Origin of the sequence: Yersinia sp. FDAARGOS_228 (genome assembly GCF_002073315.2) — a bacterium.
Lineage (GTDB): Bacteria > Pseudomonadota > Gammaproteobacteria > Enterobacterales > Enterobacteriaceae > Yersinia > Yersinia intermedia.
In genome coordinates this window covers 4,840,566-4,898,236 of sequence record NZ_CP020409.2, presented here as the reverse complement: position 1 = coordinate 4,898,236, position 57,671 = coordinate 4,840,566, and the positions used below count along the sequence as shown (strand labels likewise).

Sequence of the window (57,671 nt, the reverse complement as noted above, 5' to 3'; positions counted from 1 at the left end):
TGCGCGCTGGCCCCAAACGGTGGTGTACTCTTTATCCAACAGGTTTTCGATGCTGAAGCTGATTTTACCCACTGGCAAGGCGTAGCTGCTCAGGAAATCGATAGTGTTATAGCCATCAAGTTTGCGGCCTTTACTGTCTGACACATCAAAGGTTTGCTGGGATTGTACCCGCAGATTCCAGTCACCCGGTGCCCAACCAACATAGGCGGTGGCTTTCGACGGGCTGGCGCTATCAACCGTGAGTTTCTGCCACTTACCGTCAGTTTTGGTCTCAGATTTAATCAGGTTAAATGTTGCTCCGGTGCTCCATTCGCTGTCCTCGAAGAAATAATCCGCCGCGCCTTCAACCCCGTAGATCCGGCGTTTGTCCGGCAACACACTGATGGTCATATCTGTTTTGTTGATAGCAATAGTTTGGTCAGATAATGAGTAGTAACCGGCGATTTGAGTGCGCAGGTTATCACCGGTATAGCGCCAGCCTAATTCATAAGCATTAACCTTAATACCCTCCAGCTTGGAGTCATTTACGTTGACGCTTTTTTGCAGTTTGTAATGGCCGTTGACCAACTGATAGGTCCCTGAGCCGTAATATTTCGCCAGATCGGGGATCTCAAATCCTTGAGAGAAGTTGAACCACGTCTGTTGGCTTTGTGCCAGATGCGCCAGCAAACCGGCATTAAACAGGACGTTGTTGTAATCCGTTTTCCCTCCCGGCACCGTATCTGCTGAGGTCGCACTGCCGTTGGCAATCGCTTGTTGCTGGGCATAACCGACGAAATCATCTACCTTGTTCTCGGTGTACTGATAGCGAACGCCACCACTCAGGGTAAAGATGGGGTTGATGTCATAGCTGGTTTGCAGGAACGGCGCGAGATTGGTGGTGGTGTAACTTGGGTAACGGCCAACATTGTAGGCATTTTGTAATGTCATCCCGCCAGACTGCTGTGCCCGTGCCAGATTGAAGAACTGCTGGTTGGCGTTGAAACTTTCATGCTCTGCGTCGACACCATAAGTCAGCGTGAGGCTGTCGATGGGTTTACTGTTTAGCGTCAGTTTACCGCCGTAAAAGTCAGTTTTCTGCTGTGATGCACCGATACTGGTTACCGCAGTACCCGCTTTGTTCAGGGTTGGGAACGGATAAAAGGTCAATGATTCATCACGGTAAAATACCTGTGCCACCAAGTCCTGGCCCCAGACGTCGGTATTGGAGTATTGCAGGTTGATGAGGTGGCGCTCAGTGCCCGGAATACGATCTGAGTTCAGGTTGCCGCTATTAGATGCCTGGCCGGTACCCGTTACCGCCGAGAAGTTCTCTCCCAGATACAAGCCGTGTTTGCCATCGGATTCGCTGTTGAAATACTGGGTGGTTAACTGCAATTGCTGGTGGTCATCAATGTTGAAGGTACCTGTGCCCATCACGTCAAGGCGGCCAGAATATTGCAGACCGGTCTGGGTATTATCGATCAATACCTCATTGCCTTTACCGTCATACCAGCCGCCATAACGTTGATAGGAAACAGAAAACCGACCGAATGCTTGCTCATTCCCGCCGCTCACCGCAGCCCCGATATTCTCATCGTGGTCGTTATGGCTGTTAAACCCGGTTTTGCCACCAACTTGTAGTTCGACCTGTTTTTCTTCCTGACCTTTTTTGGTCACAATATTGATCAAACCGCCGGTGCTACCTCCACCATAAAGCGAAGTGGCACCGGAGATCACTTCTATATGCCCAATATTAAACGGGTCGATAGAATCAAGCTGGCGGCTGTCGCTGCGTGAAGAGTTCAGGCGCACGCCATCGATCATCACCATCATTGATCGGCCACGCATATTCATGCCGTAGTTGGTCCGCCCCTGACTGCTGACATCCATGCCAGGAATCAATTGTGCCAGTATATCTTTGATTTCCTTGCCAGCTTGAACCTGCTGCTCAAGTTCCTGACCTTCAATCACCCAAGTGGTTTGTGCCATTTCAGCCACACTGCGGTGTGAGCGGCTGGCAGAAACCACCATTTGATCTTCTGCCCATGCTGCGGGCGCGAGCATAGCTAACAGGCACGGATTTAATACCCAGAGGTGTCTGCGTTTCATTGTTGTTCTCTTTTTCCCATATTGGAGGTTGCGTTAAAAAATTAAAGTTGGTTTAACGATTGTTCTAAACCCAAAGTCATCGGAGTTGCCGCCAGCAAACACATCCCGATGAGATTACTCAAGTAAGTGATTCGGGTGCGCGCGCGCAGCTAACACCCCGGCAGTTTCAAGGACGCGGGGGTCTGCGTGGGGGATAACGCCCGGTTGCTGACTACGCCATTGGATCACCGCCGGAGTGGGCGTTAAATCGAACTGTTCACGACCTAAAACCCGGTTGAGAATACGCGCCGATCGCCAAGCCATCAGACTGAGTTGCGGTTCTGCGATACCGTGGCTATGCATCCCTGCGTTCACTGCAAATAAGCAGTTATCGTGTGGGCCGCGCCAGTCGAGGGTGAAGTCGGGAGCCACGCGGTATTGATAATCGGCAGTGGTCATCAGGCGGCTGGCCAGTGGTTTAAGGAATGCCGGACGTTCCTGTTGATAGCCGGTCGCGAATATAGTCACGTCGCTGTCAAAGGTTTCTTTGCCTTGATCGAGATGGTGATGGGTGACTAATTGGTAACTGTTACCTTGCGGATGGATCGCTGCCAGTGAGCGGCTAGGGAGCAGGCGCGCCCAGGGCTTTTCACGTAACACCTCAAACTGATGGTACATAGCACGGTAAATAGCCAGTAGCGACTCACTGGTAATACCGTCAGACGTCATTTTCTGTTCAGCCAGCATATGTTGCTTGGCGCTGTCGTTCAGGGTATAGAAGCCGTCAACGTATTCCGGGGTGAAGTACTCATTGGCAAAAGCAGCTTCATCCAGTGCGTTGTAATTATTTCGGCGTGAAATCCAATCTAACTGTTTCGGTTGGCCCCATTCAGCGCGGAAGATGTTGAGGAACAGGTCCGCTCCACTCTGTCCACCACCGACAATGGTGACACGTTTACCAGACAGATCGGGATTGCGCAGCGCCATTTCACTGGCGTGGAAACAGCGATCGTTTTGCTCGCCGACACATTCCGGCAACTTGATACGTTTGCCGATCCCCAGACAAACATGGCGTGCATGGTAGACATTACGCGTTGTGGTCACGACAAAATGGCGCTGCTGGTCGTCAAAATCCACACTCTGAATATCTTGGCTGAACTCTAGCGAGCTTAACCCATGGGCCGCCCAACTGAGATAATCTGCAAACTCTTCCCGTGAAACCGTTCGGTGTTCAGTCGTCAGGAATCGATAGAATTTCTTCCTTTGGACTAAGTAGTTAAGGAAGCTATAGGGATTGGTTGGCGACACCGCACTGACCAAATCTTTCAAAAAGCTGGTCTGCATGTGGCAATCTGGCACCATCATGCCGGGGTGCCAGGAAAAGTGCGATTTACGCTCAAAGAATTTGCTGTTAAAGCCAGAAACTTCGCTGCCGAGGGCGGCAATACTGAGGTTAAATGGGCCTATGCCAATGCCGATGAAATCTAAAGTTTGATTCATTGGGCTAGCTCCTTGGTGACCAAATAAAGAGGGTTATCCAGATCTTGCAAGTAATTTGGCAACATTCGACTGCCGCCATCCTGCTCTGAATAGGTGAGTTTCACCGGGTTGAGGACTACACGAATAATTTGTGGTTTAAACAAATCAAATAGGGAGAAACGCTCTGCCATGTCTGGATGCTGTGCCATGTAGCGCCGCAATACCTGTGCCAGCAGTTGATAGAATTGGTGTTCACTGACGCCACACACATGCATCAGTGGTGAGATAAATCGCAGCACGGTGACGAAATGCCCGGTCTGTAGATCGTGTATCAGGTAGTCGGCAGATAAGCGTGCGGTGACGGCTTTTACGACGCTGGGCAGTGAGGCCGCTTGCGGGAACTCTTTATCAACCAGGCGCATATCGCCCTGGAAGTCTTTCAATAGTACACGTTGCGGTACATGGTCTTTGATCACCAAAGTGATGTTTTGTCCGTGGGCAATCAGTGCCACACCGTAACAACATATCAGGTGGTACATTGGCACCACGACCACCCGAAACATCTGTGCTAACCAGGCTTCGGCACTCAGCCCCGAACGTGCAATATAGGCGGCAATCAACGGATGACCCTGATTATCGGTTTCCATCAGTGTGGCCATCAAAATTGCCTGTTCGCCCGGTTGTAAATAGCAGGACGGGTTTTCTCGCCAAATCACGCCGAGCATTTCCTGATAGCGATAGGGTGCGTTATTCAAAGAGGCATAGGTCTGGTGCATCATATAACCGGCAGCGGGTTCTCCGAGGATCTCAGCACCGCTTGCACGTAGCGTAGGGTCTTGTGCAAAGACTTGCTGTAACCAATGCGAAGCCGCAGGACCCGCGCTGATATATTTACCGGGGATGCCACGATAACAAGAGGTGTTGTAGATGGTCAGTGGCAATTTGATATCAAATGGCACGCGGCGACTGACATTCGTTAAGGTACGTAATGATTGTTGCGCCAGATAGTGGTCACCAAACTCACCCAGTTCGATCAATTCACCTTCGGCTAATTGTGGCAGGAAGTGCAGGGCGATTTTTTGCTGCCACTGCCATGGGTGTAAGGGCACCGGTACCCAGTCGTCATTCAGCGCAAGCTGCTGCCAGTGGCGCTCAAATCGCTGGCGTTCCGTGCTATCCATCGCACTGTCGAGCAGCCTGTCCAACGGGAATTCGGTATCTGCACACCAAACAAAACTGCCACGTTTGGCAGCGATCCAATGCAGGCGGAACTGCCCCTGATATTCTGGCGCATAGTGATGCAGGGCAGTCAGACCCCAGCCACGGCGGCCTTTGTTGAAGATAAATTTCGGGTGGCCGGCCAGCAGACACTGTAGTGCATCAGCGTCGAGAGCAATCAGATCTTCGGCACTCATGCCCTGACGGGCCGAGAGTAACTGCATGTCTGCGCGCAGCGTGGCATAGAGGTCTTCCAGGTGTTCAGCAACTTGCGCATCGTCCATCTGCAACACTTGGGCCAGTTGGCGTAGCATATGGTCAGCGGTCAGCGGTACCCCTTCGCAGTGCAATGAGGCGGGATCAATATGCAGCCAGCCCCAGATACCCCGCTTGGCGCTAAAGCGATAGATCGCACCCGGCAAGGTGATGCTCCATGCCTGGGCTTGTGGCGCGGCACACAAGGTGCGCTCATATTCCAGTTCAGCCAGGATCTTGGCGATCATCTGACGATTAACACGTTGCCAGTTAGCGTAATTATCAGTGGTCATACCGTACCCTCGCGGAAGAAGTCTGCGCGCTGATTCACTATCAGCCGTGAGCGTTTATGCGGAAAATCAAACTCTTTCAAGGTGTGGTAGCCCGCCGCGGGCAGGTGGCGGAACAGACGTTGGTTATCGGCACGCGGTTCAGCCACCACCCTGGCGGTGCGCGGTTCATCCAAATACAGATAGTGTGTCAGGCCACGTAACCAACTGCGGATGTACTGCGCTCCTCGCCAGCGCTCTTCACCTACCAGCATGTGTAGTCCACGATCAAAAGGCTGCCAACGGTAATGGCGGCCAATCCGGTCTTCTGCTGCCCAGTAAACTTCGAAATAACCAAATGGTTGATCGTCAAAACAGCCCAATAACGGATAGCAATAGTGCGAATCCAACTGCCGTTGTAGATAAGCTGCCTGAACCTCAAGCGGGCCACTCATTTCCCAGAACGCATCCACGCGCGGTGAGTTCATCCAGCGGGTAAACTGCTCTGTGTCGCGATCAATTTCCGGTAAGCGGAAGCTCAAGGTATGTTTAATGTGCGGATCGAAACGGCGATAAATTTCGCCGTCAGGGCGTGCAGCACGTTGTGGAAACCAGATATCCCGCTCGGCGTCATACTGCATCTGATCCGAAGCCCGATGGCGTTGCGTACCCAGCCACAGTGGTAGTTGATAAAATAGATCCCGTGCCAGATAGTCACCATAGCTCAAGGTAAACACGGCCTGTGCTTGCGGCTCTTCCCGCCACTCGGCATAGGGCAACGCAATACCGGTTAATTGCGGTGCGGCAATGAACAACTGATCCAATGCCTGTACCAGCCAGCCTGGTGGTAATGGCCCCGGTAAGTGCAACACTGCGCTGCCGTCCAACCCTAAGCTGAGGGGCAGATTTTTTGCCAACTGTTCACAGCGAAAACTGCCCGCAGAGTGCATCAACTTAGCTTGTGGCATCATTGGGCAACTCCCAGGCGTTCTAGGTGAGGGAAATGAAATGGGTTTGCGAAATCAAAGTAGATAACTGCCGGATCAACGATGGTATTTTCATTGTGGTCATGCAGATAACAGAAGAAATTGCCCTTGCAGTTCCAGTGCGTGTTATCGAGTACGTAATCCAAACACAGAGTATTTTTAGCCGTAGTCCGCAGGTTATGGAGTGCGTCGCGCACCCGTATCATCAGATTCTCTTCGTTGTCGAAACCGGCGGCCGCTAATGCGGCGGTCACGGCCAGGCTGGAGTTGACTAACAAGTAATAGGGGAAGTAGCGCAGCAGTTGTTGTTCAGTGAAGCGGTTTTCCGCTCCGGCTTCGCCAATTTCTTCCAGCCACGGTGTAGCGCCATGGGTAAAGCCGCTGCCCTGACAGTCGCGATACAACATACCGATCGGCAAGTCTTGCTGCATTTCCACCAGAATGTTTTGCTGATGGGCTAATAGCACTAAACCGTAATCAGCCTCAGTACTGAACAGCGGCAATAAGACCTGTTGGCAATAAGCATCCAGCCAGCAGTGGGTGGCTTGGCGTAACGGAAGATTTAGACGTGCCGCTAAACGGCGCACGGCGGCAACCAGCAAACTGTCGCCTCCATCTGGAGCTGCCTGTGTCAAGGTGACCAGCACATTGGTTTGAGCATCTGGCTGGTCGAACAACAGGTTATCCCGTAGCACCATCAGGCTTTCCTCTTGCACCGTGCCATCAGCGGAACATAAACCGGCCCAACCGTCCTCCTGCATAACCCGGAAGGTTGGATAGCGTGCTTGTAATGTTTGCCAGCGCGAGGTTTGAGCCAGGCGGGCCAAGCGAATTCCACGTTTAGCTTCTTTTACCGATAGCGTACGTACCGAGTTGGTCAGGCGGACACTGAGGGAAAACTTGATCATGTCGCGATTTGATGGGCTGTACAGCGAACGGGAGGAACTGGTCGGTAGCCAGCGTTCACCTGCTTCACCCAAGTCTTGCAGTGCATTCAGTTGTACCAACTGCTGGCACCATTCCTGAGACAACAGGTGATCAGCCTGCCAGGGGTGCATCGGCAGCAGCCAAACATCATCGGTAAAGTGTGCCAGTAGCTGCGGCGCACTCTCGCTGGCGAAACGTTGCAGACGCTGTTGCAGTGTCAGCGTAAGACTCTCACCGCACAAAAAACGCTTATCCACGGCAAACCAGCGCAGTGGAAAGCGAGCGGCAAAGTCTGGCAGATAGCGATGTGCCTCTTTTTCATTGAAGGGTTCATGGGATTTTGGTGCTGGGTGGAAGGCATGCCCCACCAGTAACCCTTGCTCAGCCTGAGCAAAATTGAGTGGCTTATCACGTAGAGACGGCCAATCCAGACGAATATTAATAGCCTGTTGGGTGTTGTCATGACTTTCCAGAACCCGCTGGCGGAAACGTGTAACCACTTCATCTGACAGGCCACCTTTCACTGCGGGTTTATCCAACAACAAGGTCACCAACTGTTCCATGCTCAGTGCCGCCCCCGCACCATCGTCCTGCTGATATAGATAAGCTGGGAACAGATAGTGATGATGTTGTGTTGGGGAGATATGGCGTAAAGCAATACGGATAGCTTGTGACGACGAAAGAGGGATATGGAGCTGTGGATAGGGTTGATTGTTCGCTGTCGGAAGGATTTGCCAGTCCTGGGTTTCACGCATCAATGCATTGAGGAAACATTGCGCAGCCACATCGGTTGTCGCGGTTTCTAACTGGATAGTCATGATTCCATGTCACTCTTAATTCAATTGAGAATCATTCTTATATCAATAATATTTATCATTATCAATCAACTTATGATACAGTTTTTCTATTAAACATGCATAAATCACCCACGTTATTAACGGTTAATTCACTTTTTATGCAAATTTCATCACAACCTGAAATACGCTCAAGCGGGCATATACCCTCTTCTAATTGGCCGTTAGCTTTTTGTGCCGGTTTGCTGGGGATTGGTCAGAACGGTTTATTGGTTATGTTGCCGGTATTGGTTAGCAGAACAGATCTGTCACTGTCGGTGTGGGCTGGTTTGCTTACCCTCGGTTCAATGCTGTTTTTGGTCGGGTCACCGTGGTGGGGACGGCAATCGGAGATTCGCGGGTGTAAATTTGTGGTCATCATGGCGCTGGCTGGCTACTTGCTGAGTTTTGTGTTGTTGGCGCTGGCGGTATGGGGTTTAGCGGCGGGGTGGTTACCGGAAATGGTGGGGCTGGGTGGGCTGATTGTGGCACGTATTATCTATGGCCTGACAGTCTCAGGCATGGTGCCCGCCTGCCAGACCTGGGCCTTGCAGCGCGCGGTGTATGAGCAGCGTATGGCTGCATTGGCTACCATCAGTTCAGGTTTGAGTTGCGGTCGTCTTCTTGGCCCACTTTGTGCCGCTCTTGCCCTCTTGATACACCCAATGGCACCGCTGTGGCTGATGGCAATAGCACCATTAATCGCTCTACTGGTGGTCTGTTTCCAATATAATGATCCGCCATTGCCACCGGTTGCACATCAACAAAATCGTTTACGTTTCAGTATGCTGCCCTATTTGCTCTGTGCATTGCTGCTCGCAGCAATCGTCAGCCTGATGCAACTCGGCCTGGCTCCGCATTTGAACCTATTATTCAGGCATTCTGCCACGATGGTAAGCCACCATGTGGCAATTTTACTTAGCGTGGCTGCGGGTTGTACTTTGTTAGCCCAGTTTTTGGTGGTACGCCCCCAACGCTTCAGCCCCTCTCAACTCTTGTTGGTGGCGGCGTTATTCATGGTGTTTGGCTTAGGATTAATGTGTGCCCAGCCATTGGTCTTATTCTATGCAGGGTGTGCACTGGCGTCATTCGGTGCAGCGATGGCAACGCCGGGTTATCAATTGATGTTGAACGATAAATTATCCACAGGTAAAGGTTCCGGTGTGATAGCGACTAGCCATACATTGGGTTATGGCATGAGTGCGCTGATGGTGCCGCTAGTGGCAAAATTTTATGGTGAGTCGCAGTTGATTGCTGTGGCTCTGATGATGGCCGTTCTGTTGGGCGGTATAAGTGGCTGGCTGTGGTGCCAGCATCGGGTCACAGCCTATTCTGCGGGAGAGTAACTGCCATGTCCGGCGCATCAAACTACCGAATTTTTGATATCGTATTGAAAGAAAAAGAAAATATATCACCTTCACTGTTGCGTTGCGTATTTGAAGGGCCAGAAGTCAATCGTATGAAACTTGAAGCGCCGGATCAGCGCATCAAACTACTGTTCCCGGCTGGTGACGGTTTAATTACGCCAGTGCTCAACGGCGACGATTGGTATGGCAATTACCTGGCTATCGCGAAAGAACAGCGCCCGGTGATGCGCACTTATACTTTGCGTGCTTTACGTACGCAGCAGAACGAGATGGATGTGGAGTTTGTTTTGCACGGCGTGACTGGCCCAGCATCAGCCTGGGCAACCCACGCCCAGCCGGGTGATGCTATTCAGGTTGTTGCGCCGAATGCAGAGTGTCAATCCGACAGTGGCGGTTACGAGTGGGTTCCTCCCGCGCAGATGATGCAGGCGTTACTGATTGCCGATGAAACGGCATTACCGGCGGCGGTGGCTATTTTGGAACAACTGTCATTACAAGCTAACCCACCACGCGTTCAGGCCTTTTTTGAGGTACCGCTGGCGGGTGATTGCATCAACCTTGATCAATTTCCGTTTGCACAAGTGCACTGGTCATCACGGGATGTTGAGCATCAACCGGCTCATGGCCGTTTGTTAGTTGATGCTGTGCGTCAGTGGGTACAAATTCCGGCGGCGGCACGAGTAGCCGCACAATCATTAGCAGAGAATAGTCTGGGAGGGGATGTGTTGTGGGAGCGAGCCGAAGGTGCCAGCACATTCTATGCATGGGTGGCGGCTGAATCTTCAACGGTGAAAGCTTTGCGCCGCTATCTGATTGGTGAGTGCTGTCTGGATCGTACCAGCGTTAACTTTATGGCGTACTGGTGTTAATCAGTTCGTTATATCAAATTATCCTGATGGGCGGCACCGCAAAAATGAACCCAAACCAAGTGCAACAAGACCGATTAAAATCAGATCGGAAATAGCCGCACCAGCCATCCCCATATCGATTATGCGCGCATTTTTTGTCACTCCATTGGTCAGCGCTAACAGCATCGTCGGACCAAGAATAATCGTAACTGCCAATGGCGCAATAGCATACATAATCAAGGTACTGGATACTTTCATTCCCCCACAAACGCTCCATCGTAGTAGTACGAGAATACGGCAATATGCTTCATTAATGATCGATTGATAACAGTCGATTAATTAACAATTTATCGGTTAATAATCTATTTATTAATGACCACAAAAATTGGCTCTGCGGGGTTTAGCCCATATTCCGGCTAGCTGGTGATAGCCGCCGTTATTCCCGTCGGTTCACCACTGAAATATCGACCTTATCATGTCAGGATTAGAGAATTGTCACTATTTCTAGGTAGTTTTTGCTATTAAAATAAGTCGTTACGTAATAAATTTGTTCTATGATTGAGAACAGACTCTCTGGCTATTGATGGAGGGAAAGTTCATATAAGGAGAACACAATGCCTCATATGCCATTAATTCAGCTTCCCCACACGCATGGCGAAGGTTGCCTCTGTAATAGCCCGGCGTTCGTCCGTATTAACACAGTGTTTACTCAGAAAGCAGCCCAATCTGCCCCTATCACAGCGGCGACCGTGACGGCGGCGATACCCGGGGCAAAACCCCAAAAAAGAGATGTCGCAGCCAATGCAGTGCGCGTGATGGCTTTTATTAATGTTCGTGTCTTTGATGGTGTTTCAGACCACCTGCGGGACGGGCTACGAGTATTAGTAGAAGGCAATAAGATCAAGTCGGTAGAGCCTGCGGATACACCGCTCTCACCGGATGTGGAGCTGATTGACGGCGGTGGCGGCGTATTGATGCCGGGGCTGATTGATGCACACTGGCACGCCATTATGGCTCGCCCGTCGATGATGACAGCAATGACAGCAGATTTTAACTATATCCAGGCACTGGCTATTGCTGAAGCCGATGCCACATTGATGCGGGGTTTCACCACCGTGCGTGATATGGGCGGGCCGGTTTTTGGCCTGAAACGCGCCATAGATGAGCAAATTGCCATTGGCCCGCGTATCTTCCCTTCAGGCGCATTTATTACTCAAACCGGTGGGCACGGTGATTTTCGCCTGATTGGGGAGTTGCCCCATACACCATCAGATCCCCTGAGTTATGCCGAACGTGTGGGCATGACGGCAATTGCCGATGGGGCTGACAAGGTGCTTTTACGTGCCAGAGAACAACTGATGCGGGGCGCATCACAACTCAAATACATGGCCGGTGGCGGTGTGGCCTCCATGTATGACTCCATCAGCGTGACTGAAGGCTCAATTCCCGAAATTCAGGCGGCGGTCACTGCGGCTGAGAACTGGGGCACTTATGTCACCGTCCACGCTTACACTGCCCGAGCCGTCACTATGGCTATCAACGGGGGGGTTAAGTGCATTGAACATGGCCAAATGGTGGATGAAGCAACCGTCCAGTTAATGGCAGAAAAAGGCATCTGGTGGAGCCTGCAACCTTTCCTTGATGATGAGGATGCGGTGCCAATGGCAAGCCCAGCGTCACGAGCCAAGCAGCTTGAGATGGTCGCCGGTACCGATACGGCCTATATGTTGGCGAAAAAATATAACATCAAGACGGCGTGGGGTACTGATACGCTGTTTGATGCGCGGCTGGCGACCCGGCAGGGGGCGCAGTTAGCCAAGTTGGTTCGTTGGTATTCACCGCTTGAAATTCTCAAGATGGCCACCAGCGTTAATGCTGAACTCTGTGCCTTCTCCGGCCCAAGAAACCCGTATCCCGGTAAGTTAGGGGTGGTGGAGAATGACGCCCTGGCTGATTTGATCCTGGTCGATGGTGATCCACTGAGTGATATTCAACTTATTGCTCAGCCAGAGAAAGCATTCCGGATCATCATGAAAGATGGGCAAATATTCAAAAATACCTTGGGCAGCGGTCAATAGTGACTTTTTATGAGCGGAAACCTGTTTTTCTGGTGGGATGTCAGGTGTTAATTGAGGCTATTCAATGAATAATATGACTTCCCTCAGGAAGCCGCAGGTTTTTTTCTTCACGTATTTAAGCGCGGCAAAACAGAATCTGTGGCGTGGGCCATGGGTTCTGTTATCGGCTATCGTCTTGAGCGGCTGCTCGGGGGTTGAGGCACCCTCATTTTCTCTGGTGGGTTCCTACTTTCCTGCCTGGATGGCGTGCGCTTTTATCGGGATAATTGTGGCGGTGATCGCTCGCGTTCTGTTTATTCGCGTGGGTATTGATGAGGTGCTGCCATTGCGGCTGTTGGTCTATGTCTGCCTGGCGCTGACTGTGGCATTTATCAGTTCCCTATTACTGTTTACACGATGAATGATAAATATGAATAAACTACCAGGGAGTGGGCGCAAGCGGCAACTGGCGCTTATTGTCGCCGGCATTATCATCGTCGCGGCCGTGGTATCCGGCTGGCTTTCCGTGCGGCAGACCACACTGAATCCATTATCTGAAGATGCAGAATTGGGGGCCAGTGTGGTGCATGTTGCCAGCTCGGTGCCTGGCCGTATTATCTCAATTAATGTCGCGGAAAACAGCAAAGTCCGGCGGGGTGACCTGCTGTTCACCATCGAGCCGGATCTCTATCGGTTGCAAGTCGCACAGGCGCAGGCTGAATTGAAAATGGCGGAGGCCGCCCGCGATACCCAGCAACGGACGGTGGTCGCGGAACAATCCAATGCCGCGATTACCAATGAACAGATTGTACGGGCGCAAGCCAATCTCAAGTTAGCGACTCAGACATTGGCACGGCTACAACCTCTACTCCCTAAAGGCTATGTCACCGCCCAGCAGGTCGATGATGCGGCGACGGCGAAACACGATGCTGAGGTCAGCCTGAAACAGGCATTGAAACAGTCATATGCTGCCGAGGCGTTGGTCAGCACTACCGCAGCGTCTGAAGCACTGGTGGTCGCACGTCGGGCGGCGCTGGCTATTGCCGAACGGGAACTGGCCAATACCCAAATACGGGCACCTCATGATGGTCGGGTGGTGGGGCTGACGGTCTCTGCTGGGGAGTTTGTTGTCCCGGATCAGGCCATTTTTACCCTTATCAATACCGAACATTGGCATGCCTCGGCATTTTTCCGTGAAACGGAGTTGAAGCATATCAAAGTAGGTGATTGCGCTACCGTGTATGTCATGGCCGACAGACAGCGCGCGATTCAGGGGCGGGTCGAGGGGATTGGCTGGGGGGTTAGCTCTGAGGATATGCTAAATATCCCACGTGGTCTGCCTTATGTACCGAAGTCATTAAATTGGGTACGTGTTGTCCAGCGTTTCCCCGTGAGAATAAGTCTGGAAAAACCACCGGAGGACCTGATGCGGATCGGGGCGACTGCTGTGGTTATCGTGCGCAATGACGACGGTTGCTGACGGTACGCTCGGTGGCATAATCCGCCAGGCAAAAGCAGATTTGGCCTATTTCCCTGGGCGAGTGGCAATGGCCTGGCGGGTGGCTGCGCTCTGTGCATTGATGGCGATGATCGCCATGATATACGGCATCCCGGAATCTGCGATCAGTTGCTATCTGATTATTTTCGTGATGAAACCGGATGGTGTCGAAAGCATGGTGATGGCCATTGCGATCACCGTTCTGGTATCGCTGGTGGTTGGACTGGTATTTCTGCTTATCCATTTCACGCTGGAAGCCGCGCCGCTGCGCATGGCAGCCTTGATTATCAGCTCGTTTCTATTTCTCTATATTGGTTCAGCCAGTAAGCTCGGCCCGGTGGGGAGCATTATTGCGCTGGTTATTGCGTTTGTGATGACGTTGCTCAGCGATATTCCCATGGGTGAGGTAGCAACGCGGGGGTTGTTGTATGCCTGGTTAATGGCGGTTTCCCCGATGTTGTTGATTATTGGCTTTAATCTTTTCCTTGGTCGGGCACCCCAGACGTTATTGCGGGCCAGTTTAGCCGAACGGCTCTTCACCGTGGCCGAGGCATTGCGCCAACCCGATGCCACCAATATGGTTAAGATCCGCGGGCTACTACAGGAAGGGCAAAATGAGCATCAACAGCGGGCGCTTTTTGTGCGTATTTTTCATCTACGTCCCCGAACCGAAGCGGTCTGGCTGGAAAGTGCAGTAAAAAGCAGTTATCGCCTGCTATTGGCAACGTCAGCGTTATCCCCTGACGCGCCAGAGAATGTACGTATCGAGCTTGCGGCCTATTGTCGCGAGGCGGCGCAGGCGATTGCGGCGGGCAATCTTGCTGTTACCCCTCACTTTACTATTGAGAATGCGGCTGATGAAATTAATGAAATCAGAAACGCGCTGGTAGCACTGGCGAATGCGGACAATGGGCAAGATTTGACTGCCCCGAAATCCTCATTCTTTGCTGCGGATGCGCTGACCAACCCGGTTCATCAGCGCTTTGCGCTAAAGACCACTGCCGCTGCTCTGATTTGCTATCTGGTTTATACCGCATTGGACTGGCAGGATATTCATACCGCCATGATAACCTGCTATGTTGCGGCGCTGGGGACCACTGGTGAGACGGTGCATAAGTTGGTACTTCGAATTATTGGTTGCCTGATCGGCGCGCTAATGGGGGTGTTGGCGATCATTTTCATTATTCCTCACCTGAGTGATATTGGGCAATTGATGGCGCTGGTGTTTGGCTGCATTTTGTTAGCTGCCTGGGTGTCGTGTGGTAACGAGCGTATCGCCTATGCCGGTGTACAAATAGGGCTGGCTTTCCTGTTGACGGTGTTGCAAGGCTTCGGGCCGAGTACTGATATGGGGGTGGCACTCGATAGGGTGCTCGGTATCTTGCTGGGTAATTTGGTGGTGTATCTGATCTTTACCCGACTGTGGCCGGTGGCGATTGCAGACGCGGTGCGTATACATATTCGTGATGCGTTGAAGGGGCTGACAAATTTAGCCGCCCTGTCGCCCGATGCACGGCCTGCGGCGCTAAGAGAAGCCACAGCCATTGAGGCGGAGATTACCCAAGCGCAAGAAGAGCTGGCACTGGTTCCCTTTGAGCCAGCCCAATTACGCCCTTCACGGGAAGAGTGCGCCCGCTTACAAGCGATACTGGCAGAAATGGGTAAATTGTGCCCAGTGCTGTTTCTACCCACAGAAAAATCGGCGTCTGATGTGGAGCAACTGCGTCGGCTCTCGGCAGGCGGCGATGTGATGGCATTAACCGATGCACAAGGACAGAATAGTGAATCATTACGGCAAGGATTATCGCCGATTGATCTGACTATTCAACAACGTATAAAGCGGCTTGAGGAACTTCTGGGAATTTGATGACATGATGACGCACGCTGTACTGATGGCCCGGATAGCCAAAATTAACCTGACTTGCACGGTATTGGGGTTGAGCATGTTGATCGCCGGTTGTGCCACAGATCGCCTGGATCTTGCCCCTACCTCCTATTCCGAACCTTGGGTAGCGGATGCCAATACCGGCAGCGCGGCGGGCACTGGTAACTTCGCTGTACCCGCTAATCCGGTGGTGGCAGAACTTCCTCAGCCCCCAACAATAAAGAGCGGATATCGCTACTCATTACCTGAGCTGATTGATATTGCCCAGAATCAGAATCCAGATACCCGCATTGCCTGGCAGCAGGCGCGGCAGGCTGCATTGGTCGTCGGAATGGGGGAGGCGGTATTTTTACCGATCATTTCAGCCAGTGTTATCGGTGGTTATCAAAGTACCAGTACACCGTTACCTTACGCTATTGGCAGCCATAAGGACGTTAATACCTCTGGGAGTGCGGTTGTTCCGGCACTGGCATTACAGTGGCTTATCTTTGATTTCGGGCAGCGTAGTGCATTACTTGACGCGGCGAAACACACCTCTTATGCCGCCAATGTCAGTTTTAATGGTATGCATCAGAAGCTAATCTATGATGTCACACGGACTTACTTCCAATACGGTGCCGCGCAGACCCAGAGGCAGATAGCAGAACAAACGTTGAAAAATAGCTTAAAAATTCAGGATGCTGCCGAGGAACGCCAGAAAAAGGGGATTGCCACTACAGTAGAAGTGGCACTGGCGCGGCAACAGGTTGCACAGTCTGAACTGCGCCGCGTGGTGGCAAAAGGTACGGAACGTGATGCTTATCAGGCATTACTGGGTGCGATGGGCGTGTCTCCTTCATTGGATATCAACGTCGCTTATACCGAAGATCGCGCTTTACCGGATGTGACCAACGCACCAACCGAAAAGATGATCCGGCTGGCCCTTTCCCAGCGGCCTGATGTGTTAGCCAGCTATGCGGCAGTCGAAGCGGCCAAGGCGGGTATTAAAGCTACTGAGGCTGATTTCTTGCCGAAAGTCTATCTTGCCGGAGCGGTCGCAGGCGGTGATGGGCGCTTTGATATTCAAGGGCTACCGGGTATCAGCCAGCAGACTTCCTCTTCCAGCATTTTGGTCGGTGTTAGTGTGCCTCTTTATGATGGCGGGATACGGGCGGCGCGGGTCAAAGAAGCGGAGTCGCGTGCGGCCGTTGCTGCTGAAGGGTTTAAGAAAACACAGGAGCTGGCGGTTCGTGAAATTGTGGTAGCGGCGGATACCTTGCGCTCGGCACTTGAATCCAATCAGGCGGCACTTAATCTCGTGAAAACGTCATTTATTACCTATGATGCTGCACTGGAATCTTATCGTAATGGTGTCGGCACCATTACTGTCGCCAACGAAGCGGCCAATGGGTTGTTGAACGCGCAACAAATGAGTAGCGATGCGCATGCAGCTTCGCTGGTCGCTGCGGCTAATCTGGCTTTTGTGATGGGTAAAATGACGAATGTCTCACAACCTCTCGAACTGCTTCATTAGCCGTAGAAAAAGGGTTTTCCTTCGGCTATATGAATGGCAATTCAGTGCGTTGCACAAATAAATACTGGTGATGATAAGCCATTAATAACATACAGGTTTTTATCTATGTTTTTTATACTGAAAAAATACTGCACATCATCATGTGTGGTCTGAATGAATTTCGACCAGACATTTTCGGGGACATCATCAATAGCTCTTATCACCTGAGTGGTGAATTTGACTGTATAAACACCGTGATTATCAAGAGGCATGTAGTTAAATGGCAGAGCACGATTCAGTATATATGATGATGTTTTATCCTGTGCCGTGCCGGTGAATTTTATGAACCCCTTGCCATTGTGAGACAAAAAGACACTCACGTCCGCCAGTAATGAAACGGAATCATTGAGGTTAACGTTTCTTTTCAGATAGAGCTCGGAATCACACTGTAAAACAACTTTAGGCAATAGCTGATAGGCCCAGAAAATAGCGGCGGCGGCTAATATTGCCAGGTATACCACAGTAAGGTAACCCTTTTTCATTGCGCCTCTCCCGAGTTAATCCTTATCGTTTGGCACTCGTTATATCTGCCCTGTTCATCTACAGCGCATATACCGATAAAGGTGAGCTGATTAATCTTGTAGCCATCACTGCCTTTGGTATAAAAGATGCTGTGCTTTTCCACTGAGCAGTCTACTTTTCTCTGCCTGAGGTCGTGCCGCGCCATATCAAGCGTTTCTATTCCTGAAGGGAATGCCACATTTTTCTGGATAAAAATCTGGCATTGGTCAATTTCGCCGGCGAGTAAATAATTCGCTTTGCCAATAGTAACATCGGCCCAGTTGGCGTAAATTTTAAGCGCTGTGGCTAACACTGACAGTATCACCAGAATGAGTAATATTTTGGATCTCAGCATTGTCAGGTATTTTCGACCCGGCGCCATCACTTCTTGGGGTAACGGGGCAATAGGCGGGTGAGGGGGGGCGGTATCTGGTTGGATAGTGGTTGATATTTCTTTGGTGTCTGCGGCTATATCACCATCTTGTTCTTTTCCGTTATCTGGCGCGGGCAGTGTTGGGCTCAGTACTGACTCAATCCGCGCTGTAAACTGAAAACCGTATTTAGGTATCGTCGTGATGATTTGCGGATCTTCACCGAAGGCCGCCAGCGCTTTTCTCAGTTCGCTAACATACGCATTCAGGTTACTGTTCGACGCAGTAAAACCATAGTCTTCCCACACATTCTTCAGCAGTACGTCTCTTTCTATTGGTTCATTCTGATGTTTGATAAATTCAAGCAATAGCCGACTTGCCGGGTTGGACAATGTCACTGCCCGCTCTTCATCATTCAACTCCATCAAGATCTTTTCTGATGGATTAAACACAATCGTAAGATTAAGTATATATTTCATCTATGACTCTAATGGACTAAACAACCTTTAATCGGCGCTAAACCAAAAACAGTAATGCTGTCTTAGGTTAAGCTACACTCATAACTTTGTTTTTTGAAATGTTTTTTATGATTGGTAGCTCTTTTTTTGTGGCAAAGAAAACAGGGGCAACCAACACTGACATAAAGAGCAATATCACTCAATGGGCATTAAGGGTCACTACTGCCAGTTTGAACATTTAATCAATGCTGACCTTATCAGGCTATCAAAGCGCCTTCTTACTGTATTTCACCATTACCACCAGATAGTTTATTATTCTTTTTCATTTGTTTTAAATGGTTTCTTTTGGAGAAAAAAAATGTAAAACGGCAAGTGTCGATATAAAAATCTATGTTTAAAGTAAATAAATGCTCAAATATACTTTATTTAGAATCTTGTTATGATTGTGTCATCCTGATTTAGGCAAGGTGTTGCAATCAACACCGGTTTATATCACCTTTTTTGTTCAGGGGCGCAACAGTATTAGCGCCGTATACCGATATTCAGTAAAAATAGAGTTTTCTATGACCGAGGTGACCGGCAGTGATTTTATCCTCTGCTGATAAACAACCGCGTTTTTTAGGGGGGGGATTATATATTTAATCACTCTACTTAAGTCAGTATGCACATATCAATAATAAATTAATTAACATTATTTATGCTTATTTTTCGTATTAAAGCCCCCTTTATTTAATAGAGGGTGGCATTTATCTGTGGTTAAAACAACCACGTTATATATCGGGTAACCGAAAATCAATATCACCATGAAGGAATTGTTCCATGCGTAAAACTATTTTCTCTCTGACTCCCGCCGCGTTGGTCTTACTGGCGGTAGCCGGGAATGCACAAGCAACCTCTAACGCCCAATTAACGGTTACTGCTAACGTTGTTGCGTCAACCTGTGATGTTTCTTTGTCGACCAATAATCTGGACCTGGGTAACTATGCAGCATCTGCATTTAGCGGTGTTGCCACCCCAATCCCTGCCAGCAAAAAGTCATTCACTGTGGGCTTGAACAACTGTGATGCGCCGGGTGCTGCGGGTGATAAAGCCTATTTGGTGGTGAGCGGGCCAGTTCTGGGGGGTAACCCGAACATGTTTAACTCTACCGGTACTAACACCGGCATCATGTTGAACCAGGTTGCGACACCAACCACCTATATCAACAACAATGAGAAGCTGTTGGTAGCGACTGCAGGCTCAACGCCAGCCGCAGGTGACTTTAATACCAAGACACTGAATCTGCAGGCCGGTCTGGCATCAACCACCGCAACGGGTATCAGCATCGGTGCGGTTAGCGCGCCTATCCTGTTTGCCTTTGCCTATAACTGATTTTCCTGATGGCAGGTGGCTTCAGCCGCCTGCCATTGTGACCTTTTTCCTTTTTACTCTGGAGCGAAAGAATGACGCGCGTAACACTGCTTATTCCGATGATGATGGCGCTGCTGTCGTGCCCACCGGCCGCATTGGCTGACGGATTTGGTATCAATGCCACCCGCCTGATTTACCCACAGGGCGCCGGTAGCATTGCTGTCACCGTACGTAACACGCAACCGACATTGCCTTACCTGGTGCAGACCTCGATAAGCCGGGCAGCAGATAGCTATAAAACGACCCCGTTTACGGTCACTCCACCGATATTCCGTCTGGAACCCAAGAGTGTGAACCAAATCCGTATTGCGGGTAATGACTCCGATTTACCTAAAGACCGTGAATCTGTCTTTTATTTCCATGCGACCGCGATCCCAGCAACAACCGCACCCACTGAGAATCAATCGAGTACGGGCGTACAAGCCTCGGTGCAATTTGGTGTTGGTAGCATTATCAAGCTGTTTTACCGCCCGGCAGGCTTGTCGTCATCCTCTACGGATGCACAAAAGAACCTCAAATTCAGCGCTGGAAAGAGCGGGCTAGAGGTCAGTAATCCATCACCTTACTTTGTTAGTTTTGCGAGTATTAAGTTTGGTGGTCAGGCGCTCAAGTTAGATACGCCTGCGGCGTTGATGATCGCCCCTTTTAGTACACATACCTACCCCACAACGGTGAAAAGCGGCAGCGTGGAGTGGCAAACCATTAATGACCAGGGTGGCGTAGATGCATTTAAACAGCTTCTGCCTTAAGAAAGCGCTTTGGGTGGGTTTGAGTGTGTTGTTAGGCGTAACCAGTATCAATACTCATGCCGTGACGTTGAACTTTTCTGCAACCATAGTGCAAGGGACTTGCTCGCTAAGCCTGGATAAAAGTGTATTGCCATTGGGGAGTGTGAATCAAGCTAGCTTGATCAGCGGAACACTGGTCAATTTGCAACCTTTTACGCTTACTGCCGATAATTGTAATGGTGCAACGGGTGGAAGCTTGCAGCCCGTCATTACTGTTGTTGGTGCCGGTAGCCTTCAGGATGGGAAATGGCTGTTTCGCAGTAGTGACTCTGATGTGGGCGGCGCTGGCGTGATATTAGTGCAAAGTGCCACCCAGCCGATTTATGCCAGTACGGAGGTTAAATCTGGTGACTATTTCCCGTTAGCCGCTGTGGGCCAGGCTCCGGTCAATAAAGTGTTGCCATTTTTCGCCGGTGTGAGCTGTGGGGGAAGTACCGGTTGCGCCACACTTAAGCCTGGGCAACTCACGGCCAATGTTAATTTCGTTTTTGCCTATCGTTGAGGTCGCTATGCCATTTGCACACTTTTCCCTTATTACGCTGCTGTCGATGATATTGGTCGGGGTGCCAGCAATGGCGGCAAGTTCAGGCGGCGTCAGTTTAAGTCAGACCCGGGTGATATTTTCCGCAGAGGATAAGGCGCAAACCCTCACGGTAAAGAATACCAGTAAGCAAAATTACCTAATTCAAAGCCGTATCCAAAACGAAATGAAAAATGATGCGGCAGTGCCTTTTGTTGTCACGCCACCGTTGTTTCCATTGGCGGGGGAAGGTAACCAATTAGTGCGAATCCTTAAGCAGAGCGAGTCGCTACCTGGCGATAGAGAGTCCCTGTTTTACCTCTCGGTATTAGCCATTCCGGGCCAGACAGAACCTGCACCAGAAGAAGCGCGTTTATCCATGGGTTTTCAGTTTGTTATCAAGCTGTTTTATCGCCCTACGGGTCTGAAGGATGTGCCGTCCGATGCTGGTTGCCAACTTAAATTGATCCGGGTAGGGAATGGCATCCGTATTGAGAATCCAACCCCCTATTTTATGACGTTTGGGACGTTGAAGCTCGACCATAGCGTTATCGATTTAGACTCATCCCCGTCGATGATTGCACCTATGGGGGCTCAGACCTATCCCGCTGCTCATACAATTAAGCATGTGGAGTGGCAAACCATAACCGATGCGGGTGGTTTGTCTGCATTGTGCCAACGCACAGTATCATCATAGGAATAACCAAAATGAAATACCTTACCCCCTTAGTCACGCTGCTGTTATGCAGCGTGTTGGTATTTGCAGGCGTTCATGCGGCCCCTTCTGAATCTCAGGGGATTTCTTTTCATGTGCTGCGAGTGATTTACCCTGCAAGTGAGCAAAAGGGCGTCACGTTAACGGTAAATAATAAAAGTACGGCACCCTATTTGTTGCAGTCATGGATCCGCCCTGTGGATGCGAAAACCGGTGATGTGGATTTGAATTACACCGGGCAACCGAAGATGCCTTTTATTGTCACCCCTCCGCTGGAGCGCTTAGAGGCGAATAGTGATCTGATATTGCGTATCCGCCATAACGGTGAACCGCTGCCGACGGATCGGGAATCCGTCTTTTTTATCTCGATGAAAGCGATCCCTGCCAACAAAGAATCTGACAACGCGGGGGCGTCGGGCCAGATGGCCGTGACAGTGGTCAGCAATATGAAGCTGTTCTATCGCCCTGAGGGGCTGGCTAAACGGGCGGTGGCAGAGGTGGCCTCCCAGTTGCATTTTAGCCGTGAAGGGAACGTGCTGATTGCTGAGAACCCGACGCCGTATTGGCTCACCTTTTCGCAACTGAAAGTCGGCAGTATTGCGCTGGATAAACCCGCCCTGCGGTTGATGGTGCCACCAAAAGGGCAGCAGCGCTATACCTTGCCAGCGGCAGCAAAAGGCGCAGTTGAGTGGCAACTGATTGATGAGGATGGTTGGAATACACCGGCTAACCAGCAAGCCTTATAATTTTTTCTGATTTTGATGGACAGGTTCACGTCATGCACAACATAACAATAAAAAACAGGCGTAACAGGCCCATCGTGTCGTTCGTTATGGCCGGAGTCTGGCTGCTAGCCGGGGCATTCCCTGTCTGGGCGCGTGACTATTTTGACCCCCGTCTGTTGTCATTGGGCGGCGCGCAGTCGACCAGCACCGACTTGAGTGCATTTGAATCCGCCGGCCAGGTCGCAGAGGGCCATTATCTGGTCACATTGTGGATGAATCAGTCGGATCAGGGGCAGCACACCCTTAACTTTAAAAAGAATGCACAAGGTCAGGTGCAACCGGAACTGACGCCAGCGCTCCTCCATGAATTGGGGGTCAATACTGCGGCGTTGCCGGGGTTCAGCGCATTGCCACCGGACCAGCCGGTCAATGATTTGGCCGCCCTTATTCCTGATGCGCAGGTGCACTTTGACTTATCCCAATTGCGGCTGGACATCAGTGTGCCGCAGATTGCCATGCAGCAAAACGCCGCCGGTTATGTCGACCCCGCATTGTGGGACGACGGCGTGCCCGCGTTGCTGATGAACTATAGCCTGAATGGCAGCCGAAACTGGCAACGTGCGCGGGCTGGAATGGACAGCAGCGAACAGACCAATCTGTTTGCCAGTTTGCGTAACGGGCTGAACTGGCAGGCCTGGCGTTTGCGCAGTGACATGACCTATACCCGCAGCCAGAACAGTGGCACTGCGTCGTCGAGCCAGCAAAACACCCGCTTTTCCAATACCTATTTACAGCGCGATATTCATGCCTTGCGCGCTGAGGTGCTGGCGGGGGAAAGCAGTACCGGCAATGAGGTGTTCGACAGTATTCCGTTTCGCGGTATTAAGCTGAATTCCAGCGAAGAAATGCTGCCTAACAGCCTGCGGGGTTTTGCCCCGGAGATTTCCGGTATTGCACAAAGTAATGCGCGGGTGACGGTCAGCCAGAACGGCAATGTAGTGTATCAAACCTATGTTGCACCGGGGCCGTTTCGCATTAATGACCTCTATCAGACCAGTCAGGGCGGGGATTTGACGGTCACTATCACTGAGGCTGACGGCACGGTGCGCAGCCAGACAATGGCGTTCTCTTCTTTACCGGTGATGCAACGCCCTGGCGCCCTCAAATATGAGTTTACCACCGGGCGTTACGACGGCGGGATAACGCAAGGCTCGCGTGAGGCCACGTTTGCACTGGGCACCTTTATTTATGGTTTGCCCTATGACATCACCCTGTACGGCGGTGGGCTGATGGCTGACGACTATCTCTCTTTTGTGGCGGGGTCGGGCCTGTCACTGGGGACTTTTGGCGCGCTTTCAGCCGATGTCACCACCTCCACAGCCCGATTGCAGGGGCAGGATGAACAGCAACAAGGCCGCTCTTATCGGCTGCGTTATGCCAAAAGCCTGTTGAGCACCGGCACCGCTGTGGATTTGGCGGCCTACCGGTATTCGACCCGCCACTATTACAGTTTCTCTGATTTCAACAATCTGGGATATGAACTCAATGACAGTCAGGTGCCCTGGGCCTTAGAGCGTCAGCGTTCCAATTTTCAGATGCGCGTCAGCCAGCAACTGGGGGACTGGGGGGCTTTGTATCTGTCGGCCTCCCGCAATGATTTTTGGGGCAATAACCAGGTGAATAACACGGTCTCAGCCGGTTACAACACCAGTTACCGGGGTGTCAGTCTCGGTGTGGCTTACAGCATTGACCGGATAAAAGGTGACGAAGGGTGGCCTGAAAATCGCCAGTTATCCATGAACATGCAGGTGCCGTTTAGCCTGTTTAGTTCATCCCCAGCGGTGAGCCGCCACTATGTTAACTATCAAATGACGCATAATAATCAGGGGCAGGTGCAGCAGCAGGTTGGGGTCAGCGGCAATGCGCTGGATGACCGTCTTTCTTACAGCGCGATGCAGAGCCAGTCAAATGGCAGCAGTGGTGACAATTCCACCCTGAATGCGGGCTATCAGGGCAGTAAAGGGATGGCAAACATGGGGTACAGCTACAGCAATCAGTTCCGTTCGCTGAACCTCAGCGGTAACGGCAGCCTGGTTGTCCACCCGGAAGGGGTGACGCTGGGGCAAATGCTGGGCAGTTCGGTGGCGATAGTGAGTGCGCCAGGCGCGGAGGGTGTCGAGGTGATGAACGGGAATGTGCGCACCGACAGCCGGGGTTATGCGGTGGTGCCGTATTTATCGAACTACCAGAACAACAATATCAGCCTGAACCCGGCCACGTTGCCGGATGATGTCGACATGGCGAAATCGAGCCTGAAGGTCTACCCGACCAAAGGGGCGGTGGTGATGGCGAAGTTTGATACACGGGTGGGGTATCAGGCGCTGGTGACGTTGCGCCGGGGGGAAAGCAACATTCCGTTTGGGGCACTGGTGACGGTGGAAGGCGGTTCCGGGAGTGAAAACAACACCGGTATTGTTGGCGACGCCGGTCAGGTGTACCTGAGTGGGCTACCGGAAAAGGGCCGACTGATGACGAAATGGGGCCAGGGTGCGGACCAGCAGTGCCGCGCAGTGTTTGATTTGGCGGGCAGTGCAGCAAGCTCGGGGAGTAACCCTGTTCGCCAATTAACAGCGCGTTGTGACGTGAGTTAATCGCCTGGCATCCGGTAAACATGAATTTGTAGGAAAGAAAATATGAAAAGAATCAGTCAATACTTACGGCGCAAGGTATTTCATCCTTCCCTTGGCCTGTGCCTGCTGGCGCTGATGGGGCAGTCTGCCATGGCGGACACCATTACCATTGGTAAAGGCAGTGGTATTGTGTGGGAGGGGCTGCCATTTAGTGCCACCAATAAAACCATCACATCAACAGCCAGTTATCCAAGCCCAGATTTATATGTCTACAATAGTGTGGCCTATATTACCCCCACAACCCTGTCGACAGGCTCGTGTGTACCGGACAGTTCGCTGACGACCATTGCCGGGTATAAAGTGTTCAAGATAGCCCCAGGTCTTGGGATAATTCCCCGGGCAACCGTGACGGCCAATTATGTGCTGGCGAATAACACGACAGAGACGCTCAGTGGGACCATTGGGTTGCCGAGCACGCAAGCCACGACGTCAAGTGGTGCGGTGATAACGAATCCGCTTGCGAGCAGCGCCTGGTGTTTAGCCCCCAGAATGTCCGGCAGCACTAATTTCTATAAGGCCAGTACGTTTATCAATGCGACAGCGACAGGAACGTGGGTGATGGTGGCTGACGGCACGCAAACCAGTCAGAGTAATATTTCATTATCTAATGTGAATTTTGTCACGGGAGCATTTGGGGCTAGCAATTTTATTGCTATCTTTTCAAAAAACACAACAATACGAGTTTCGACACTGGAGTGTACGGTCAGCACCCCCACTCAGATTGATTTTGGCACGATTGCCATTAATCTCCAGAGCGGTGCTGAACTCAGTACCCGGACCAATTCATTGATAACCCAGTGTACGCAAGACAGCTCGGTGGGTATTGCTGCCAATATCAACGTGCAGTTCCGGGCGCTCACCGGCCTGTATGGAAGTACGCCAAGCCGCCTGGCACTTAGTCAGGGTGGTGGCTATATTACCGGTGAGATTAATAATGGTGTCACCGGCAGTGGTAGTTGTACGGCAACCACCGGGCTGCCCTTTGATAACACCCCGTTAAAAGTGGGTAACATCACCAGTACACAAGCAAGTCAAAGCACCAGCAACCAGGTGACGTGGCGCTTATGTTCGGGGGGCAGTTCGCTGCCGACGGGGACTGTAAGCGCGGCAGCCGAAATGCTGGTGACGTTTAACTGATTTAAGTATTAACGTGGCAGTAACTCTGGACTACCACGTTAATTTTGTTCGCCAGAATGCACAATTATCAGTTTAATTTTGTTCGCTAGAGCACACCATTATCGGTGAAGCTAATCCATTAATCATATAGATATTTTTACTGATATTTTCCAGATTGATATAGTACGGCATATTATCGTTACCTGTTTCAATAAACTTTGACCACAAATCTTCAGGGACATCATCGATAGCTCTAATTTTTTGCGCTATGAAGTTGATGGTGTAGATACCATCATTGTCGAGATCTGAATATTTGAACGGCAACATGCGATTAAGTACGTATTGTGAGCTACTGTCATCTACAGTTCCCGTAAACTTGATAAATCCACTTCCATTTCGATAGAAGAAAAACGAAGTACTTGCTTGCAACTCAATAGCGTGGAGCGGTGTGGTTTCTTTCTTTAGATTGAGCTCGGAATAGCATTTGAATGCGACTTGAGACAGTGATAGATAAACCCATACCAAAGCAACCATCATTAATATTACCAAAAACATAATAGTTAGGTTTTTCTTCTTCACGCCTAAACTCCTGAGTTTATACTTATTGTTCTGCAAGATGTGGAATCACTGCCTTCTTTTTTTGCACAAATACCAATAAAGGTAAGCTGATTAAATTTATGGTCATTGTTCCCTTTTAGATAAAAAATTTCGTTATTATCATTTTTGCAATCTATTTCATCTTGCTGTAAATCATTTTTAACCAAGTTAATAAGTTGATCAGCGGGCGGATAGGTAGAGTTTTTCTTAACATACAGCATACATTTCCCAATCTTACCGGCAAGTACGTGGCTTTTCTTATTAATTATTATCTCAGCGCAGCTATAATAAATCTTAAATGCAGTTATAGTAACTGTAAATATAACTAAGATCAGTAATATCTTTGCGCTAAACTCCATTTTTTCAGCATTACTATCTATATTTTCCTTGCCAGTGATGGGAGTTACATCTATATCAGGCTGTTTTTCATCTCGGTTGAATTCTCTTTTAAAATTTAAGTTTTTTACCTTTTCATCGCTTATATCTTGAGTGTCAATAAGGCAGTCATTTTCCTGACGTTCATCCTTCATCTGTGATTCAACATGAGCAACAAACTGGAACCCATGTTTTGGTATCGTCAAAATGACTTGTGGGCTTTCACCTAACGCTTTGAACGCCTTTCTCAGTTCGCTAACATAGGTGTTTAAATTACTATTGGATGCAGTGAATCCATAGTCCTCCCATATGTCCTTCAATAACGTGATTCTATCTATAGCTTTGTTTCTGTGTTTAATGAACTCAAGCAGTAAACGGGTTGCTGGATTGGACAAAATCACAAAAATATCTTCATCATTAAGAATCATTAATTTCTTTTCTGATGGTTTAAAGAAAATAGTGTAGTTAATTAGGTATTTCATGATTAAGTTGATTTATGAACGAGCTATTGATTGATGTGCGCATATTTAAACTTTAAATAATTTATTGTCAATTTGTATTTTTAGGTGGTGGTGGTGTGCAGTTTAAGTTCTATTTAAAATACAATATTAAAAAATACATAGCCTGTTATTGGCTATATTTTAAGATGTATAACATCTTCATTTACTTAAATTTTAGAGTAAAAAACTATATATTTAATAATTATCGACACATGTTGCCGCATTGTTGATTTTTGAATAAAGTAACTACTGTTTTGGGGGGTTGGTTGCTTGGTATGGTTGTCATTAGGTGTGGTTAGGTACCACCTGTACGATTTTAAATTTTCATGTTGAGAATTACCGAGATACCATCAGTATCTCACGAGAGGCTTTATGAACAAAAGTGTCATGGTGGTTATTCATGAGAAAGATATATTTTTCTCTTTGGCGTTACAATCTGAACTATCCAAGCATTTAGAAGAGATAACTGAATTAATACTTAATGATTCATTAATTATTCCAGCTAAAAAGACACAAGCTTTAAAACGAGTTTCAAAACAGGATGCACAACTCTATTGTGAACGCCATATTCGGAATACTCATGGTAACAAAAAACACACATTATTCGTTGTGTTCCTGAATGACCGCCAACGTTTAACTTCCGACGGAAAATTACCTGATAATAATCCAGGTATTATATATGGCAATTATAGTAATGATAAGATTGACGGTGTAATCCAGAATATTATTAGTTTGTTGGAAAAGAAAGAGCTTGAGATCGAAAGTAATGCAATTACCTACCCTGCCAATGAGAAAGCATTTACGTGTAAGGAACGCACCGTTATGTGTTACTTAAAATTAGGTATTAATTTAGTGACTATAGCTCAGATGATGAAGCTCAGCATCAAAACGGTTAATGCACATAAGAACTCAATAATGAAAAAAATAAATATGGAAAAAAGAATGCAATCGTATCGTTTTCATATTAATGAGGCATGTCTAGCGTAATATTAGCTGTATCAAAATCCAGATAATTTTTGTCGATGGTTTGGGGTTCTCCCAGCGCTGGTTTTACTCTCTTTTTAACCTCCTTTCTGAATTCATATTGGCCGGACAGCGTCAAGTTAGTGAGTAAATTGGCGGATGTAACAATATGGTCGTTATAGTCGCTGGGGGGGTTCCTTGCAAACGCCAGGTTGTGATGTATGAACAATGATCATGGGGTCCGCTTGGAAAAGGGAAAATATCCTACGCTAAGCTCATTTATTAAGCAGACCTGATAGGCAGCTTTGAGCGAAATATAGACTTTCATACCCTGAAATTAACACTATTGATAATACGATCCCATTGACGACAGATCCGAGCGTTATAGAGGCTAATGCTTTGATGGCAGCAGCACTGACGACACAAATTAAAGTCGTGAGTGAAATCATCAAAACCTATGACGAACGAATCGAAACGCTGTTTGACACATTGCCAGATGCAGGGCTGTTTAAATCACTACCGGGTATAGGACCGTGCATGGGCCCGCGGATGGTTGCTGCACTTGGCGATAACCGTGACTGTTTCAATAGCGCAGAAGAAATTCAAAACTATGCAGGTATAGCACCGGTAACAGAACGAAGTGGCCAGAAATCCTGGGTTCACTGGCGATGGCAATGCGCTAAGTTCGTCAGGCAGACCTTTGTTGAATGGGTTGCCAAGACGGTTAACTCATCCTACTGGGCCAAACTGTATTATCAGAGCCTTAGAGAGAAGGGTAAATCTCACCAGTCTGCGATCCGGGCACTGGCGTTCAAATGGATAAGGATCATTTACCGCTGCTGGAAGAACAGAACCTGTTACGACGAAGCAAAATATTTACTGGCTCTCGAAGCGCGACACTCGCCCTTACTGAAGCCATAAAAAGCTTGTTGAATGTCTCAGGGCATGAAGCAGACGTTTTCTTGCAGTAGGCAAGGCTGTGGAGTGCCAAGCATAGTGTAGCTATCCAGATAAGGCTGCTTTTTTTGGCCGTTGCTGCAACGTTTCAACCAGCCCACATCCCCGACGATAGAAAGCCGCATCGCGCTTCAGTGCCTAGTTATGAAGAACATCTATGACAAATAACATGGAGTCCTGTAGCAGTTCATCGATGAAATGGGCCGGGTCGGCTGTCACGGCGCTGTGAGCGAAAAGTGACAATGAGCATCTCCCTGAAAAATATCCCTTTTTCTGGTGCTGCTTAAAGCAGGGTGACCATACATCAGCGATCAGAATTATTCGAATACTCATTGATGAAAATTTGAAGGACATCCAACTATTTTGCAACGGACGCCCGTGTTACTGGTGCCATGCACCAGTAACAAAGCCATAGCGAATATGACGCCCCCACCAACCTACAGTGGCTGATGAATCTCAACCCCTATCCGTCTCTCAATATCGCTCAAAATCGTGTCGGCAATCTTATTTGCCTCATCCAGATTCGGGTGTGAAACCATGATGCGGCCCAGCACTTCGTTTTTGGCTACTTTCCTTGCAGGGGTAAGTTTATCTGAATAGAAGTTAACGATATTGGGATGGGTACTAATATCATCAGTAGTAAATTCTGGCGCAGTAACGCCGTCGGCCAGCGGCATAACTTTCCTGACGGTGACCGCTCTGTTGGCTGCGGGCAGCGCTATAGGGGCATCGGCCTGGGTAGCGATGGTAAACAACGCGGGATAAACAGATACGCCGGTTGCCTGACGATAAATTTCCGGCATAACGCCGCCCATCAGGCGTGGGTTGGCTTCAACCAAGATAGGACCATTGGCGGTATACATAATTTCGATGTGGAAAATACCGTAATCCAGACGCAGGGCCGCGCAGACCGCTTTGGCATAGTGAAAGCACGCTTTCTTCTGCTCAGGGGTAATTGCTGCAGGCATTAAAGAGCCAAGCTCAATGCATTCGTTAAACCTCGACTGGCAGCGGCCGCTAATCATAAATTCATAAAAGGTGCAGTTATAGATCCCTACCTCAGCCGATAATAACGTTCCTTGTAAAAACTCCTCTATCAGAATGCCGCGGGAGAAAATGTTCTGATAGGTCTGCGCGCCGGACAGGGCAGCGTTTAAAATATCAGCAGAGGCAGCCTCTACTTGCTCAGGCGTAGAGACCTTTATCGCATACAAACTATCGAAACCGCTAACCGGCTTGAATATAAACGGAGGCGTATATTGCGTGAAGATCGCTCTGGCCTCTTCTGTGGTATGCGCTACCCAGTTGCGGATGGTTGGGACCCCCTGCTCCTGCAAAATAGCGCGGGCCTGGCGTTTATCCCTAGCGTTTTTAACGCCCTGTGGATCGGTAAAAGGGATATTGCATCGCTGACAGGCCTCAGCCACCGCTTCAAGGCTGGGTTCGTTAGGGGCAATTACGCCATCGATAACGTCACCCTGCAAAATAGTATTCAGCAGGCGGACCAGTTCATCGGCGTCAGTACCGTTTTCCATATCGATAATATTATCCAGCCGCGACAGTACCGACTGGGTATAGCTATTCTTTTGATAAAAAGCGACATTGCTCTGGCGTAGAAAGGTCACCTTAAAGCCCTGCTTCACAGCTTCATCCATGCTCTGAATCGCCGCATTGTTAGCGTCAATAAAAACTAGATGTTTCATTTAGTTACCTCATTAACGTGATGGGGATTTCTGAGCGTCAGCAGCAGGCAGAGAATGATGCAGGCGGTAAATATGACCGCATTGAGCCAGAAAGAGGGTGAGTAAAACAGGCAGCCGGTGCTGATGATACCGCCGACTGAGGTCGCAAGCTGGAATTAGGCGTTCATCACTCCGTTCAATGTGCCGCGTTCGTTAATGTCCGCCATTTTATAAACCTCAAAAAATATCAGCGGGTTAATCGATGACCTCACCCATGAAAAGAGAGAAAAAAGCAGCGTCTGTAGAATGATATAGTCAGCAAATAGCGGCATAAATAACACTGAGACAATCGCGACCAGCAGAATTAACACCATCACATTTCCTGGCCTGGCAAAAAGTTTACTGATGCGGGTGATGGTGGTCGAAGCGATCAGTCCGGTAATCCCTGAGAACATAAAGAGAATCGCCAGCTGGTAGCTATCGCCCGTACCGTTTTTCGTCAGCCAGTAGGCATACATGCCGAACACCACAAAAACGGATAAACCAAACAGCGCCAGGAGTTGCGCCAGCGATGCCGCGCCCTGAACGATGCCGGTTACAAACAGCCGTCTTTCATCTTCAAAAAGCTCAACGATTAGCGGGAAAATGGTCGCCCCCATCATGGGCACAAAAAAACCGCTCAGGATACGAAAGGCGATCAGAGACTCGATATTGGGAGAGAAGATCGAGCCTGCATAGGATAAAACAGAACCGGCAGCACCGATGAGTATGAATTTCTTTTTGCCATATTTATCAATAAATGGCCCGTATAACAAATTGCAAATAAATGCGATAAAAGGAAAGGCGCCCAGCAGGAGTGCGATATGGTGCTCATTGGCTGCAAAATGCTGCTGTAACGAAGGCAGCATCGGATAGATAAAAGATATATTAAAATTGACGACAAAATAGCAAATACAAAATACCGCAATCAGACCACGGTTCCTCATTTTTTTCCTTAGCGCCACCGGTGATGGACCAGTGGCTGGTTTAGTTTACAGGTTGATGGCGAAGGGTTTCATCTTCTCATAAATCGTTGTGGCTCGATTTACCATGCCCCATTCTGCTTCACTGAACTGAAAATCATCATCGTAGCCCATATTCTTTTCAGGGATAAAGCCGGTTGAGGATTCCAACGTTTTATGGAAACGCGCGTGAGCTTCTGCCTCTTCGGGAGTCCATTGACGAACGTTACCATCGTTCCAGTTCAACTGCGATGCCTGAAAATCAAGACCAACCGCCTCACAGTATTTTCGCAGCGAGTGCTCAGGCGCGTTGCGCAGCGCATCGCCTTCAATCACCACCGGCGGCTGCTCAGCGTCAAAAATTCTCTCCCAGAGCTGATCCATCGCGGTAAAGCCATATTCCCACTCACCAATCTCATTTTTACGTACGGCTTTGCGCGAACGAAGGCAGGCTTTAGGTTCCCTAATGATCAGCGTATGACGGGCCTGGTTAAAAATTTCGTCGCCGACATAGGGCAGGCCAAAATAGGCCATCTCTTTTAAAAAGAGTATGGGCGTATCGATGGCCAGTAATTCTTTATCGACGGCTTCCCCCGTTTGTTCCCAAATTTCCGGCCGATCGCCATACATATCAGTCATGCGATCCTTTGAAAAATAGTAGGTATCTGCATAAGGTTCGAATAAGCCGATGGTATCGTCGCGCATCTGAAATGATTTCAGCATCGCCGTGGATAAAGAGCGCGCAGGCCCCCACAGGAAAATAATTTTTGACATGATCGCTTCCTTTAGCGTAACGGATAGATGGAGTTGGGTTTCTTCTTTTTGCGTCTGAAAAGAGAAAAAATAATTGATAAAAAGTTCTTCTTTCTTTTACTCATGCGTATCACCTATATGTTGATTAATTAGTCTTGCCATTTCGAAATAGCCCGCATCGTTGAAATGGACGCGATCGACGTAGATACTTTCGTTAATCAGTGGGGAATCCTGCATCAGGGCATTGGTATCGTAAAAATCAACGCCACTCTGCGCTAATTTTTCGCGCTGATGCATTTGCTCGGATTCGCTTTTGCGCCAAGGATCCGGGATCTTCACGACAAGCGGCTTTTTATTCATGGAAAGGCTGAGCAGTATCCTGGGCTTCAGTCTGTGATATCCACAACCCCACTGAATCTTAAAGACATTGAGATGCACTGGAATGAGGTACTTCGCCTCGCAAGCTCGATAAAACAGGGGACAGTTACCGCATCTCTGATGATGAAAAAACTGGCCAGTTATCCTAAACAAAATGGCCTTGCAAAAGCATTGAGGGAAATCGGGCGCATTGAACGGGCACTGTTTATGCTGGACTGGTTTCGCGATCCTTCACTGCGCCGACGCGTGCAGGCGGGGCTGAATAAAGGTGAGGCCCGCAATGCCCTTGCGCGAGCGGTGTTTATGCACCGGTTGGGTGAGATCAGAGATCGGGGGCTGGAGAATCAGAGCTACCGTGCCAGTGGTCTGACGTTGCTGACGGCGGCGATCTCACTGTGGAATACGGTATATATAGAAAGAGCCATCGATTCCCTGAGACGAAAAGGGATCCCGATTAATGAGCAACTGATTTCTCATCTGTCCCCGCTGGGGTGGGAACACATAAATCTGAGCGGGGATTACGTCTGGCGAACAAAACTCAAGCTGGGACAGGGTAAATACCGCGCATTACGCTCAGTGGATAGTAGTCTGTACAAAAAGCAGGCTTAGCGTAGGATATTTTCCGTTTTCCAAGCGGACCCCATCAGGAGCGGCACCAGAAAGTGCTGTACTACCGTCAGGTGAAAAAGCTGAGTATCCGTGAAACAGCCGATACCACGGGCTACAGTCCCTCTCAAATATGTCGAATTCAGGCACTGTACCGAGAAAGTCAATCAGAAGTGGGGTGACTGATCTATACGAGAGATATGATTTTTCTGGCTTTTTCAAAGTGGTCCAGTTTCATTTCCATGATCCACCATTGGGCTACTTCCATGAGTAATTCCGGGTCATCATTCTTGTTGGCAAAGAAAGCATAAAATGACACGCCAACATCATCCCCTTTCGCCGCAATCTTCGCTTCACATACTTTCACAATCTTCGCTCGGATACTGGGTCTCATTATCTTTCCCTGATAGTTGCTGATGGCACATGCTATCACACACAGGTGAATGGGTAGGAGAGGTTAAAAATTAGTCTTAACGTACAATAGTTTCCGATATCCAAACTGACCCCTTCTACCTCCGGCAGGGCGTTATCTGATGGTTGCCCCACACTTTTTTATGCTCTCCTATCTGCTGGAGTCAGGCGAGGATGGTGAACAGTCTCATTGGTCAGAATATCTTCTGGCTTAGACCCCAGCCTTACCTGCCGATTTGACGGAAAAGTTCTACAATATTTTTTTCACCCAGTTTATTCATGGCTGATATCTTATGACGATTGACTGTTTTTTCATCTTTACATAGGACCAGTGAAATTTGATCCTCCGAAAACCCTTTCTTAAATAATTCTAGAACAATAGACTCCTCTAATGAGAATGGATTTGAGTCAAAACAAGGGTATATGGGCCATTCACTTGATGGTATATACAATTTATCCCCCTGTGAAATTGAATTGAATATTTTATTTATCTTTTGTGATAATTCAATATATGCGTCCGTTTTATATATAATACCAGATACCGTGTTATCTATGAACTCACTCAATAAGAATGATTTATTTGAATTTAGAATGACAATGATAATTAACGCTTCTTTATTTTTTGATTTGCTAATACCCTCAAGTTTTTGATGAAAAAAATCGGCATCAGCATCAATGAATACTATATTTGTTTTTTCATTTTGGCTATCGGTTAGCGTGATTTTTTTTGATTTATTTTTACATGATGCAAGTATTTTTTTTATCATCAAAAACAACCCGTGTCGAAAATAATTATCCGCAGTTTCAATGTTACAATGAAACATGATATATAATCCTTATGTAGAGACTACAGGAAATATAATTAATTTTTAGACTACATGCCCATAATAGAAATTATATAATTAAGATGTTTTTCTAAAAAATAACCGCTCCATCTTTATTCGACCAGACAGAAAGCATCTTTTGGGTGAAATGGCCCATTGCATATCACGATATCTGCAACAATGGGCCGGTTAGGTTATGCCGGTAGATAGCAACGTTCTACTACTGCATGCAGACTACCGGTCATTAGAAGCTATGGCATAACCGATGCCAAAGTCGCCGCTGAACTTATCACCGGTGCTTGCATTCACTTGCGTGAAGGCACCGCTGTTTTTGTTCATCTGCCAGTTTACGCCCAGATTTGATTGCAACCGATACCCGTCTAAATCACTCTTCATAGTAGTACCACTGGACTTAATATCACCACCACTGACATTTTGTTTTGATACTGACAACCCTAAGTACGGTTGTACAAAAGCATCCGGCGCACTGGTGGTAATCGTCTTACCGACATTCAGTCCCAGGCCATACTGGAACACATCAGAGGACTCTTTATTGACCTTAATCCTGCTGGCACCCTGCGTATCAAACTCATCACTGCCGTTGCGCAAATACGTCAGTTTAATCGTCGGTTCAACATAGAAGCTGTCCTGGAGAGTATAGCGCTTACCCATTTCCAGCCCCAGACTCACTGCGTTACTGCTCATATCGTAAGACGTCTTAGTCCCTTGTTCGGTATAAGCATCATCGCTGGTCTTAATGCGATATCCCTGCGCCGTCACATCGGCAAACAGACCGGAGTTATGGACATACATGCCGTAAATGCCGGCGGTGTAGATATCCGAACTGCCATTACTGCCATTGATACCGTACTTATTGTCGCTGGTGCCTGCGCCGGTAAAATACCTGAAATCAGGGTGTTGCTGTTGCCAATATCCCAGGATTTGTCTATGCCGATATAAGTCGCATTGGTGTTGACCTTGAACTTATGGCCGATAACATCAGCGCTGGCTTCAGTGTTGGTGTAGAAGTTATTAATCCACAACGTGACATCTTGTGGTCGCCTTTAGTCCCCGCCAAACGTAAACTGTCGGTATGTTGCGACACGTTACGAGACTGGCTTAATAAACTGATGGTCTGAGCTGAAGAAGCCCCTTGCATCGTTCTTGCCAGGTCACTTAACTGATTAATTTGTGGATAGGGTGTGAAACCAGTTCCTGGTGTGAACGCATCAAACGAAGCATCAGGGTTATAAGCATTGCCACTCTTCGTTGTGTCATCATCACCGCCACCGTGGGATGCCCCAGTACCGTCACCGTTGACTAACCAATAACCGGTACCGGAATTATCCGCCGTTAAGTAATAACGGTACATGCCCGCATCACGATACTGGCTACCGGTCAAGGCCACATCCGTGCTGCTTCCAGCTCCGCTCCTAATTATCCGTAACGATTCATTGGCTGCTGATGAGGCGACACCGTAGTTAGTGACATCAACCAGATAGCGACCAGTCATAGCCCCATCAACCGAAACTAAATCGCCTTTGCCCAGACCTAAATTGGTGGACATCCGGATATTAGCAAGCCCTCCATCGGCTTGGATCATATCGCTGGTTGATAAGAATGTTTTGAACGGGGAAGTGGCCGCAGTCCGAGCAACAGTCGTTGCTGTGGTACCCAGCTGACCAAAGTCAAGGGTACTGTTGTTGTCCATCTTGACCCAGATAAAACTGGATGAAGTATTCGCCATTTGGTAGGTGGCATTATTTTTTACCCACAGACCAACGTTCTTACCATTACCATTCCAGATACCACCTTCGTTGACGGACAGGTTAGTATTCCCTCCGCCATTGTTAGTGACATCACCGTTTAGGGTACCGCCGTTATTGACACCAAAATCAATCTGACCAGTACCATTATTGGTCAGGTCACCGTTCACTGTACCACCACCGCCGACACTACTCGTGATATTGCCATCACCATTATTGGTGATACCCCCATTTAAGGTGCCGTTGGTGTCGATATTGAAGTCAATATTACCGGTACCGTTATTGGTTAAGTCACCGTTAACCGTTCCGCCGTTGGTTATGCCGCCGGTGATATTACCTGTACCATTATTAATCACCCCACCTCCAATTACTGACCCCTGATCAACATTAATATTTATAGCCCCCGTATTAACATCACTGATCGAAATACCTCCTGTATGACTAGCATCAACATTACTTAATGTAATACTAAGTACATCATTAGGATTTTCTCCCGCCACATGCAATAAATCACCATCACTACTCAAGATAGAGTTATCAATAGTGAAATCCATTATGGTGGTACCACCGCCCTCGGTTGTACCAATAACTGAACCGCCTGCAAGAGAGTTAGTGATGGAACTATTATAGATTTCTAACTTACTGGGATTTCTCCCAAATTGGCCGTCAATGAGTACAGCTTGATCAGCATTAGCTTTTAGTGAACTGTCATACAGTTGAATCCAACCCCCATTGCCTAATGCTATTGCTGCCGCATTGGCGGTCTGAATAGTGATATTTTTACCAACAAATTGAGGGTGTTTTTCATCATTGATAATATTATTATTTTGAGCATAAATACCGTAGGAATTTCCTGTGCCGTGTGTTATTAGGGTTGCGTTATTAGCCACCATGCTATAACTCTGTAAATAAATAGCAGGGCTATCAAAATCAGGCATTTCTATTTTCATACCGTCGCCAACAGATAGACTTCCTAACGTACTCCCATAAATGCCACGCCCTTGAGCAATAATACTTAAATTACTACCAATATTCATAGTGGCATGATCATGTAAGTAAATACCTCTGCCAATGGGATTGTTTGCATCCCCGATAGTTAAATTATCTTTAGCAAAAATATGACCATTACCAATAGCCATTCCTACAGTACCACTTGTGGTTGCCTTTATAGTCGTATTAGAACCTAAATTTAATACGCTTGCGCTAGAGGTTAGGGATATTATACTAGTACCTGCACCAGTTAAGCTAACACCATCGCCACTAGTTAATGTGGCGTTAGTGATATTGAAAACAGGGTTATTGCCCGTCAATATACTTGTATAAATATGACCACTCATTGTAGCAACAGAACCATTATTTACTCTTACCATGGTTGTACTATCATCGAGAATTGAAGCTAACACATCTGTGCTTATTCCAAAAATAGCTAAACAACCTATTATTATTGGAATATTACCTATAGATGCCGATTTTTTCCCTTTCGTTAGCTCAGACGCAACCACACATTGCCCCGTTGAACGATTGTAGATTGATGTGAATATTTTATTCATGTCTTTATTACCTCGGGTAAAAAAGTATTGCGCAAATAACGATTATTTTCGTGGTTAAATAATATAATCAACCTGTTAATAGATGTGATTGTATCGAATTTCTGATTAACTCGATGTTAAATAACTATTGTAGTTATAATGTTAAATATCATTATGGAGATCTATAATTTTATTAGGTGATTATTCGTCATAGAGTTGATATCGCAATTTTGGCATGATGATTAACTCCTATCTTTACAGATTAAACTCTCTACACGATAATGCAGGGGGGTTATCAGATGGCCCTCAATACGATACCCCTGATTTCTGACAGTGCGAATAAAATTATCTGGTAAACCCGACTGGGATAGTTTCTCTTTTAAACTTTGCGCCACCTGACTCAGACGTTTATACGAGGCCACTAATCCATTATTCTTCCAGACGGATGCCAACATTTCGTTATAATTTGCGACCCGCCCATCAGCATGTTGTAATAAATATGCCAGTAACCGTTTCTCCGTATCGCCAAATATGACGACCTCAATATGGCAACGCCTATGGCCTGATCCGTAATGGATGAAGCGTAATACAACACCATGATGTATATTCACCTGGATCGTATCTCCAATGAGAAAGCCGTATATGTCGTGACCATTGATTGTATTTATTTCTGTTTCAGACGCATTAACGGAAAACATCCGCCCTCCCTTACATCAATGAATTTGATTGAACAGTTCCACAATATTTCGTACCCCGAACTTATTCATGGTTGTGCGTTTATGATGGTTCACTATTTTTTCATTTTTACCCATAATCTGTGATTCCCCGAAAACCCTCGTTTAAACAATTCGAGAACTGCAGATTCATGTGATGTAAAGGGCAGTGGGTGAAAAACGGCATATACCGACTCTTCACTGTATGGTGTTAACGGTGTTTTCATTTCTGAATACAACATTAATGTCTGTCTGATTTTGCATGTGATGGTTTCTTTATCATCTGTTTTATAAAATACATCAGATACAGTATTCGGAATAACATTTCTCAATAGAGACTTATTTTGGCAACTAAGCACGATGAAAATAATCAGTGATTCAGTTTTTTTTAAGTTACACGCATGTTCAAACGTCTTATAAAAAAAATCAGAGTCGGCATCAATAAATACAATTCTGGTTTTTTTATTCAGTTTTTTTGTGAGGATGGCAGGCTGTATAGCCAGATGTTTAGCCAGAATTTCTTTAAGTAAAATAAACAGGCCGTATCGATAGTAATTGTCTGTTGTATCTATATTGCAAAAGAACATTAGACTCTCCTAAAATAAATGTTATGACAGGATTTGCTCATCCCATCCGAATAAAAATTATATCTATAATCCACTTTTCCTTTTTTTGAAAAATGTTAGTAAAGCTAAAGATGTGATAATTTCTAAGTTGATAATCTGACTGATATTAATTGGTTCCTCTCTTGTTCTGAATTCTATTGTTGAAGATTGTATAGCGAAATAATGTTATTTAAAATAGTCATAATTTAAAGCAAATTATCGTTAATTAAATGTGTTGTTTGTTAACAAAACACTTTCTTTACAGTATAAGGTTCTGTAAATATCGTGTAAAAAGTTTTAAATATAATGTAAGTGCAATATAATAAATTATTTATCCCAATGTTAATTTATTGAGTTATTTTTTAAAAAATAACCTACGAAAATATGTAAATAAAGTGCTTGCACCATCTATTTAACAATGCGAATTAAGCATTAACAAAACACGCTGTTATATAAGGTGTTTTTATTTATGTAAATGATAGTGATAACCATTGATTTTTCGAAGGGGGATAATCGTGCAGTACCTCTTCGAGTCCTACACCCAAAACAAGAAACTTCCTACGAATGATCTCTTATTGTCGTATGATTCGGCGGCAGTGAAACTGATTTTCGCATCCCTCTTTGTGATTTAAACCACCTTATAGTGAGTCATCCTAAACTGAAATCCGCGCACACAGGGCCATCACTTATGTATTCAGTGGTGTAGCGTGATAGCGACTGTCCTCGCGTGATCCTTTCATGAGCATGATTTTGACGGCTCATGATAAAAGAGTGGTAACAGCCGGTCGTGTTGCTGAATAAGTTCATGACTAATTTTCAAAAGACTATGATGGTGAATAGGTGAAAAATAGAGGCGTAAAGACCCGAGTATCAGAAGGGCTGCAGAGCGTTCGTGGTAAAGGTGGTAGGACTCCGTTAGTGGTATAAATAATAGAAGGTTGAAACAGCCGAGGGTGTAGATGCTGGGCCAACTAGCTTGATTCGTTGAGAATGGCGTGCAGTTACACAGAATTATTTACAGAGTCTGGGGTGTGTTGGGCGCGTTATGCCCCGAAGGCCCCCCAGTAGTAATTGGCTTTATCCCCTCCCTGCCTGAAACTCCCTCTAAATCCCCCTTTTCGTAAAGGAACGATCACCGATTTAATTTAGTTGTTTTCAGCCTGCCGTGTCCGTCATAATTTCTACCGGATTCAGCCCAGTCTGCTGCTCCAGAAGCCCTTCCAGTACAAAGATGGAATCACGAAGCGTACCGGAAACAACAATGCCATGGAAACCGGAGTACTGATCGGAAACAAAGTTGTACCAGGTGATACCGCGTCCTGAACCAAAGTATTTACGATTTGGTCCGGAATTAACCGTTTTAACCGGTGTGACAAAACGCATACCATCTGCGGAGGCAACCTCACCCGGCAACCTCCTCAGCTCAGGCTCTAATCAGACAGGGACTTTCCCTTAAGGCTGTCCAGGAGAAAACAGGAATTTCCCGTGCTACTTATTTCAGGTTAAAACGAAACTAACTTTCACATATTAAAGAGTTTAATTTTATTTATTGGATGAATATATGAATATATGAATATAACAAAGTTCCCGACTACTGAAGAGTGCTATGTACTGCCTAAATCGTCTAAAAGACCATGGATACACTTATCGAAAAATATATTTCCAACCAATTCTACTTACCTCGGTATATTTGGTTTTGAAAAGAAACAGAAAATATTAATAATTAGGGCTATCAGACAACCAGACTTTGGCAGGATATTCCTTAAGTTCATGTCTGTGATATTTTTTCTTATGCTACATGTTGCAGGTGCAAACGCCGAAAACACTAATGGTGTTGGGATTAAAAAGCTTGAAGTTGTCAACCCTATTGATCATCTCCCAATGGAAACGGTGGCATTCTTTCCAAGCTCTGGCCGCTCGGAAGTTACCAGCATCGGTCCTTATCAGATTGCAGCGTCCAGATCGGTCTCCATTGGGAGCAATTTATATCCGTTGATCTTACTATCGCATGGAAACATGGGCAGTATGTGGGGACATCATGATCTCGCTACAGCCCTTGCGCAGCAAGGATACATCGTCGTGAGCGTGACCCATCCAGGCGATAATTTCCAGAATTCGAGTCTAATGGGGTCTACTAGCACAATTTACGGACGCCCCTTGCAGATATCTGCTGCTTTATCGGCTGCTCTCAAAGATTCTGTACTTGCGTCGCATATTGATAAAGATCGAATAGGATTTTTGGGGTTTTCTGCCGGTGGAACCACAGGCTTGATACTCGCAGGAGGCAAACCGACTCTAACTCGCCTTGCGGAATACTGCGCGAAGCGTCCCAACGACCATCATGTTTGTGAAGCAAAGGGACATATCAGACTTAATCGTCCTGAACTCTCCCCAACAGCTGATCCGCGTATTCGATCATTCGTCCTACTCGCTCCCTTAAGTGTCATTTTTACCCCAGAGGGATTGCAGCCTATTAAGGCACCGTTACTTATTTTTGTCGGGGATAAGGATGAAGAATTATCTCCTGATGATAACGCGATAGCATTGGCGAAGAGTACAGAGGCTTGGTTACAGGTAATCCCCAATGCTGGTCATTTCACATTCTTATCACCGTGCTCACCTGATATGAACCGTACAATGCCGGATTTATGTGCTGAACGTAAAGGTATAGATCGTGTCGCGATTCATCAACGCATTAATGTTGAGATAACAACCTTCTTCGACGAATCGTTTGGTATAAAATAGATGATAACCACATCAGTTTACCTGCGACGTTGAGAGTAATGTTATTGATTCAATCAATACAGATGCGATAGCAGTTGATGCATGACGGCATCTGGAGGGAAAGATACGCGTTATCAGTAAACGTTACACATAGCGTATTGATGGGATTAAGCTTACCTTGAAAATATTGGAAGATGAATACTCACGCCGCCTGCAGTCATCATGAAATTAAAATTTTTCTTATTAAATTTTAATTTAAACAATAGATTATCTCTTTAACGTGGTTTTTTACATCACTGGCCCTCAAACCCCGATCCCGATTAATGAGCAACTGATTTCTCATCTGTCCCCGCTGGGGTGGGAACACATAAATCTGAGCGGGGATTACGTCTGGCGAACAAACCTCAAGCTGGGACAGGGTAAATACCGCGCATTACGCTCAGTGGATAGTAGTCTGTACAAAAAGCAGGCTTAGCGTAGGATATTTTCCGTTTTCCAAGCGGACCCCATCAGGCGCTGGCGATTTTGTAGGATTACCCTTATTAGATTGAGTCGATTAAGTGATTAATACCGATTTATTGGGGTATCCAATTGATTTTATAAACTTATCATTTAAATGTATACTTACCACCGTTAACTCTGGGCACAGTGAGTGAATACGAACGCTATGGTCTCATCTTCCCGACATGTATTTCACTATGCACCGTTTCGAAACTTGTTTTTTGCCCGCCTCCTCACGGTATTAGGCAATGGCATCGCACCGATTGCACTGGCTTTTGCCGTGCTGGATATCGGCGGTTCCGCAGCAGATTTAGGTCTGGTGGTGGCTGCTCGCTCTATTTTCAACGTTGCCTTCTTATTAATTGGTGGGGTACTTGCGGATCGTTACTCTCGAAGTAAGGTTCTGCTGTCTTCATCCGTCATTGCCGCCTTATCTCAAGGGATCGTTGCCTGGTTAGTGCTGGACGGAACAGCAACAATCATGTGGTTGGCGGTCCTCGGGACGATTAACGGCGCGGCGGCGGGTATTGCACTTCCTGCTTCTTCAGCAATGGTTCCACAAACAGTACCAGCACGTAACCTCAGGGAAGCGAACGCTTTTATCCAGTTGGGCATCTATGGCGGGACGGTAATTGGTGCCTCATTGGGTGGGGTTCTGACGGCTGCCATTGGGCCTGGCTGGGGATTGGCCGTCGATGCTTTGGGTTTTGCTGCTTCAGCACCGCTTTATCTCTTGATTCGAACCGCCTCGGCACAGCTCCTCACATCGCAAACCAATATCTTGCAGGATCTACGAGATGGTTGGCAGGAGTTTATTGCTCGCGCGTGGGTTTGGACTATTGTTGCCCAGTTCACCGTTGTTAATGCGGCTTTTAGCGGCGTAGTGATGATCCTTGGCCCGATAGTGGCTGATGCTTCATTTGGGCGTGCCAGTTGGGGGATTATTGTTGCCGCACAAAGTATTGGCCTGATTGCCGGTTCTTTCATTGCGCTCCGCTGGCGGCCACGACGTGATCTGTTTATTGGTGTCATTCTGGTCGCACTTTGCGCAATACCCATTACTCTCCTCAGTATGGTGTCTTCGACTGCCATCCTTATGGTGGCATTTTTTATTGCCGGGGTCGGGTTTGGGCAATTTGGTGTTGTGTGGGCGCATTCTCTACAAACCCATATTCCACCTGAGAAACTCGCGCGTGTTTATGCCTATGATGCGATGGGGTCATTTGTGGCAATTCCTATCGGGGAACTTGCTGCGGGGCCTCTCGCTATGCATTATGGCAGCCGGGCCGTTTTGCTGGCTTCAGCCGTTGCTGTCGTGATAGCGACTATCGCTGCCAGCCTGACGCCGGCAATTAGGCGACTAGATAATGCCGCTCAGGTGAAGCAGCATATTTAGAGGCGTTGCCGCAGGCCAGCAAAGCGGCAAAATTTGCCAGTGATACTGTTGGCGCTTGGCTTACAGTATCACTGGGGGATTACGGCTTACAGTGCTCAGCGATGATGCGAATATCCTTTGGTGTGGTACGGCAGCAACCGCCAATCAATCGTGCTCCCAGACGCTGCCATTCCCCGACCAGATCAATCAGGTGGTTGTGTTCACCACCACAGGCGTGCCAGGTTTTGCTTACAGCATCGTAATGTTCCCCTGAGTTTGGATACACCAACAGTGGCTTGTCAGCCAATGCGGCAAATTGCTGTAGCGCAGGGGTGACGTTTTCCAGCGCAATACAGTTTATGCCGATGGCCAATACTTGCTGATTGCCGCGCAATAGCGCCAGAACATCCGTCAGTGGAGTACCGTCACTAAGGTGTTGGTTATCGCGTAGTGTGAATGCGAACCAGCCACCCAAGGTAGGGAATTCTTGCAGTAGTGTTAGCAACGCTTGCAACTCATGAAACGATGGCAGTGTTTCACAGGCCAGCAGATCAACCCCGGCCTCAGCCAGTGCCGCGATACGTGGCCGGTGGAAGGCGATCATCTCATCCTGTGGCAGCCGGTAATCGCCTCGGTATTCAGATCCATCTGCGAGATAAGCACCGTATGGGCCAACGGAACCGGCAATCAGCAGCGGTTCAGCTTGCGGATGCTGATTCAAAAAGTCTTTACGTGCCTGCTGTGCCAACTGAACACTTTTGGTAATGAGTTCCAGCGATTGTTGCTGGTCCAGACCACGTTGGAGGAAGCCCTGTGGGGTGGCCTGATAACTGGCAGTGATAGCACATTGTGCCCCCGCGTTAAAATAATCCAGATGAACCTGATAAATCAGTTCAGGATCCTCAATTAGCACCTTAGCTGACCACAGCGGATCACTAAGATCGCAACCTCGCGCCTCCAGTTCAGTAGCCAATGCGCCATCCAAAATCACTGTACGGTCAGCGGTTAAGAGCGCGGAGATAGGGTTATTAACCGGCATGATTCTCTCCCAATGGTTGGTTTTCCCTGGCACGGTGGGTCAGGTAATAGGTGATGTAGCACAGGGCAACAAAGGGTAGCCCGCAGTATAGGGCGATACGTTGCTCAGGATCGAAGGCCAGACCGATACAGGCTAAGAGACACAGGCTGAAGCCTGCGATCGGCGTCAGCGGGTAACCCGGCGCACGGTACTTCAGTCCCTCTATTGGCTGCCCACTGCGTAGGTAGTTGCGGCGAAAAACATAATGGGCTGCGCAGATACTCAGCCAGACCGCGACGACGGCAAAGCCAGAAATCGCTGATAGTGCGACAAACACCGTATCTGGCGCGATAACACTGGTCAACAGCGCCAACAAACCGCCGAGCATGCTAAAGATCAGCGCATTAATGGGAATGCCGCGTTTATTGATGTGGGAAAAATAAGCAGGTAAGGTTCGCTGATTGGCCAATGACCACAGCATACGGCCAGAGGCGTAAAGACCAGAGTTAGCGGCGGACAGGATGGCCGTCAGGATCACGAAATTGAATATATCGGCGGCATAAGGCACACCAATACGTTCAAATACCAGTACAAACGGGCTTTTGACAACCTCAGCCTGATCCATCGGGATCAGCGCGGCCAGAATAAATACCGTACCGATAAAGAAAACACTCAGGCGGATCACTGTGGTGCGAATTGCCCAAGGAATCGCTTTTTCCGGGTTTTCGGTTTCGCCAGCGGCAATACCGATTAACTCGGTGCCGGAGAACGCGAAATTGACCGCCACCATGGTCATCAGGATCGGTAAGGTGCCGTTTGGCAGCCAGTCAGATTGGGTCAGATTGTGCAGGAAGGGGGCGGGTGTGCCGTCCTTCATCGGCAATAGGCCGAACATCGCCGCACCACCCAAAATGATAAACGCCAGAATGGTGACGACCTTGATCAGTGAGAACCAGAACTCGCTTTCGGCAAAGAAGCGGGTAGTAACCACATTGAGCAGAAAAATAGCCAGACAAAAGATAAGGCACCATAACCACACTGGCGATTGAGGGAACCAATACTGCATACAGAAACCAGCGGCAGTCAGGCTGGAACCGAGGGCTACAGTCCAGGTCAGCCAGTATAACCAAGCAACGGTATAACCGGTAGCTGGGCCAAGATAGCGTGAAGCATAAACGTGGAAAGCCCCGGTTTCTGGCATCGCCACCGACAGTTCCCCCAGGCAGAGCATCACCAGATAGACCACCAGAGCGCCGATCATATAGGCCAACAGTGTGCCAAGGGCACCTGTGGTGGAAATTATATAGCCAGTATTGAAGAATAGGCCGGTACCAATCACTCCCCCCAGGGACAGCATCACCAGATGCCGGGCTTTCATTGTACGTTTGAACTGCCCTTCGACGGGAACAGGTGAGTGCATGATATTTTATCCGTTTAGACGTCTATATCTCTAAATGGCTGTTAGTTATACCTGCAATACCTTATGAAATCAATGCTAGATCAACCGTGCCTCGATTCTATTACCCACAGTTTGGAAAAAAACCGTTCATCGTCATCTATTCAATGGGTCTACATGTGTCATTACATTTAAAACATGATGGTTATTTAATACTGCATTTCTGGCCGCAACGGCAATGTCATGCCCTTCCTTTACTGATAAATGACCATCAATTTCCAAATGAACATCAACAATAACTAAGTCACCCATCTTTCTTGTCTTCAGGTCATGAATACCTTCAACACCGTCTGTAGCCAATAATGTTGTTTTTATTTTCTCTTCAGTTTCAATGTCTACAGCCCGGTCCATTAAGTCGTGTAGTGAGTCTGCCATAAATGAATAACCCATCTTGGTCACAATAAGACCTACGACAAGGGCAGCAACCGGGTCAAGGAATTTAAAACCTAATAAATTACCGATAATCCCGAGAGCAACAACCAAAGATGAAGCGGCATCAGAGCGGGCATGCCAAGCATTAGCGACTAGCATGCTGGATTTAACACGGGTAGCAACGGCTAACATATAGCGAAAAAGTAGCTCTTTGAAAACCAAAGCAGCTAAGGCCACCCAAAGTGCAATGATGTGCACTTGAGGGATCGCCTCGGGGTGCTGAATTTTATTTGCTGCTGACCACAGCATCCCGATACCCACAATAAATAATATTGATCCCAGAATTAATGATGCTCCATTTTCATAACGGTGGTGGCCGTAATGGTGGTCATCATCGGGATCTTTTTTACTTTTATGGTTCGCAATAAGTACAACAAAGTCTGCAACTAAATCAGATAGTGAATGAATACCATCCGCTATAAGCCCTTGAGACCCGGAGAATATTCCGGTAACTATCTGCCATAATGTCAGGAGGCAATTAACAAATACACTTATCCATGTACTTTTACGGGCAGCACGGAATCGTTCATGAGAATTATTATTAATATCATCGACAACTTTATTTTCTTGCATTTGATTCTCCAGACAACAACTGACAGTAAATACTAACCAGATGATTAATATTATGAATTACTGAAAATAATCCAGTTTTAGGACTGGGATTGCTGTCCAACGGAATCGCTAAGTTTCTTAAACTCTATTTATTCTGTTGTTTTAATCGTGAAATGTAAATACTGAATCAGCTTAAGTTTTTCTTAAGCATCAATCATTAGACTCCTTATTATCAGTAAAAGGAGCGATTATGAGCATGAATATTCAGGCACCTTACCAGTTGTTATTTGCTTCGAATGAGCAAGAAGCAAACAAACTGCAACAATATATTCAGCGGGAGTATAGCCGTGAGTTTAATGCCTCTATCCCCCATTTTTTACCTCATTTATTAGGGTTGTATCGTGCCGATGGTGTCCTCGTTGGGGCCTGTGGTCTGAATCGTGGTGATACCGGGGAACTCTATCTTGAGCGCTATTTGGATGCACCTATCGAGGCGGTCATTGCAACGCAAACAGGACATTCAGTTTTACGTGATCGTTTAGTTGAAATAGGTAACTTTGCTTGTTCGGAATCGGGAAATGCGCGAATTATGTTTGCGGCTATTTGCCGGTTGTTATGTGAGAACCAGCTTGATTATGTGGTGTTTACCGGCACCCAAAAATTACGCAATATTTTTCACCGATTGAATTTAAAACCACTGGAACTTGCTCCTGCGCTGGCAAATCGTCTCGGCGAAGATGCTTTGGCGTGGGGTGAATACTACCAGAGCCAACCCTGTGTAATGGTAGGGGACTTAAATCAGGGTCGCCAGGTCCTGAGTAAAACCAGTTTATTACTTTCCTTGTTTGCGCCAATGCCCAGCATTTTTACCTTTCAAATGAGGACACAAAGATGATCCTTTTTGAACAGTTGGCGAAAATGGCGGCGCAACAACCTCTACGTCCTGCGCTATGTGATAGCCATCAGGTGATTAACTACGGTGATTTATTGCCCAAAATAACGGCGTTGGCAGAGAGACTTCGCCACCAGAAAATAGCACGACTGGCACTTTTACTGGATAACGGCATTGACTGGGCGATGATCGATTTGGCTTGCGCATTAGCCAATATTGTTATTATACCGGTACCGGTCTTTTTCAGTAATGAACAGCAGAATTGGCTGCTTGATAGCAGCGGTGCGGATGCTTTGATTGGCCCTGCACGCGCAGGTTGGATAACGACCACATCATTTGAATACGCTCTGCATCGCCGCCAACCGGTATCGGTGCCTGAGTTGCCACGGCATACTGCAACAATCACTTATACATCGGGAACCACGGGACATCCCAAAGGGGTGTGTCTGAGTTGGGATCATCTGATGAAAGTCAGCCTATCGCTTATCGACAGGGTGGCTCCTGCTAATATTCAACAGCATCTGACGTTGCTGCCTCTTTCAACATTACTTGAAAATATTACCGGGCTGTATGTCCCGCTGCTAAGCGGCGCATGTAGCCGTATACCGCCGCTTGCTGAAGTGGGTTTTACCGGTTCCAGCCAATTTTCCTACCAGATTCTTGCCCAAGCAATTCAACAATGGCGTCCGCACAGCTTAGTACTGGTACCAGAGCTATTGCGCTTGTTGGTGATGTTGTGTGCCATAAATCCTGATCTGGCGCAGAGTTTACGTTTTGTTGCTGTTGGCGGCGGAAAGATTGCCACGGATTTAGTGGCTAAATCGCATCAATTAGGATTACCCGTTTATGAAGGATATGGGTTATCAGAATGTGGTTCGGTGGTTGCCCTGAATACGCAGGGGAATATGCTGCCCGGCTCAGTGGGTAAACCATTACCGCATTGTCAGATAAGTATTGCGCAAGATGGAGAAATTCTGATTTCAGGCTCGACAATGCTTGGTTACTTGGGCGAGCCAGCACCCGCCCAGGCTGTGGCGACTGGCGATCTGGGTCATTTTGATAACCAGGGTTTCCTGCATATTACTGGCCGTAAAAAGAATGTTCAGATTACGGCATTTGGTCGGAATTTTTCACCGGAATGGGTTGAAGCCGAAGCCCAAGTTTTTCCGGCGATATCCCGTATTGTCATCTTTGGTGATGGGTTAAGCGCCAATGTTGCTTTGATTCAACCGACACCCGGTTATGAAAATAGCCTTGCAGATCAAATATCTAAACTTAATAGCCGGCTGCCTGATTACGCACAGGTTCACCATTATCTTCTGGCCCAGCTAAGTGTAGAAAACGGGTTATTAACCAATAACGGGCGTCCGAAAAGGCAGCAAATTCTGTCCGAGTATCACCTCCGTATCCGCCAATTAATTGCAGGAGATAGAGTATGAATTTTTATCAACAATTACAGCATGATACAGCGGCGGACAGAGAAAAACTCCTTTCTGCTCCGGTTATAGAGGCTTGTCGTACTGGGAATATTAATGCCGAAATATATATCGCCTTTTTGACCCAGGCCTTCTATCACGTTAGCCACACCGTCCCTTTACTGATGACGGCGGGTGGCCGGATGAGCTCAGAGTATGAGTGGGTTCGTGGGGCTATCGCTGAATATATTGATGAAGAATATGGGCACCAGGAATGGATATTAAATGATATTCGCACTTGTGGTGGTGATGCGCAGGCTGTTCGTTACGGTCAGCCGGTATTGGCTATAGAGTTAATGATCGCGTTTCTCTATGATCATGTCTCGCGCCTTAATCCGATGGGTATTTTTGGTATGGTGCACGTCCTGGAAGGGACCAGTGTTGCTATTGCGACAACGGTGGCTCAACAGCTCAAACAAGGGTTGGGGTTACCGGAGAAAGCCATGAGCTACCTCAGTTCACACGGCGAACTGGATAAAGAACACTTGGCTTTTTTTGAATCATTAATGAACCAAGTCGAAAAAGCCGAAGATCGCGCGGCTATCATCCACTCCGCCAAAGTGGTTTACCAGCTTTATGGCGACATGCTGCGCGGCCTGATGGGGCAATCGCAATGAAACTCAATAATAGCCGTATTCTGCTGACTGGTGCCAGTGGCGGCATTGGTCGAGCACTGGCCTATACCTTGGCGAAGCAGGGCGCGTGTTTGATATTGCACGGGCGCAATGAAATTGCCCTTACACAGCTTTTGAATACACTACCTAATCCCGATGATCATCAAATATGGGTAGCTGACCTTTGTGACTCAGAGGCATTGGCAAAACAGGTTGAAGTGCTTAGGGATCAACCTAGTATTGATATTTTAATTAATAATGCTGGCACCAATCATTTTGCATGGCTTGAGGAGCAAAGTGAGCAACAAATAATACAGCAGTTATCATTGAATATTCAGGCACCCATATTACTGACACGAGCTTTGCTACCCTATATCAGTAAACCCGGCATTATTATGAATATTGGTTCCAGCTTTGGTAGCATCGGTTATGCCGGATATAGTGTGTATTGCGCCAGTAAATTTGCCCTACGTGGTTTTAGTGAGGCACTGGCACGGGAATTAAACGGTTCGGCCATCAATGTTCTTTATTTTGCGCCTCGAGCCACACAAACCGCGCTTAATTCAACGGCTGTTTATGCCATGAATGCAGAGTTGGGGACAAAAAGTGACAGTGCCGAGTTTGTAGCGAAACAGGCCGTTATTGCACTGAATAAAGAAGTAACACGGCGATGGCTTGGCTGGCCGGAGCGGTTCTTTGTCAAATTAAACGCAATTTTCCCCAGCGTTGTTGATAAAGCGCTCGCGAAGCAACACGCTATTATTGCCCGCCATGCACATGCTTCCCGTGATAAGAAGGATTCACAATGAAGACGTTAGTGTTGTTACTCACCTTTTTTGGCAGTACCGCTGTTTATGCCCAGAGTGAATTGGCAGATATCCAGAATCAATGGGCTGTTTGCCAATATCAGGTGGCGGCAAAACTGAAAGAGTCCTGTCTGGAAAAACTCAGCGCTGTTGCAGATAAAGCCAGTTCGGCCAACGGATCACGCGCTGATCTATTAATTTGGTCTGCTATCGTTAAAAGCAGTTGGGCAGGAGAGAAGGGGGGACTGGGTGCATTGGATTTGGTTAAAGACGCGAAAGTTAAGCTGGAGCTGGCAATAAAACTCGATGCTAATGCGTTGGATGGATCTGCGTATACCAGCCTCGGAACCCTCTATTATCAGGTTCCCGGTTGGCCCATTGGTTTTGGTGATAAAAAACAAGCCGAACTGTTGTTAAAAAAAGCGTTGCAGGTGAATCCAACCGGTATAGATCCCAACTATTTCTATGGCGATTTCTTGCTGGAACAAGGGCGCAAAGCTGATGCGAAAATATATTTACAAAAAGCGCTAGCGGCCCCGGCACGTTCAGGCAGAGAATCAGCAGATAAAGGCCGTCGTCAGGATATTCAACAGCGACTTGATAAACTCTAAAAGGTAGCGCCACGATGCACAGAGAACGGCATAGTATAGAAAAGATAGGCTGGCTCCGGGCCGCAGTTCTTGGTGCTAATGACGGGATAGTTTCTACCGCGAGTTTGTTACTGGGGGTCGCGTCAGCTAATGCGACCCATCAGAGTATTCTTTTGACCGGTATTGCCGGTCTGGTAGCAGGTGCGATGTCGATGGCAACAGGGGAATATGTCTCGGTATCCTCTCAGTCAGATACAGAAAAGGCCGCTTTGGCGGAAGAGCAGGCGGAGCTGCACGCTGATTTTCAAGGTGAATTCCGTGAGTTAACTTCGATTTATGTCCATCGTGGCCTTGATGTCGCACTGGCCAAGCAAGTGGCTGAAAAACTGATGAGCCATGATGCATTAGGGGCGCACGCCCGTGATGAATTGGGGATATCTGAAATTACTACTGCTCGCCCATTACAAGCGGCATGGGCTTCTGCGATGAGCTTCTCTGCGGGAGCAATACTGCCCTTGTTGGTGGCGTTCATCGTCTCGGCCGATTGGGCAATTCCAGCGATTAGCCTGTCAGCATTGGCTTCTTTGGCTATTTTGGGGGGAATTGCCGCGAAAGCAGGCGGAGCGCCAATATGGCCAGGTATTATTCGAATTACCTTCTGGAGTGCGCTTGCGATGGGGGTATCATCGGGGGTTGGCATGCTATTTGGTTCGGTAACAAGCTGAAACCAGAATAGGGCGGATCGCACAAATAGCCCTGATAATAGAATTTTTTATTTCAGACGCTTAATGTTTACTTAATGTAATAAGCATAAATTGAAGTATCAAAATTCAGAGGATATGTCATGAACAAAAAATTTGCACCTAGCCAAATTTTATTCCATTGGGTCATTTTTATTTTGGTTGTACTCACTTATGCCGCAATGGAATTAAAAGGATTTGCTGCCAAAGGCAGTGATATCCGTGAATTGATGAAGACTCTTCATTATACGTTCGGGGTCAGCGTAATGATTTTAATGTTGATTCGCATTATTCTAAAAGTAACCCATAAAGATCCTGACATCATTCCTGCACCTCCACGTTGGCAGCTCGTTCTTTCAAAAGCTGTTCATGGAGTTTTATACCTTTTATTTATCAGCTTGCCATTACTTGGCGTTTTGTCTCTGTATTATGGTCACGTCGAATGGTCATTTTTCTCGTATGTCATGCCAGTAGCAAGTGTTGAAGATAGTGTTATGCAGCATGATTTAAAAGAAATCCATGAGCTGATTGCCAATGCGGGTTATTTCATTGTCGGTTTGCACGCTGCGGCAGCAATATTCCATCACTATATTATGCGCGACAATACATTGGTCAGAATGCTGCCAGGAAAACACTAAGTTATATAAAAGAGATTGTTGGATAATCGATACTTCTGCCTTTGCTGCGGACATTCTTAAGCAGGCTATCTGACAATTTTTTTTGACAACAGCCCGCTATCAATCTGATTCGCGGGCAGCCTGCTCCTCAGCGTTGTTTTTGCTGGTACTGCTAATACGGTATCAGCTATCCCATCCCCCAGATAACACCGCAAAGCCTGCCTAATTTCACCATAGTAATCTCTCTCATCATGCCTCGCTCAAACTTGTACAATATTATTTTTTTTGTACAACTTTGCATTAACCCGCTATGGTTAATCTATAGGTGTTTTAGGCAAGGTAAATGGCATGGCGACATACAGTATCAGTGAGGTAGCTCAACTTTGTGGTATTAATCCGGTAACGCTACGTGCCTGGCAACGGCGTTATGGCCTGTTAAAGCCACAACGCACTGAAGGCGGGCATCGACAGTTCAATGACGATGATATTGTCCGTATCCGCAGCATTCTCCGTTGGATAGAGCGCGGTGTGCCGGTTAGCCAGATCAAACCTTTACTCGACGGCGGCACGGTGCCTGACGAGAGTACTAACTGGGTCACACTGCAACAACAGTTGCTGGCGCTGATCCAGACTCCTGCCCCCCATAAACTACGCAGCCGTATTTTTGAGCTAGGACGGGAATATCCGCCTCAGGCTTTTATTGACTATGTTCTACGGCCACTACGATCACAGCTCAAGCATGACCATCAATTGCTGCATATGTTGAGTAGTCTGTTGGATGGCGTGATCATTGAATACGCTACTTTTTGTATGCTTGGTGCGCGTAAAAAGCCAGGTGAAAATGTATTGCTACTTGGGTGGGGAAATACTGATCCTACCGAATTGTGGATGGCCGCTATCGTGTTGGCCAAAAACAATATGCATATCGATATCTTGCCGGGTTCACTGGCATCCCCGCAATTAGCGATGTTCAAGGCCGAACGCTACTTTATCTGCACCGATGGTGTGCTCAATACCGCTAAACGGCGACAATTAGCTGCCTGGGACGACGCTGGGTTAAATATTACGTTTATCGATAACCACTCTCTGCTAACCCATACTGCGGAGCATCGCCATGAGTAACGCTGAAGCATTGCTGGCACGTTTTTCGCAGTTCTATACCACGCTGGATACAGCACGGCTGGTTGACCTATCGGGTGTTTATCATCGCGATATCCACTTTATCGATCCCGTCGGAGAACATCAGGGGTTACGTTCACTTGAAGCCTATTTTCAGTTACTGCTCAGTAACTTAAGCACTTGTAGCTTTACTCTCACTGACATTCAGCATCATGACCAACAAGCCTCGGTATGCTGGCATATGACTTATGCCCATCCCCGTCTGCGCCGTGGCGCTGTGCTCAGCTTAGAGGGTATCAGTCTGTTGCGCTTTGCCGAACAGCGGATTATTTATCAGCGCGACTATTACGATATGGGTGCCATGCTTTATGAACACATACCGCTGCTTGGTGGAGTTGTTCTCAAGTTAAAGAAGAGGCTGCAAGCATGAAACACGTGGTGATCACCGGAGCCAGTTCCGGTATTGGACAGCAACTGGCTCTCGACTATGCCGCCGAGGGCTGGCAGGTGACCGCCTGTGGGCGTGATGAAACCCGGTTGGTGGCACTTAGCGCGCATGATCCAGCGATTATGACGCGCCATTTCGACATAACCGATTTGTCTGCTACGCGTAAGGCGTTGGCGCAATGTCCGGCTGATTTGGTGATTTTATGTGCTGGAACCTGTGAATATCTTGATAACGGTGTCGTAGAGGCTGAACGGGTTGCACGGGTGCTTAATACTAATTTTTTAGGGCCGATCAATTGCTTAGATGTTCTGTTGCCACAATTGTTGCCAGGGAGCAGGATCGCCCTTGTGGGGTCAACAGCCAGCCTGATCCCCATGTCGCGCGCCGAAGCCTATGGTGCCTCCAAAGCAGCACTTGCCTATTTTGCCCGCAGCCTGACCGTGGATTTGGCAAAATACGATATTAACGTTTCGCTGATATTACCCGGTTTTGTTGCCACACCGCTGACTGACCGCAACGATTTTGCCATGCCGATGATAATCACCCCTAAACAGGCTTCGCACTATATTCGCCGTGGCCTGGCAAAAGGGGCCGCTGAAATTGCTTTTCCCCCACTGTTCGCCGCGCTGTTACGGCTGGCAGGCCTACTTCCACAAGCTCTACAGCGCTGGCTTGCCAAGCGTTTGGTGAGGTAATCCAATGAGAATCGCCATTATCGGTAGTGGGATTTCCGGTTTGACCTGCGCATGGAAATTAGCTAAAAAACATCAGGTTACACTATTTGAAGCTAATGATTATCCCGGTGGGCATACCGCGACCGTGGACGTCACGCTAGAAGGGCGCAGTTACGCTATCGACACCGGATTTATCGTCTATAACGAGCGGACCTATCCGCAATTTATTGCTCTGCTGGCTGAGTTGGGTATCAATGGCCAACCCACGGAGATGAGCTTCTCGGTAACACATCCACGTAGTGGCTTGGAATACAACGGCCATACCCTCAATACGCTGTTTGCCCAACGCCGTAACCTGCTGAATCCACGTTTTTATCGCCTACTGGCAGAGATTATGCGCTTCAATCGCCAATGTAAGAAAAACTTGGCGAATGGCGGTATTGCGGCTCAAACGGTGGACGATTTTCTGCAACAGGAAGGGTTTTCCCCCTATTTTGCCCAGCATTACTTGTTACCGATGGGGGCTGCTATCTGGTCTTCTTCTATGACCGACATGCGCCAGTTTCCGTTGGCATTATTTTTGCGTTTTTTCGATCACCACGGCCTGTTGGACATCACCAACCGCCCACAATGGTTTGTGGTGCCAGGCGGCTCGCGTGAGTATGTGCGCCGCATGTTGGCTGTGCTGGCAGACAGCCTGATGCTGCACCTAAATATGCCCGTCCTGCGGGTTGAACGCCAACCACAAGGGGTGATACTTCATAGCTCTTTGGGGCAACAACATTTTGAACAGGTGATTTTTGCCTGCCATGCCGATCAGGCTCTGCGCCTTCTGGCTGATGCCAGCCCGCAGGAGCAAGGTGTTTTAGCTCAATTAGGCTATCAGGCAAATGAAGTCATTCTGCATACCGATACTCGCCTGCTGCCACGCCAGCGCCGTGCCTGGGCCAGTTGGAATTATCGCTTGCCTGCCAGCGACGAGCATGCAGAGAGCCAGCGCGCCAGCGTGACTTACAATATGAATATTCTGCAAGGCTTGGATGCGCCACAGACCTTTTGCATCACACTCAACCCGCAGCAACCGATTGAACCGGCACTTATTCTGCGCCAGTTTCGTTACCATCACCCGGTGTTCAACCAGACCACGGTATTGGCGCAACAGCAGCGTTCGCTGATAAACGGGCAGCACAATACCTGGTTCTGCGGCGCTTACTGGTATAACGGATTCCACGAAGATGGGGTACGCAGTGCGTTGGATGTCACGCAGGTTTTGTTGCAGGAGAATGCCACATGAATAGCGCCCTGTATGTTGGACACGTGCGCCATCGTCGCTTCAGCCCGGTCCAACACAGCTTTGATTACCAAATCTTCATGCCGCTAATTGATCTTGATGAACTGACGCAATTGCCCGCGCTGGGTATTGCGTTGGAACGCTTTGCC

At 47.8% G+C, this 57,671-nt stretch carries 53 protein-coding genes and 4 pseudogenes (2 of these 57 cut by a window edge); 33 read left to right on the top strand and 24 right to left on the bottom strand.

Annotated features, from left to right (window positions below):
- The 5 genes from A6J67_RS22925 to A6J67_RS22905 all read right to left on the bottom strand — a co-directional run.
- A protein-coding gene (locus A6J67_RS22925; protein WP_032907747.1) for a TonB-dependent siderophore receptor crosses the window boundary here: on the bottom strand, window positions 1–2,091 show its 5' portion. Its footprint begins 96 nt before the window's first position; the window shows 2,091 of its 2,187 coding nt (coding positions 1–2,091); its start codon is at window positions 2,089–2,091; its stop codon lies off the left edge, out of view.
- Between the two features lie 114 nt (window positions 2,092–2,205).
- Entirely contained in the window at window positions 2,206–3,570 is a 1,365-nt protein-coding gene (locus A6J67_RS22920) for a lysine N(6)-hydroxylase/L-ornithine N(5)-oxygenase family protein (protein ID WP_050088467.1), read from the bottom strand.
- The gene (iucC, locus tag A6J67_RS22915; protein ID WP_050288729.1) at window positions 3,567–5,315 is read right to left on the bottom strand and encodes an IucA/IucC family protein; all 1,749 of its coding nucleotides are present in this window, start codon (window positions 5,313–5,315) and stop codon (window positions 3,567–3,569) included. The genes A6J67_RS22920 and iucC overlap by 4 nt, the downstream gene beginning before the upstream one ends.
- The gene (locus A6J67_RS22910; RefSeq protein ID WP_050296942.1) at window positions 5,312–6,262 is read right to left on the bottom strand and encodes a GNAT family N-acetyltransferase; all 951 of its coding nucleotides are present in this window, start codon (window positions 6,260–6,262) and stop codon (window positions 5,312–5,314) included. The genes iucC and A6J67_RS22910 overlap by 4 nt, the downstream gene beginning before the upstream one ends.
- On the bottom strand, window positions 6,259–8,022 hold the full coding sequence (locus A6J67_RS22905; protein ID WP_050296943.1) for an IucA/IucC family protein: 1,764 nt from the start codon (window positions 8,020–8,022) through the stop codon (window positions 6,259–6,261). The genes A6J67_RS22910 and A6J67_RS22905 overlap by 4 nt, the downstream gene beginning before the upstream one ends.
- 137 nt (window positions 8,023–8,159) lie before the next feature.
- Between A6J67_RS22905 and A6J67_RS22900 the strand changes: the two genes are divergently transcribed.
- Together A6J67_RS22900 and A6J67_RS22895 are read left to right on the top strand one after the other, a co-directional pair.
- Window positions 8,160–9,383 (top strand): MFS transporter, encoded by a 1,224-nt coding sequence (locus tag A6J67_RS22900; RefSeq protein WP_050296944.1) that lies wholly within the window; start codon window positions 8,160–8,162, stop codon window positions 9,381–9,383.
- A 5-nt stretch (window positions 9,384–9,388) separates the two neighbouring features.
- Window positions 9,389–10,273 carry a siderophore-interacting protein gene (locus A6J67_RS22895; protein ID WP_005191676.1) on the top strand — a complete coding sequence of 295 codons (885 nt, stop codon included), beginning with the start codon at window positions 9,389–9,391 and terminating at the stop codon, window positions 10,271–10,273.
- An 18-nt stretch (window positions 10,274–10,291) separates the two neighbouring features.
- Here the strand turns inward: A6J67_RS22895 and A6J67_RS22890 are convergent, their stop codons facing one another.
- Window positions 10,292–10,510, bottom strand: a complete 219-nt coding sequence (locus A6J67_RS22890; protein WP_050296946.1) for a LysE family transporter — start codon at window positions 10,508–10,510, stop codon at window positions 10,292–10,294.
- A 356-nt stretch (window positions 10,511–10,866) separates the two neighbouring features.
- Here A6J67_RS22890 and A6J67_RS22885 point away from each other — a divergent pair, with 356 nt between their 5' ends.
- The 5 genes from A6J67_RS22885 to A6J67_RS22865 all read left to right on the top strand — a co-directional run bounded on the left by A6J67_RS22885 (window position 10,867) and on the right by A6J67_RS22865 (window position 17,205).
- A complete protein-coding gene (locus A6J67_RS22885; protein WP_080608445.1) occupies window positions 10,867–12,330 on the top strand; it encodes a metal-dependent hydrolase family protein in 1,464 nt (487 codons plus the stop codon).
- 64 nt (window positions 12,331–12,394) lie between these two features.
- On the top strand, window positions 12,395–12,730 hold the full coding sequence (locus tag A6J67_RS22880; protein WP_050088461.1) for a YtcA family lipoprotein: 336 nt from the start codon (window positions 12,395–12,397) through the stop codon (window positions 12,728–12,730).
- A gap of 9 nt (window positions 12,731–12,739) precedes the next feature.
- On the top strand, window positions 12,740–13,789 hold the full coding sequence (mdtN, locus tag A6J67_RS22875; protein WP_032907738.1) for a multidrug transporter subunit MdtN: 1,050 nt from the start codon (window positions 12,740–12,742) through the stop codon (window positions 13,787–13,789).
- On the top strand, window positions 13,773–15,674 hold the full coding sequence (locus tag A6J67_RS22870; RefSeq protein WP_050288726.1) for an FUSC family protein: 1,902 nt from the start codon (window positions 13,773–13,775) through the stop codon (window positions 15,672–15,674). Before mdtN ends, A6J67_RS22870 begins: the two co-directional genes overlap by 17 nt.
- A 4-nt stretch (window positions 15,675–15,678) precedes the next feature.
- Window positions 15,679–17,205 carry a TolC family protein gene (locus tag A6J67_RS22865; RefSeq protein ID WP_050296947.1) on the top strand — a complete coding sequence of 509 codons (1,527 nt, stop codon included), beginning with the start codon at window positions 15,679–15,681 and terminating at the stop codon, window positions 17,203–17,205.
- A gap of 41 nt (window positions 17,206–17,246) precedes the next feature.
- Here the strand turns inward: A6J67_RS22865 and A6J67_RS22860 are convergent, their stop codons facing one another.
- Together A6J67_RS22860 and A6J67_RS22855 are read right to left on the bottom strand one after the other, a co-directional pair.
- Window positions 17,247–17,726 (bottom strand): FidL-like protein, encoded by a 480-nt coding sequence (locus A6J67_RS22860; protein WP_050296948.1) that lies wholly within the window; start codon window positions 17,724–17,726, stop codon window positions 17,247–17,249.
- On the bottom strand, window positions 17,723–18,595 hold the full coding sequence (locus A6J67_RS22855; RefSeq protein ID WP_050296949.1) for a winged helix-turn-helix domain-containing protein: 873 nt from the start codon (window positions 18,593–18,595) through the stop codon (window positions 17,723–17,725). Before A6J67_RS22855 ends, A6J67_RS22860 begins: the two co-directional genes overlap by 4 nt.
- A gap of 798 nt (window positions 18,596–19,393) precedes the next feature.
- Between A6J67_RS22855 and A6J67_RS22850 the strand changes: the two genes are divergently transcribed.
- From A6J67_RS22850 to A6J67_RS22820, 7 genes are all read left to right on the top strand, one after another.
- Window positions 19,394–19,945, top strand: a complete 552-nt coding sequence (locus tag A6J67_RS22850) for a fimbrial protein (RefSeq protein ID WP_042568297.1) — start codon at window positions 19,394–19,396, stop codon at window positions 19,943–19,945.
- Between the two features lie 71 nt (window positions 19,946–20,016).
- On the top strand, window positions 20,017–20,733 hold the full coding sequence (locus A6J67_RS22845) for a molecular chaperone (protein WP_005193325.1): 717 nt from the start codon (window positions 20,017–20,019) through the stop codon (window positions 20,731–20,733).
- Window positions 20,708–21,274 carry a fimbrial protein gene (locus A6J67_RS22840; RefSeq protein WP_050088456.1) on the top strand — a complete coding sequence of 189 codons (567 nt, stop codon included), beginning with the start codon at window positions 20,708–20,710 and terminating at the stop codon, window positions 21,272–21,274. The genes A6J67_RS22845 and A6J67_RS22840 overlap by 26 nt, the downstream gene beginning before the upstream one ends.
- Window positions 21,275–21,281: 7 nt before the next feature.
- Window positions 21,282–21,989, top strand: coding sequence for a molecular chaperone (locus A6J67_RS22835; protein ID WP_005193323.1), 708 nt, complete (start codon window positions 21,282–21,284; stop codon window positions 21,987–21,989).
- A gap of 11 nt (window positions 21,990–22,000) precedes the next feature.
- Window positions 22,001–22,753, top strand: a complete 753-nt coding sequence (locus A6J67_RS22830) for a molecular chaperone (RefSeq protein WP_080608444.1) — start codon at window positions 22,001–22,003, stop codon at window positions 22,751–22,753.
- 74 nt (window positions 22,754–22,827) lie between these two features.
- Window positions 22,828–25,383, top strand: a complete 2,556-nt coding sequence (locus A6J67_RS22825; RefSeq protein WP_226967870.1) for a fimbria/pilus outer membrane usher protein — start codon at window positions 22,828–22,830, stop codon at window positions 25,381–25,383.
- Between the two features lie 42 nt (window positions 25,384–25,425).
- Window positions 25,426–26,559 carry an adhesin gene (locus tag A6J67_RS22820; protein WP_226967869.1) on the top strand — a complete coding sequence of 378 codons (1,134 nt, stop codon included), beginning with the start codon at window positions 25,426–25,428 and terminating at the stop codon, window positions 26,557–26,559.
- Between the two features lie 72 nt (window positions 26,560–26,631).
- Here A6J67_RS22820 and A6J67_RS22815 read toward each other — a convergent pair whose 3' ends face one another.
- Both A6J67_RS22815 and A6J67_RS22810 read right to left on the bottom strand, forming a co-directional pair.
- Complete coding sequence (locus A6J67_RS22815; RefSeq protein WP_050074604.1) at window positions 26,632–27,117, bottom strand: FidL-like protein; 486 nt, start codon at window positions 27,115–27,117, stop codon at window positions 26,632–26,634.
- A 2-nt stretch (window positions 27,118–27,119) separates the two neighbouring features.
- Window positions 27,120–27,938, bottom strand: a complete 819-nt coding sequence (locus A6J67_RS22810; RefSeq protein WP_050074603.1) for a winged helix-turn-helix domain-containing protein — start codon at window positions 27,936–27,938, stop codon at window positions 27,120–27,122.
- 444 nt (window positions 27,939–28,382) lie between these two features.
- On the opposite strand from A6J67_RS22810, the gene A6J67_RS22805 reads away from it, so the two are divergent.
- Entirely contained in the window at window positions 28,383–28,997 is a 615-nt protein-coding gene (locus A6J67_RS22805; protein ID WP_005189998.1) for a helix-turn-helix transcriptional regulator, read from the top strand.
- A 318-nt stretch (window positions 28,998–29,315) separates the two neighbouring features.
- A pseudogene (locus tag A6J67_RS22800) lies at window positions 29,316–29,894 on the top strand (transposase); the annotation flags it as partial.
- A gap of 473 nt (window positions 29,895–30,367) precedes the next feature.
- Here the strand turns inward: A6J67_RS22800 and A6J67_RS22795 are convergent.
- The 4 genes from A6J67_RS22795 to A6J67_RS22780 all read right to left on the bottom strand — a co-directional run bounded on the left by A6J67_RS22795 (window position 30,368) and on the right by A6J67_RS22780 (window position 33,726).
- Entirely contained in the window at window positions 30,368–31,633 is a 1,266-nt protein-coding gene (locus A6J67_RS22795; protein WP_050288889.1) for an ATP-grasp domain-containing protein, read from the bottom strand.
- 155 nt (window positions 31,634–31,788) lie between these two features.
- Window positions 31,789–32,616 (bottom strand): MFS transporter, encoded by an 828-nt coding sequence (locus A6J67_RS22790; RefSeq protein WP_125461936.1) that lies wholly within the window; start codon window positions 32,614–32,616, stop codon window positions 31,789–31,791.
- A 27-nt stretch (window positions 32,617–32,643) separates the two neighbouring features.
- Window positions 32,644–33,387, bottom strand: coding sequence for a hypothetical protein (locus A6J67_RS22785; RefSeq protein ID WP_050297782.1), 744 nt, complete (start codon window positions 33,385–33,387; stop codon window positions 32,644–32,646).
- 96 nt (window positions 33,388–33,483) lie between these two features.
- Complete coding sequence (locus A6J67_RS22780; RefSeq protein ID WP_050074598.1) at window positions 33,484–33,726, bottom strand: hypothetical protein; 243 nt, start codon at window positions 33,724–33,726, stop codon at window positions 33,484–33,486.
- Here A6J67_RS22780 and A6J67_RS22775 point away from each other — a divergent pair.
- Together A6J67_RS22775 and A6J67_RS22770 are read left to right on the top strand one after the other, a co-directional pair.
- Window positions 33,649–34,353 (top strand): annotated as a pseudogene (locus A6J67_RS22775) (Tn3 family transposase); the annotation flags it as partial. The gene A6J67_RS22780 and the pseudogene A6J67_RS22775 sit on opposite strands and share 78 nt — an antisense overlap.
- Window positions 34,354–34,388: 35 nt before the next feature.
- Window positions 34,389–34,532, top strand: a pseudogene (locus tag A6J67_RS22770) (helix-turn-helix domain-containing protein); the annotation flags it as partial.
- Window positions 34,533–34,537: 5 nt separating this feature from the next.
- Here the strand turns inward: A6J67_RS22770 and A6J67_RS22765 are convergent.
- The 3 genes from A6J67_RS22765 to A6J67_RS22755 form a co-directional block, all read right to left on the bottom strand.
- Window positions 34,538–34,744 (bottom strand): DUF6500 family protein, encoded by a 207-nt coding sequence (locus A6J67_RS22765; protein WP_025901656.1) that lies wholly within the window; start codon window positions 34,742–34,744, stop codon window positions 34,538–34,540.
- 241 nt (window positions 34,745–34,985) lie between these two features.
- Entirely contained in the window at window positions 34,986–35,528 is a 543-nt protein-coding gene (locus A6J67_RS22760) for a LuxR C-terminal-related transcriptional regulator (RefSeq protein WP_192945352.1), read from the bottom strand.
- A gap of 291 nt (window positions 35,529–35,819) precedes the next feature.
- Window positions 35,820–36,449: an autotransporter outer membrane beta-barrel domain-containing protein gene (locus tag A6J67_RS22755; RefSeq protein ID WP_226967911.1), complete on the bottom strand. Its 630-nt coding sequence runs from the start codon at window positions 36,447–36,449 to the stop codon at window positions 35,820–35,822.
- Here A6J67_RS22755 and A6J67_RS23775 point away from each other — a divergent pair.
- Window positions 36,387–36,545 carry a hypothetical protein gene (locus A6J67_RS23775; RefSeq protein ID WP_226967868.1) on the top strand — a complete coding sequence of 53 codons (159 nt, stop codon included), beginning with the start codon at window positions 36,387–36,389 and terminating at the stop codon, window positions 36,543–36,545. The two genes, A6J67_RS22755 and A6J67_RS23775, sit on opposite strands and share 63 nt — an antisense overlap.
- Here A6J67_RS23775 and A6J67_RS22750 read toward each other — a convergent pair.
- From A6J67_RS22750 to A6J67_RS22735, 4 genes and pseudogenes are all read right to left on the bottom strand, one after another.
- Window positions 36,532–38,901, bottom strand: coding sequence for a pertactin-like passenger domain-containing protein (locus A6J67_RS22750; RefSeq protein WP_080608517.1), 2,370 nt, complete (start codon window positions 38,899–38,901; stop codon window positions 36,532–36,534). The two genes, A6J67_RS23775 and A6J67_RS22750, sit on opposite strands and share 14 nt — an antisense overlap.
- Before the next feature lie 221 nt (window positions 38,902–39,122).
- On the bottom strand, window positions 39,123–39,578 hold the full coding sequence (locus A6J67_RS22745) for a winged helix-turn-helix domain-containing protein (RefSeq protein WP_050311280.1): 456 nt from the start codon (window positions 39,576–39,578) through the stop codon (window positions 39,123–39,125).
- A 92-nt stretch (window positions 39,579–39,670) separates the two neighbouring features.
- On the bottom strand, window positions 39,671–40,180 hold the full coding sequence (locus tag A6J67_RS22740) for a hypothetical protein (RefSeq protein ID WP_080608440.1): 510 nt from the start codon (window positions 40,178–40,180) through the stop codon (window positions 39,671–39,673).
- Window positions 40,181–41,356: 1,176 nt separating this feature from the next.
- Window positions 41,357–41,605: pseudogene (locus A6J67_RS22735) on the bottom strand (Tn3 family transposase); the annotation flags it as partial.
- 162 nt (window positions 41,606–41,767) lie between these two features.
- Here A6J67_RS22735 and A6J67_RS22725 point away from each other — a divergent pair.
- Window positions 41,768–42,943, top strand: coding sequence for an alpha/beta hydrolase family protein (locus A6J67_RS22725; RefSeq protein ID WP_222423824.1), 1,176 nt, complete (start codon window positions 41,768–41,770; stop codon window positions 42,941–42,943).
- Between the two features lie 646 nt (window positions 42,944–43,589).
- Window positions 43,590–44,819, top strand: a complete 1,230-nt coding sequence (locus tag A6J67_RS22715; protein WP_032907335.1) for an MFS transporter — start codon at window positions 43,590–43,592, stop codon at window positions 44,817–44,819.
- 79 nt (window positions 44,820–44,898) lie between these two features.
- Here A6J67_RS22715 and mmuM read toward each other — a convergent pair whose 3' ends face one another.
- From mmuM to A6J67_RS22700, 3 genes are all read right to left on the bottom strand, one after another.
- Window positions 44,899–45,837 (bottom strand): homocysteine S-methyltransferase, encoded by a 939-nt coding sequence (mmuM, locus tag A6J67_RS22710; protein ID WP_042569110.1) that lies wholly within the window; start codon window positions 45,835–45,837, stop codon window positions 44,899–44,901.
- Window positions 45,827–47,236, bottom strand: a complete 1,410-nt coding sequence (mmuP, locus tag A6J67_RS22705) for an S-methylmethionine permease (RefSeq protein ID WP_042569111.1) — start codon at window positions 47,234–47,236, stop codon at window positions 45,827–45,829. The genes mmuM and mmuP overlap by 11 nt, the downstream gene beginning before the upstream one ends.
- A 132-nt stretch (window positions 47,237–47,368) precedes the next feature.
- The gene (locus A6J67_RS22700; protein ID WP_005189985.1) at window positions 47,369–48,277 is read right to left on the bottom strand and encodes a cation diffusion facilitator family transporter; all 909 of its coding nucleotides are present in this window, start codon (window positions 48,275–48,277) and stop codon (window positions 47,369–47,371) included.
- A 229-nt stretch (window positions 48,278–48,506) separates the two neighbouring features.
- Here A6J67_RS22700 and A6J67_RS22695 point away from each other — a divergent pair, with 229 nt between their 5' ends.
- The 12 genes from A6J67_RS22695 to A6J67_RS22640 form a co-directional block, all read left to right on the top strand.
- Entirely contained in the window at window positions 48,507–49,151 is a 645-nt protein-coding gene (locus A6J67_RS22695) for a thermostable hemolysin (RefSeq protein ID WP_050297783.1), read from the top strand.
- Window positions 49,148–50,587: an AMP-dependent synthetase/ligase gene (locus A6J67_RS22690; protein ID WP_050297784.1), complete on the top strand. Its 1,440-nt coding sequence runs from the start codon at window positions 49,148–49,150 to the stop codon at window positions 50,585–50,587. The genes A6J67_RS22695 and A6J67_RS22690 overlap by 4 nt, the downstream gene beginning before the upstream one ends.
- Entirely contained in the window at window positions 50,584–51,240 is a 657-nt protein-coding gene (locus tag A6J67_RS22685; protein ID WP_050074594.1) for a TenA family transcriptional regulator, read from the top strand. Before A6J67_RS22690 ends, A6J67_RS22685 begins: the two co-directional genes overlap by 4 nt.
- On the top strand, window positions 51,237–52,046 hold the full coding sequence (locus A6J67_RS22680; protein WP_032907312.1) for an SDR family oxidoreductase: 810 nt from the start codon (window positions 51,237–51,239) through the stop codon (window positions 52,044–52,046). The genes A6J67_RS22685 and A6J67_RS22680 overlap by 4 nt, the downstream gene beginning before the upstream one ends.
- Window positions 52,043–52,654: a tetratricopeptide repeat protein gene (locus A6J67_RS22675; protein WP_172668596.1), complete on the top strand. Its 612-nt coding sequence runs from the start codon at window positions 52,043–52,045 to the stop codon at window positions 52,652–52,654. The genes A6J67_RS22680 and A6J67_RS22675 overlap by 4 nt, the downstream gene beginning before the upstream one ends.
- A 14-nt stretch (window positions 52,655–52,668) precedes the next feature.
- The gene (locus A6J67_RS22670; protein ID WP_032907311.1) at window positions 52,669–53,358 is read left to right on the top strand and encodes a VIT family protein; all 690 of its coding nucleotides are present in this window, start codon (window positions 52,669–52,671) and stop codon (window positions 53,356–53,358) included.
- 119 nt (window positions 53,359–53,477) lie between these two features.
- Window positions 53,478–54,011 carry a cytochrome b gene (locus A6J67_RS22665; RefSeq protein WP_005189966.1) on the top strand — a complete coding sequence of 178 codons (534 nt, stop codon included), beginning with the start codon at window positions 53,478–53,480 and terminating at the stop codon, window positions 54,009–54,011.
- A 327-nt stretch (window positions 54,012–54,338) separates the two neighbouring features.
- Window positions 54,339–55,112 (top strand): MerR family transcriptional regulator, encoded by a 774-nt coding sequence (locus tag A6J67_RS22660; RefSeq protein WP_005189962.1) that lies wholly within the window; start codon window positions 54,339–54,341, stop codon window positions 55,110–55,112.
- Window positions 55,105–55,539: a nuclear transport factor 2 family protein gene (locus A6J67_RS22655; RefSeq protein ID WP_042569115.1), complete on the top strand. Its 435-nt coding sequence runs from the start codon at window positions 55,105–55,107 to the stop codon at window positions 55,537–55,539. Before A6J67_RS22660 ends, A6J67_RS22655 begins: the two co-directional genes overlap by 8 nt.
- Complete coding sequence (locus A6J67_RS22650) at window positions 55,536–56,252, top strand: SDR family NAD(P)-dependent oxidoreductase (protein WP_032907308.1); 717 nt, start codon at window positions 55,536–55,538, stop codon at window positions 56,250–56,252. Before A6J67_RS22655 ends, A6J67_RS22650 begins: the two co-directional genes overlap by 4 nt.
- Window positions 56,253–56,256: 4 nt before the next feature.
- Window positions 56,257–57,525 (top strand): NAD(P)/FAD-dependent oxidoreductase, encoded by a 1,269-nt coding sequence (locus tag A6J67_RS22645; protein WP_050297785.1) that lies wholly within the window; start codon window positions 56,257–56,259, stop codon window positions 57,523–57,525.
- Window positions 57,522–57,671: the 5' end (the start) of a DUF1365 domain-containing protein gene (locus A6J67_RS22640; protein ID WP_032907307.1), read on the top strand. It continues 576 nt past the right edge of the window; the window shows 150 of its 726 coding nt (coding positions 1–150); its start codon is at window positions 57,522–57,524; the stop codon falls past the right edge of the window. Before A6J67_RS22645 ends, A6J67_RS22640 begins: the two co-directional genes overlap by 4 nt.

Bases quoted from the DNA above. Each gene is read 5' to 3' on its own strand.
- A6J67_RS22715 (WP_032907335.1), top strand. From the start codon at position 43,590: ATGGTCTCATCTTCCCGACATGTATTTCACTATGCACCGTTTCGAAAC.
- A6J67_RS22785 (WP_050297782.1), bottom strand. From the start codon at position 33,387: ATGTCAAAAATTATTTTCCTGTGGGGGCCTGCGCGCTCTTTATCCACG.
- A6J67_RS22805 (WP_005189998.1), top strand. From the start codon at position 28,383: ATGAACAAAAGTGTCATGGTGGTTATTCATGAGAAAGATATATTTTTC.
- mmuP (WP_042569111.1), bottom strand. From the start codon at position 47,236: ATGCACTCACCTGTTCCCGTCGAAGGGCAGTTCAAACGTACAATGAAA.
- A6J67_RS22760 (WP_192945352.1), bottom strand. From the start codon at position 35,528: ATGATAAAAAAAATACTTGCATCATGTAAAAATAAATCAAAAAAAATC.
- A6J67_RS22835 (WP_005193323.1), top strand. From the start codon at position 21,282: ATGCCATTTGCACACTTTTCCCTTATTACGCTGCTGTCGATGATATTG.
- A6J67_RS22845 (WP_005193325.1), top strand. From the start codon at position 20,017: ATGACGCGCGTAACACTGCTTATTCCGATGATGATGGCGCTGCTGTCG.
- mdtN (WP_032907738.1), top strand. From the start codon at position 12,740: ATGAATAAACTACCAGGGAGTGGGCGCAAGCGGCAACTGGCGCTTATT.
- mmuM (WP_042569110.1), bottom strand. From the start codon at position 45,837: ATGCCGGTTAATAACCCTATCTCCGCGCTCTTAACCGCTGACCGTACA.
- A6J67_RS22895 (WP_005191676.1), top strand. From the start codon at position 9,389: ATGTCCGGCGCATCAAACTACCGAATTTTTGATATCGTATTGAAAGAA.
- A6J67_RS22855 (WP_050296949.1), bottom strand. From the start codon at position 18,595: ATGAAATATATACTTAATCTTACGATTGTGTTTAATCCATCAGAAAAG.
- A6J67_RS22890 (WP_050296946.1), bottom strand. From the start codon at position 10,510: ATGAAAGTATCCAGTACCTTGATTATGTATGCTATTGCGCCATTGGCA.
- A6J67_RS22670 (WP_032907311.1), top strand. From the start codon at position 52,669: ATGCACAGAGAACGGCATAGTATAGAAAAGATAGGCTGGCTCCGGGCC.
- A6J67_RS22655 (WP_042569115.1), top strand. From the start codon at position 55,105: ATGAGTAACGCTGAAGCATTGCTGGCACGTTTTTCGCAGTTCTATACC.
- A6J67_RS22840 (WP_050088456.1), top strand. From the start codon at position 20,708: ATGCATTTAAACAGCTTCTGCCTTAAGAAAGCGCTTTGGGTGGGTTTG.
- A6J67_RS22665 (WP_005189966.1), top strand. From the start codon at position 53,478: ATGAACAAAAAATTTGCACCTAGCCAAATTTTATTCCATTGGGTCATT.
- A6J67_RS22680 (WP_032907312.1), top strand. From the start codon at position 51,237: ATGAAACTCAATAATAGCCGTATTCTGCTGACTGGTGCCAGTGGCGGC.
- A6J67_RS22880 (WP_050088461.1), top strand. From the start codon at position 12,395: ATGAATAATATGACTTCCCTCAGGAAGCCGCAGGTTTTTTTCTTCACG.
- A6J67_RS22740 (WP_080608440.1), bottom strand. From the start codon at position 40,180: ATGTTCTTTTGCAATATAGATACAACAGACAATTACTATCGATACGGC.
- A6J67_RS23775 (WP_226967868.1), top strand. From the start codon at position 36,387: ATGGACATACATGCCGTAAATGCCGGCGGTGTAGATATCCGAACTGCC.
- A6J67_RS22660 (WP_005189962.1), top strand. From the start codon at position 54,339: ATGGCGACATACAGTATCAGTGAGGTAGCTCAACTTTGTGGTATTAAT.
- A6J67_RS22695 (WP_050297783.1), top strand. From the start codon at position 48,507: ATGAGCATGAATATTCAGGCACCTTACCAGTTGTTATTTGCTTCGAAT.
- iucC (WP_050288729.1), bottom strand. From the start codon at position 5,315: ATGACCACTGATAATTACGCTAACTGGCAACGTGTTAATCGTCAGATG.
- A6J67_RS22750 (WP_080608517.1), bottom strand. From the start codon at position 38,901: ATGAATAAAATATTCACATCAATCTACAATCGTTCAACGGGGCAATGT.
- A6J67_RS22885 (WP_080608445.1), top strand. From the start codon at position 10,867: ATGCCTCATATGCCATTAATTCAGCTTCCCCACACGCATGGCGAAGGT.
- A6J67_RS22865 (WP_050296947.1), top strand. From the start codon at position 15,679: ATGATGACGCACGCTGTACTGATGGCCCGGATAGCCAAAATTAACCTG.
- A6J67_RS22690 (WP_050297784.1), top strand. From the start codon at position 49,148: ATGATCCTTTTTGAACAGTTGGCGAAAATGGCGGCGCAACAACCTCTA.
- A6J67_RS22725 (WP_222423824.1), top strand. From the start codon at position 41,768: ATGAATATAACAAAGTTCCCGACTACTGAAGAGTGCTATGTACTGCCT.
- A6J67_RS22860 (WP_050296948.1), bottom strand. From the start codon at position 17,726: ATGAAAAAGGGTTACCTTACTGTGGTATACCTGGCAATATTAGCCGCC.
- A6J67_RS22650 (WP_032907308.1), top strand. From the start codon at position 55,536: ATGAAACACGTGGTGATCACCGGAGCCAGTTCCGGTATTGGACAGCAA.
- A6J67_RS22685 (WP_050074594.1), top strand. From the start codon at position 50,584: ATGAATTTTTATCAACAATTACAGCATGATACAGCGGCGGACAGAGAA.
- A6J67_RS22745 (WP_050311280.1), bottom strand. From the start codon at position 39,578: ATGTTTTCCGTTAATGCGTCTGAAACAGAAATAAATACAATCAATGGT.
- A6J67_RS22850 (WP_042568297.1), top strand. From the start codon at position 19,394: ATGCGTAAAACTATTTTCTCTCTGACTCCCGCCGCGTTGGTCTTACTG.
- A6J67_RS22795 (WP_050288889.1), bottom strand. From the start codon at position 31,633: ATGAAACATCTAGTTTTTATTGACGCTAACAATGCGGCGATTCAGAGC.
- A6J67_RS22700 (WP_005189985.1), bottom strand. From the start codon at position 48,277: ATGCAAGAAAATAAAGTTGTCGATGATATTAATAATAATTCTCATGAA.
- A6J67_RS22765 (WP_025901656.1), bottom strand. From the start codon at position 34,744: ATGAGACCCAGTATCCGAGCGAAGATTGTGAAAGTATGTGAAGCGAAG.
- A6J67_RS22905 (WP_050296943.1), bottom strand. From the start codon at position 8,022: ATGACTATCCAGTTAGAAACCGCGACAACCGATGTGGCTGCGCAATGT.
- A6J67_RS22645 (WP_050297785.1), top strand. From the start codon at position 56,257: ATGAGAATCGCCATTATCGGTAGTGGGATTTCCGGTTTGACCTGCGCA.
- A6J67_RS22920 (WP_050088467.1), bottom strand. From the start codon at position 3,570: ATGAATCAAACTTTAGATTTCATCGGCATTGGCATAGGCCCATTTAAC.
- A6J67_RS22900 (WP_050296944.1), top strand. From the start codon at position 8,160: ATGCAAATTTCATCACAACCTGAAATACGCTCAAGCGGGCATATACCC.
- A6J67_RS22830 (WP_080608444.1), top strand. From the start codon at position 22,001: ATGAAATACCTTACCCCCTTAGTCACGCTGCTGTTATGCAGCGTGTTG.
- A6J67_RS22675 (WP_172668596.1), top strand. From the start codon at position 52,043: ATGAAGACGTTAGTGTTGTTACTCACCTTTTTTGGCAGTACCGCTGTT.
- A6J67_RS22910 (WP_050296942.1), bottom strand. From the start codon at position 6,262: ATGATGCCACAAGCTAAGTTGATGCACTCTGCGGGCAGTTTTCGCTGT.
- A6J67_RS22870 (WP_050288726.1), top strand. From the start codon at position 13,773: ATGACGACGGTTGCTGACGGTACGCTCGGTGGCATAATCCGCCAGGCA.
- A6J67_RS22810 (WP_050074603.1), bottom strand. From the start codon at position 27,938: ATGATTCTTAATGATGAAGATATTTTTGTGATTTTGTCCAATCCAGCA.
- A6J67_RS22820 (WP_226967869.1), top strand. From the start codon at position 25,426: ATGAAAAGAATCAGTCAATACTTACGGCGCAAGGTATTTCATCCTTCC.
- A6J67_RS22780 (WP_050074598.1), bottom strand. From the start codon at position 33,726: ATGAATAAAAAGCCGCTTGTCGTGAAGATCCCGGATCCTTGGCGCAAA.